The sequence below is a fragment of the Natronoarchaeum mannanilyticum genome, from assembly GCF_039522665.1.
GTDB lineage: Archaea > Halobacteriota > Halobacteria > Halobacteriales > Natronoarchaeaceae > Natronoarchaeum > Natronoarchaeum mannanilyticum.
In genome coordinates this window covers 553075-607162 of the sequence record NZ_BAAADV010000007.1, presented here as the reverse complement: position 1 = coordinate 607162, position 54088 = coordinate 553075, and the positions used below count along the sequence as shown (strand labels likewise).

58 protein-coding genes and 1 tRNA gene (2 of these 59 running past the window's edge) are annotated in these 54088 nt (G+C 67.9%); 22 read left to right on the top strand and 37 right to left on the bottom strand.

Annotation, left to right across the window (positions count from 1 at the left end; genetic code table 11):
• From ABDZ81_RS16180 to ABDZ81_RS16170, 3 genes are all read right to left on the bottom strand, one after another.
• Positions 1 to 814 carry the 5' portion of a metal ABC transporter substrate-binding protein gene (locus ABDZ81_RS16180; protein ID WP_343775118.1) on the bottom strand. The gene continues 197 nt to the left of window position 1, outside the view, so only the first 814 of its 1011 coding nucleotides appear in the window; its start codon is at positions 812 to 814; the stop codon falls past the left edge of the window.
• A 211-nt stretch (positions 815 to 1025) separates the two neighbouring features.
• Positions 1026 to 1628, bottom strand: a complete 603-nt coding sequence (locus ABDZ81_RS16175; RefSeq protein ID WP_343775116.1) for a plastocyanin/azurin family copper-binding protein — start codon at positions 1626 to 1628, stop codon at positions 1026 to 1028.
• A gap of 205 nt (positions 1629 to 1833) precedes the next feature.
• Complete coding sequence (locus ABDZ81_RS16170; RefSeq protein ID WP_343775115.1) at positions 1834 to 2424, bottom strand: AsnC family transcriptional regulator; 591 nt, start codon at positions 2422 to 2424, stop codon at positions 1834 to 1836.
• Positions 2425 to 2648: 224 nt separating this feature from the next.
• On the opposite strand from ABDZ81_RS16170, the gene ABDZ81_RS16165 reads away from it, so the two are divergent.
• From ABDZ81_RS16165 to ABDZ81_RS16150, 4 genes are all read left to right on the top strand, one after another.
• Complete coding sequence (locus tag ABDZ81_RS16165; RefSeq protein WP_343775114.1) at positions 2649 to 3164, top strand: metal-dependent hydrolase; 516 nt, start codon at positions 2649 to 2651, stop codon at positions 3162 to 3164.
• A 95-nt stretch (positions 3165 to 3259) separates the two neighbouring features.
• Entirely contained in the window at positions 3260 to 4330 is a 1071-nt protein-coding gene (locus ABDZ81_RS16160; protein WP_343775113.1) for a glutamate--cysteine ligase, read from the top strand.
• Positions 4331 to 4524: 194 nt separating this feature from the next.
• Entirely contained in the window at positions 4525 to 5073 is a 549-nt protein-coding gene (locus ABDZ81_RS16155; RefSeq protein ID WP_377073994.1) for a helix-turn-helix domain-containing protein, read from the top strand.
• 64 nt (positions 5074 to 5137) lie between these two features.
• The gene (locus tag ABDZ81_RS16150; RefSeq protein WP_343775110.1) at positions 5138 to 5632 is read left to right on the top strand and encodes a phosphopantetheine adenylyltransferase; all 495 of its coding nucleotides are present in this window, start codon (positions 5138 to 5140) and stop codon (positions 5630 to 5632) included.
• Here the strand turns inward: ABDZ81_RS16150 and ABDZ81_RS16145 are convergent, their stop codons facing one another.
• Positions 5633 to 5941: a transcription initiation factor IIB family protein gene (locus ABDZ81_RS16145; protein WP_343775109.1), complete on the bottom strand. Its 309-nt coding sequence runs from the start codon at positions 5939 to 5941 to the stop codon at positions 5633 to 5635.
• Positions 5942 to 6025: 84 nt separating this feature from the next.
• On the opposite strand from ABDZ81_RS16145, the gene ABDZ81_RS16140 reads away from it, so the two are divergent.
• A tRNA-Leu gene (locus tag ABDZ81_RS16140) sits at positions 6026 to 6110 on the top strand.
• A 181-nt stretch (positions 6111 to 6291) separates the two neighbouring features.
• Here the strand turns inward: ABDZ81_RS16140 and ABDZ81_RS16135 are convergent.
• The 12 genes from ABDZ81_RS16135 to ABDZ81_RS16080 all read right to left on the bottom strand — a co-directional run bounded on the left by ABDZ81_RS16135 (position 6292) and on the right by ABDZ81_RS16080 (position 13869).
• Positions 6292 to 7476, bottom strand: a complete 1185-nt coding sequence (locus ABDZ81_RS16135) for a type I restriction enzyme HsdR N-terminal domain-containing protein (protein WP_343775108.1) — start codon at positions 7474 to 7476, stop codon at positions 6292 to 6294.
• Between the two features lie 61 nt (positions 7477 to 7537).
• On the bottom strand, positions 7538 to 8044 hold the full coding sequence (locus ABDZ81_RS16130) for a DUF3592 domain-containing protein (RefSeq protein WP_343775107.1): 507 nt from the start codon (positions 8042 to 8044) through the stop codon (positions 7538 to 7540).
• Between the two features lie 139 nt (positions 8045 to 8183).
• Positions 8184 to 8825 (bottom strand): DUF2238 domain-containing protein, encoded by a 642-nt coding sequence (locus ABDZ81_RS16125; RefSeq protein ID WP_343775106.1) that lies wholly within the window; start codon positions 8823 to 8825, stop codon positions 8184 to 8186.
• A complete protein-coding gene (locus ABDZ81_RS16120) occupies positions 8822 to 9406 on the bottom strand; it encodes a hypothetical protein (protein WP_343775104.1) in 585 nt (194 codons plus the stop codon). Before ABDZ81_RS16120 ends, ABDZ81_RS16125 begins: the two co-directional genes overlap by 4 nt.
• A 157-nt stretch (positions 9407 to 9563) precedes the next feature.
• Complete coding sequence (locus ABDZ81_RS16115; protein ID WP_343775103.1) at positions 9564 to 10094, bottom strand: hypothetical protein; 531 nt, start codon at positions 10092 to 10094, stop codon at positions 9564 to 9566.
• A 129-nt stretch (positions 10095 to 10223) separates the two neighbouring features.
• A complete protein-coding gene (gene psmA / locus ABDZ81_RS16110) occupies positions 10224 to 10997 on the bottom strand; it encodes an archaeal proteasome endopeptidase complex subunit alpha (protein ID WP_343775102.1) in 774 nt (257 codons plus the stop codon).
• 4 nt (positions 10998 to 11001) lie between these two features.
• Positions 11002 to 11481, bottom strand: a complete 480-nt coding sequence (locus ABDZ81_RS16105) for an Rpp14/Pop5 family protein (protein ID WP_343775100.1) — start codon at positions 11479 to 11481, stop codon at positions 11002 to 11004.
• Positions 11478 to 12161: a class I SAM-dependent methyltransferase gene (locus ABDZ81_RS16100; RefSeq protein WP_343775099.1), complete on the bottom strand. Its 684-nt coding sequence runs from the start codon at positions 12159 to 12161 to the stop codon at positions 11478 to 11480. Before ABDZ81_RS16100 ends, ABDZ81_RS16105 begins: the two co-directional genes overlap by 4 nt.
• Positions 12145 to 12849 carry an RNase P subunit p30 family protein gene (locus ABDZ81_RS16095; protein ID WP_343775098.1) on the bottom strand — a complete coding sequence of 235 codons (705 nt, stop codon included), beginning with the start codon at positions 12847 to 12849 and terminating at the stop codon, positions 12145 to 12147. Before ABDZ81_RS16095 ends, ABDZ81_RS16100 begins: the two co-directional genes overlap by 17 nt.
• 121 nt (positions 12850 to 12970) lie before the next feature.
• Positions 12971 to 13126, bottom strand: coding sequence for a hypothetical protein (locus ABDZ81_RS16090; protein WP_343775097.1), 156 nt, complete (start codon positions 13124 to 13126; stop codon positions 12971 to 12973).
• A gap of 115 nt (positions 13127 to 13241) precedes the next feature.
• Positions 13242 to 13682 carry an RNA-binding protein gene (locus ABDZ81_RS16085; RefSeq protein WP_343775096.1) on the bottom strand — a complete coding sequence of 147 codons (441 nt, stop codon included), beginning with the start codon at positions 13680 to 13682 and terminating at the stop codon, positions 13242 to 13244.
• Between the two features lie 7 nt (positions 13683 to 13689).
• Positions 13690 to 13869 carry a DUF1918 domain-containing protein gene (locus tag ABDZ81_RS16080; protein WP_343775095.1) on the bottom strand — a complete coding sequence of 60 codons (180 nt, stop codon included), beginning with the start codon at positions 13867 to 13869 and terminating at the stop codon, positions 13690 to 13692.
• Positions 13870 to 14597: 728 nt separating this feature from the next.
• Here ABDZ81_RS16080 and ABDZ81_RS16075 point away from each other — a divergent pair.
• Positions 14598 to 15158 carry a uracil-DNA glycosylase gene (locus ABDZ81_RS16075; protein WP_343775093.1) on the top strand — a complete coding sequence of 187 codons (561 nt, stop codon included), beginning with the start codon at positions 14598 to 14600 and terminating at the stop codon, positions 15156 to 15158.
• 6 nt (positions 15159 to 15164) lie between these two features.
• On the opposite strand, the gene ABDZ81_RS16070 is transcribed toward ABDZ81_RS16075, so the two are convergent.
• A complete protein-coding gene (locus tag ABDZ81_RS16070) occupies positions 15165 to 15749 on the bottom strand; it encodes a cupin domain-containing protein (RefSeq protein WP_343775091.1) in 585 nt (194 codons plus the stop codon).
• A 136-nt stretch (positions 15750 to 15885) separates the two neighbouring features.
• Between ABDZ81_RS16070 and ABDZ81_RS16065 the strand changes: the two genes are divergently transcribed.
• The 3 genes from ABDZ81_RS16065 (at position 15886) to ABDZ81_RS16055 (ending at position 17444) form a co-directional block, all read left to right on the top strand.
• The gene (locus ABDZ81_RS16065; protein WP_343775090.1) at positions 15886 to 16131 is read left to right on the top strand and encodes a BolA family protein; all 246 of its coding nucleotides are present in this window, start codon (positions 15886 to 15888) and stop codon (positions 16129 to 16131) included.
• Between the two features lie 151 nt (positions 16132 to 16282).
• Positions 16283 to 16624, top strand: a complete 342-nt coding sequence (locus ABDZ81_RS16060) for a glutaredoxin family protein (RefSeq protein WP_343775089.1) — start codon at positions 16283 to 16285, stop codon at positions 16622 to 16624.
• A 58-nt stretch (positions 16625 to 16682) separates the two neighbouring features.
• Positions 16683 to 17444 carry a class I SAM-dependent DNA methyltransferase gene (locus tag ABDZ81_RS16055; RefSeq protein WP_343775088.1) on the top strand — a complete coding sequence of 254 codons (762 nt, stop codon included), beginning with the start codon at positions 16683 to 16685 and terminating at the stop codon, positions 17442 to 17444.
• A 15-nt stretch (positions 17445 to 17459) separates the two neighbouring features.
• Here ABDZ81_RS16055 and ABDZ81_RS16050 read toward each other — a convergent pair whose 3' ends face one another.
• Both ABDZ81_RS16050 and ABDZ81_RS16045 read right to left on the bottom strand, forming a co-directional pair.
• The gene (locus ABDZ81_RS16050) at positions 17460 to 17663 is read right to left on the bottom strand and encodes a TRAM domain-containing protein (RefSeq protein WP_343775087.1); all 204 of its coding nucleotides are present in this window, start codon (positions 17661 to 17663) and stop codon (positions 17460 to 17462) included.
• Positions 17664 to 17744: 81 nt separating this feature from the next.
• A complete protein-coding gene (locus ABDZ81_RS16045) occupies positions 17745 to 18632 on the bottom strand; it encodes a DNA-3-methyladenine glycosylase family protein (protein ID WP_343775086.1) in 888 nt (295 codons plus the stop codon).
• Positions 18633 to 18737: 105 nt separating this feature from the next.
• On the opposite strand from ABDZ81_RS16045, the gene cysS reads away from it, so the two are divergent.
• Positions 18738 to 20183, top strand: coding sequence for a cysteine--tRNA ligase (gene cysS, locus ABDZ81_RS16040; protein WP_343775085.1), 1446 nt, complete (start codon positions 18738 to 18740; stop codon positions 20181 to 20183).
• 33 nt (positions 20184 to 20216) lie between these two features.
• Here cysS and ABDZ81_RS16035 read toward each other — a convergent pair whose 3' ends face one another.
• Complete coding sequence (locus ABDZ81_RS16035; protein ID WP_343775084.1) at positions 20217 to 24311, bottom strand: DUF7289 family protein; 4095 nt, start codon at positions 24309 to 24311, stop codon at positions 20217 to 20219.
• 244 nt (positions 24312 to 24555) lie between these two features.
• On the opposite strand from ABDZ81_RS16035, the gene ABDZ81_RS16030 reads away from it, so the two are divergent.
• Positions 24556 to 24747 carry a hypothetical protein gene (locus ABDZ81_RS16030; protein ID WP_343775082.1) on the top strand — a complete coding sequence of 64 codons (192 nt, stop codon included), beginning with the start codon at positions 24556 to 24558 and terminating at the stop codon, positions 24745 to 24747.
• On the opposite strand, the gene gatA is transcribed toward ABDZ81_RS16030, so the two are convergent.
• Both gatA and gatC read right to left on the bottom strand, forming a co-directional pair.
• Positions 24744 to 26018: an Asp-tRNA(Asn)/Glu-tRNA(Gln) amidotransferase subunit GatA gene (gatA, locus tag ABDZ81_RS16025; protein ID WP_343775080.1), complete on the bottom strand. Its 1275-nt coding sequence runs from the start codon at positions 26016 to 26018 to the stop codon at positions 24744 to 24746. The two genes, ABDZ81_RS16030 and gatA, sit on opposite strands and share 4 nt — an antisense overlap.
• Positions 26019 to 26020: 2 nt before the next feature.
• Positions 26021 to 26299, bottom strand: a complete 279-nt coding sequence (gene gatC / locus ABDZ81_RS16020; RefSeq protein ID WP_343775078.1) for an Asp-tRNA(Asn)/Glu-tRNA(Gln) amidotransferase subunit GatC — start codon at positions 26297 to 26299, stop codon at positions 26021 to 26023.
• Positions 26300 to 26627: 328 nt separating this feature from the next.
• Here gatC and ABDZ81_RS16015 point away from each other — a divergent pair, with 328 nt between their 5' ends.
• Complete coding sequence (locus ABDZ81_RS16015; RefSeq protein ID WP_343775076.1) at positions 26628 to 27464, top strand: alpha/beta fold hydrolase; 837 nt, start codon at positions 26628 to 26630, stop codon at positions 27462 to 27464.
• A gap of 173 nt (positions 27465 to 27637) precedes the next feature.
• Positions 27638 to 28597, top strand: a complete 960-nt coding sequence (locus ABDZ81_RS16010; RefSeq protein WP_343775074.1) for a transcription initiation factor IIB — start codon at positions 27638 to 27640, stop codon at positions 28595 to 28597.
• 30 nt (positions 28598 to 28627) lie between these two features.
• Here ABDZ81_RS16010 and ABDZ81_RS16005 read toward each other — a convergent pair whose 3' ends face one another.
• Both ABDZ81_RS16005 and ABDZ81_RS16000 read right to left on the bottom strand, forming a co-directional pair.
• Positions 28628 to 29005 carry a DUF7475 family protein gene (locus ABDZ81_RS16005; RefSeq protein WP_343775072.1) on the bottom strand — a complete coding sequence of 126 codons (378 nt, stop codon included), beginning with the start codon at positions 29003 to 29005 and terminating at the stop codon, positions 28628 to 28630.
• 145 nt (positions 29006 to 29150) lie between these two features.
• A complete protein-coding gene (locus tag ABDZ81_RS16000; protein ID WP_343775070.1) occupies positions 29151 to 30026 on the bottom strand; it encodes a universal stress protein in 876 nt (291 codons plus the stop codon).
• A gap of 108 nt (positions 30027 to 30134) precedes the next feature.
• On the opposite strand from ABDZ81_RS16000, the gene ABDZ81_RS15995 reads away from it, so the two are divergent.
• Entirely contained in the window at positions 30135 to 30614 is a 480-nt protein-coding gene (locus tag ABDZ81_RS15995; RefSeq protein WP_343775068.1) for an NUDIX hydrolase, read from the top strand.
• A gap of 128 nt (positions 30615 to 30742) precedes the next feature.
• Positions 30743 to 31537 (top strand): CBS domain-containing protein, encoded by a 795-nt coding sequence (locus ABDZ81_RS15990; RefSeq protein ID WP_343775319.1) that lies wholly within the window; start codon positions 30743 to 30745, stop codon positions 31535 to 31537.
• A 58-nt stretch (positions 31538 to 31595) separates the two neighbouring features.
• On the opposite strand, the gene ABDZ81_RS15985 is transcribed toward ABDZ81_RS15990, so the two are convergent.
• Both ABDZ81_RS15985 and ABDZ81_RS15980 read right to left on the bottom strand, forming a co-directional pair.
• Positions 31596 to 31952 carry a DUF7522 family protein gene (locus ABDZ81_RS15985; RefSeq protein WP_343775066.1) on the bottom strand — a complete coding sequence of 119 codons (357 nt, stop codon included), beginning with the start codon at positions 31950 to 31952 and terminating at the stop codon, positions 31596 to 31598.
• 112 nt (positions 31953 to 32064) lie between these two features.
• A complete protein-coding gene (locus ABDZ81_RS15980) occupies positions 32065 to 33126 on the bottom strand; it encodes a phosphotransferase family protein (protein ID WP_343775064.1) in 1062 nt (353 codons plus the stop codon).
• Between the two features lie 265 nt (positions 33127 to 33391).
• Between ABDZ81_RS15980 and ABDZ81_RS15975 the strand changes: the two genes are divergently transcribed.
• A complete protein-coding gene (locus ABDZ81_RS15975; protein WP_343775062.1) occupies positions 33392 to 34609 on the top strand; it encodes an acyl-CoA dehydrogenase family protein in 1218 nt (405 codons plus the stop codon).
• A gap of 48 nt (positions 34610 to 34657) precedes the next feature.
• Here the strand turns inward: ABDZ81_RS15975 and ABDZ81_RS15970 are convergent, their stop codons facing one another.
• From ABDZ81_RS15970 to ABDZ81_RS15960, 3 genes are read right to left on the bottom strand one after another with little or no spacing between them, the layout of a single operon-like run.
• Positions 34658 to 35149: a small multi-drug export protein gene (locus ABDZ81_RS15970; RefSeq protein WP_343775061.1), complete on the bottom strand. Its 492-nt coding sequence runs from the start codon at positions 35147 to 35149 to the stop codon at positions 34658 to 34660.
• A 29-nt stretch (positions 35150 to 35178) separates the two neighbouring features.
• Positions 35179 to 36330 (bottom strand): asparagine synthase C-terminal domain-containing protein, encoded by a 1152-nt coding sequence (locus ABDZ81_RS15965; RefSeq protein WP_343775059.1) that lies wholly within the window; start codon positions 36328 to 36330, stop codon positions 35179 to 35181.
• Positions 36330 to 37013 (bottom strand): PHP domain-containing protein, encoded by a 684-nt coding sequence (locus ABDZ81_RS15960; protein WP_343775058.1) that lies wholly within the window; start codon positions 37011 to 37013, stop codon positions 36330 to 36332. The genes ABDZ81_RS15965 and ABDZ81_RS15960 overlap by 1 nt, the downstream gene beginning before the upstream one ends.
• A gap of 166 nt (positions 37014 to 37179) precedes the next feature.
• Between ABDZ81_RS15960 and purL the strand changes: the two genes are divergently transcribed.
• Together purL and ABDZ81_RS15950 are read left to right on the top strand one after the other, a co-directional pair.
• The gene (gene purL, locus ABDZ81_RS15955; protein WP_343775057.1) at positions 37180 to 39405 is read left to right on the top strand and encodes a phosphoribosylformylglycinamidine synthase subunit PurL; all 2226 of its coding nucleotides are present in this window, start codon (positions 37180 to 37182) and stop codon (positions 39403 to 39405) included.
• 141 nt (positions 39406 to 39546) lie between these two features.
• Entirely contained in the window at positions 39547 to 40119 is a 573-nt protein-coding gene (locus ABDZ81_RS15950; RefSeq protein WP_343775056.1) for a HalX domain-containing protein, read from the top strand.
• A 25-nt stretch (positions 40120 to 40144) separates the two neighbouring features.
• On the opposite strand, the gene ABDZ81_RS15945 is transcribed toward ABDZ81_RS15950, so the two are convergent.
• From ABDZ81_RS15945 to ABDZ81_RS15925, 5 genes are all read right to left on the bottom strand, one after another.
• Positions 40145 to 42097: a PAS domain-containing protein gene (locus ABDZ81_RS15945; protein WP_343775055.1), complete on the bottom strand. Its 1953-nt coding sequence runs from the start codon at positions 42095 to 42097 to the stop codon at positions 40145 to 40147.
• A 54-nt stretch (positions 42098 to 42151) separates the two neighbouring features.
• Positions 42152 to 43087, bottom strand: coding sequence for a thiamine-phosphate synthase family protein (locus tag ABDZ81_RS15940; RefSeq protein WP_343775054.1), 936 nt, complete (start codon positions 43085 to 43087; stop codon positions 42152 to 42154).
• Between the two features lie 77 nt (positions 43088 to 43164).
• Complete coding sequence (locus ABDZ81_RS15935; protein WP_343775053.1) at positions 43165 to 43956, bottom strand: SDR family oxidoreductase; 792 nt, start codon at positions 43954 to 43956, stop codon at positions 43165 to 43167.
• A gap of 888 nt (positions 43957 to 44844) precedes the next feature.
• Complete coding sequence (locus ABDZ81_RS15930) at positions 44845 to 45981, bottom strand: pyridoxal phosphate-dependent aminotransferase (protein WP_343775052.1); 1137 nt, start codon at positions 45979 to 45981, stop codon at positions 44845 to 44847.
• Complete coding sequence (locus ABDZ81_RS15925; RefSeq protein ID WP_343775051.1) at positions 45978 to 46463, bottom strand: Lrp/AsnC family transcriptional regulator; 486 nt, start codon at positions 46461 to 46463, stop codon at positions 45978 to 45980. The genes ABDZ81_RS15930 and ABDZ81_RS15925 overlap by 4 nt, the downstream gene beginning before the upstream one ends.
• Before the next feature lie 147 nt (positions 46464 to 46610).
• Here ABDZ81_RS15925 and ABDZ81_RS15920 point away from each other — a divergent pair, with 147 nt between their 5' ends.
• Entirely contained in the window at positions 46611 to 47510 is a 900-nt protein-coding gene (locus tag ABDZ81_RS15920; RefSeq protein WP_343775050.1) for a DUF7344 domain-containing protein, read from the top strand.
• 87 nt (positions 47511 to 47597) lie between these two features.
• On the opposite strand, the gene ABDZ81_RS15915 is transcribed toward ABDZ81_RS15920, so the two are convergent.
• Positions 47598 to 47747, bottom strand: a complete 150-nt coding sequence (locus ABDZ81_RS15915) for a hypothetical protein (RefSeq protein WP_343775049.1) — start codon at positions 47745 to 47747, stop codon at positions 47598 to 47600.
• 175 nt (positions 47748 to 47922) lie between these two features.
• Here ABDZ81_RS15915 and ABDZ81_RS15910 point away from each other — a divergent pair, with 175 nt between their 5' ends.
• The 3 genes from ABDZ81_RS15910 to acs all read left to right on the top strand — a co-directional run bounded on the left by ABDZ81_RS15910 (position 47923) and on the right by acs (position 52510).
• Complete coding sequence (locus ABDZ81_RS15910) at positions 47923 to 48474, top strand: tRNA (cytidine(56)-2'-O)-methyltransferase (RefSeq protein ID WP_343775048.1); 552 nt, start codon at positions 47923 to 47925, stop codon at positions 48472 to 48474.
• 146 nt (positions 48475 to 48620) lie between these two features.
• Positions 48621 to 50321: a methylmalonyl-CoA mutase family protein gene (locus ABDZ81_RS15905; RefSeq protein WP_343775047.1), complete on the top strand. Its 1701-nt coding sequence runs from the start codon at positions 48621 to 48623 to the stop codon at positions 50319 to 50321.
• A 209-nt stretch (positions 50322 to 50530) separates the two neighbouring features.
• Positions 50531 to 52510 carry an acetate--CoA ligase gene (gene acs, locus ABDZ81_RS15900; protein WP_343775045.1) on the top strand — a complete coding sequence of 660 codons (1980 nt, stop codon included), beginning with the start codon at positions 50531 to 50533 and terminating at the stop codon, positions 52508 to 52510.
• A 53-nt stretch (positions 52511 to 52563) separates the two neighbouring features.
• Here the strand turns inward: acs and ABDZ81_RS15895 are convergent, their stop codons facing one another.
• A complete protein-coding gene (locus ABDZ81_RS15895) occupies positions 52564 to 52845 on the bottom strand; it encodes a DUF7520 family protein (RefSeq protein ID WP_343775044.1) in 282 nt (93 codons plus the stop codon).
• Between the two features lie 183 nt (positions 52846 to 53028).
• Positions 53029 to 54088: the 3' portion of a hypothetical protein gene (locus ABDZ81_RS15890; RefSeq protein ID WP_343775042.1), read on the bottom strand. The gene runs 95 nt beyond the window's last position; the window shows 1060 of its 1155 coding nt (coding positions 96-1155); its start codon lies off the right edge, out of view; it ends in the stop codon at positions 53029 to 53031.

The window sequence follows — 54088 nt, the reverse complement described above, 5'->3', positions numbered from 1 at the left end:
CGATGCCGTGCTCCTCGATCGTCGCCTGGGCCTCGCGGATCGCCTGGCCGCTCGGCTCCTCGTCCGGCGAGACGCCCGAGAGCGCGTGGACGGTGAAGCCGTAGCGCGCGCCCGTGTACTGGAAGGCGTTGTGGCCCGCGACGAGCACGTGGGACTGGTCGGCGCTCTCGAAGCGCGACTCGAACGTCGCGTGCAGGTCGTCGATCTCGGACTTGTACGCGTCGGCCTGCTCGCGGAACTGCGCTTCGGCGTCCGGGTCGGCCTCGATCAGCCCGTCGCGGATGTTGTCGACGGCCTGCTTGGCGCGCATCGGGTCGAGCCAGAAGTGGGGGTCGCCAGTCATGTCGCCGTGATCGTGGCCGTCCCCGCTCTCGTCGTGCTCGCTTTCGTTACTGCTCTCGTCGCCGTGTTCTTCCTCGCCCCCGTGGCTCGCGTTCCGCCCGAGCAGGTCGATCCCGTGGCGCGCCGCGACGATCGTCACGCCGGCGTCGTCCGCGCGCAGGTTCGTCACGACGTCGTCGGCCCACGGCTGGAACCCCTCGCCCATGTACACGAACGCCGCCGACTGGTAGATCTCCTTCTGGACCTGTCCCGAGGGCTGCCAGCCGTGGCCGTGCTGGCCGAACGGGACGATGCTCTCGACGTCGGTCTCCCCGCCCGCGATCTGGTCGGCGAAGTCGTACAGCAGGTAGAACGACGCCTGGACGCCGCTGCCGGACCCGGATCCGGCCCCGAGGTCGGTACATCCCGCCAGCCCGCCGGCCGCCAGCACCCCCGCTCCGCCCTTCAGGGCGGCCCGTCGCGTCAGTCTCATACCCATCACTCGTCTCCCCTCGAATAAAAGGGTTATTATCCCACATCTCTATTTTAATAATCAGTGCTATCAATGGGCGGGTTGTTAATAACGCGACGCGCCGATCGCATCGGCGAGCGACGGCCCCTCCGATGGGCCGGCCTGACGGCTCCGTCTCCGATACTTCGACCGGGCGCGGCGACCCCGCTCGGCAAAAATAGGCCGTGTCCGACTACTCGACCGTGATCGTGCCGGTCATGCCCTGGGCCTGGTGGGGTTCGCAGACGTACTCGTACGTGCCGGTCGTCTCGAAGGTGTGTTCGTACTCGAAGCCCGCGTCCTCGATCGTCTCGTGTCCTTCCCAGTTCGCCCCCTGGGGCTGGCTCGTCGGGACGACGTTGTGCAGGTCCGACTCCCAGATCCACAGCACCCTCGTGCCGGGATCGATCGATAGCTCGGCGGGTTCGAAGACGAACTCGCCTTCGGGGCCGGCGATCACCTCGACCGTGTCGGCGACGCCGCCCGACTGGTTCCCGGCCGATTCGTTGCCGGCCGTTTCGTTGGCGTCGGTTTCGTTGCCGGCCGTTTCGTTGGCGTCAGTCTCGTTCCCCGCTGTTTCGTTAGCGTCCGTCTCGTTGCCGGCGGTGTCGTTAGCGTCGGTCGTTGTCTCGTTCCCATCCGTCTCGTTCGTCCCGGGGCCTTCGGTGTCGTTGCCGTCGGCGGGCTCCTGTCCGTCGCCGCCCGTATCGGTACAGCCGGCGACCGCCGCTCCCGTCGCGACGACGCCGCTGGCGCGCAGAAACGCCCGTCTGTCGAATCCGGTCTTTTCGCTCATGAACGGGTGCCACTAGGCGAGGCTGCCGCAAAAGACTGTTAGCGGGTCTGCTGGCGAAACGGCCGGTTCGCGTGCCGATCGATTGCGGGTCACGGGCACGAAGCGAGCGGGCTCCGTACCTGTACGACTCGCTGAGGAGTGTCGGAACGTCACCGGAACGTTCGACGACGCCGCCGTTTCGATTCGAGGCCGGTCCGATCGCCGATTACGCCGACTGCTTGATCGTTTCGAGGTGTTCCTCGTAGCTCGTCCGGCAGGTCGACGAACAGAACTCGTGGGTCTGGCCGTCGACCTCGACTGTCACGCCGCCGTCGTCGATCGTCGCGCCGCACTCCTCGCAGGCGACGCCGACGTCGGGCCCGTCGATCTGTGGCTCCCACGCCGAGTCGACCAGCAGGCGGACGTCGTACTCGACGATGCGCCCGGTGTCGACGGCCTGGGTCAGCACGGAGTGGATCTCCGTCTCGTCGACGGTCGCCTTCGCCACCACGTGGCCGTCGGCCGTCGCGAACGCGTGTTCGACGCACTCCACGCCGGCCAGGTTCTCCATGACCTCCGTCTCGAAGCCGGGCTGGAGGTGGATGTCGACGAGGACGCCGACGCCGTCGCGGAGCGTCGACCGGTCGATATCGAGCGTGAACCGCTCGATCACGCCGATCTCTTCCAGCCGATCGACGCGATCGGAGACCGTGGGCGGCGAGACGCCGACCTTGTCGGCGATCTCGCTGTACGGTCGGCGCGAATCCTCCGCGAGTAACTCAAGGATGTTCAGGTCCGTGTCGTCCAGTTCGACCATGTGCGAGGCTTCAGGCCGTTCCCATAAACTACTTTCGACATTCCTTTCCTAAATTTAGCGGAGAATATACCGGTCGGTGCGGCTGTTTTTCGGTGATACGTTACATTCGCATACCGAAACGATCGTCAACTAGTCAGTGGGGAACGGTAATCTCCGATCGCGCGGGCGGAGCGCCCGGAACGGCGACCGACAGCTACGAGAGCCTCGCACGCCTACCGGCGGTCGTGTACAAGCTCGGACACTACGGCGTCGCGCTGGGGGTGTACGCGCCCGTCGTGGCCTGGCTGCTGGGTCGAGGACTGGCGGCGCTCGCGCTCGGCGGCGGCGTCGTTCTGCTGTGGCTTGCGATGCTGCCCGACCTCGACACGCAGCTGCCCGGGATGTCCCACCGCGGGTTGACCCACACGTTCCTGTTCGCACTGGCGGTCGGCGTCGCCGTCGGCCTCGTCGCGGAGTTCGCGATCGCGCCGACGGTCGGTCAGTTCGGCGCCGTCGCGTGGGTCGGCGTCCCCGGCTTCCGAACCGGACTGGGGGAGTTCGGATTTCTGATCGGGACGCTGGCCGTCCTCTCGCACCTGCTGGCGGACGTGATCACGCCGATGGGGATCAGGCCCTTCTGGCCCCTCTGGGGGCGGTCGTTCTCGCTCGATATCACGCCGGCCAAGAGCACGGTCGCTAACTACGTCCTGCTGGCCGCAGGGTCGTTCCTCGCCGCGAGTGCGGCCCTGACGTCGATCTGAGTCGAGCGCACCCGGACGTCGATCCGCTCGCGGCGGAGCGTCTCGCCTGCCGGAGTCCGCATCCTATTTAATCGGGGCTGTCCAACCGTCGTGCGATGGAAGGGGGTTCGGCCGACGTGTTCGACGAGCTCGGGACGCTGGGCATCGAAGAGGAGTTTTTCGTCGTCGACGAGGACGGCCGGCCCGTCTCCGGCACCGACGAACTCGTCTACGAGTCCGATCCGCCGGAGATTCTGGAGGGGCGGCTCGACCACGAGCTGTTCAAGTTCGTGATCGAGACCCAGACGCCGAAGATCGACTCGCTCGACGACGCGCCGGCGACGCTCTCGGCGATCCGCTCCGCGCTCGTCGAACACGCCGCCGACCACGGCTACCGGATCGCGGCCGCCGGACTCCACCCGACCGCGAAGTGGCGCGAGCTCGAACACGCCGAGAAACCCCGGTACCGCGCGCAGCTCGAACGGATCCAGTACCCCCAGCACCGGAACACGACCGCCGGGCTGCACGTCCACGTCGGCGTCGATGACGCGGACAAGGCGACCTGGATCGCCAACGAGTTGCGCTGGTATCTCCCGCCGATGCTCGCGCTGTCGGCCAACTCGCCGTTCTGGAACGGGTTCGACACCGGGCTGCAGTCGGCCCGCGCGAAGATCTTCGAGGCCCTGCCGAACACGGGGATGCCGACGCGCTTCGAGAACTTCGAGGAGTACCGCGAGTTCGAGCGGACGATGATCGAGACGGGCTCGATCAACGACCGGGGGGAGCTGTGGTACGACGTGCGCCCCCACTCCGGCATCGGAACGGTGGAGGTGCGCACGCCCGACGGGCAAGCCGACGAGGACCGGATCCTGGCGTTCGTCGAGTACGTCCACGCGCTCGTGCTCGACTTCGCGGAACGGTACGAGGACGGCGAGTCCGGCACCGAGATCCGCCGCGAGCTGCTCGACGAGAACAAGTGGCGTGCGCTCCGGTACGGCCGCGACGCCTCGTTCATTCGCCCGGGCGGCGACGTCGTCGAACTCGGCGAACTCGTCGACGCCGAGTGCGAGCGCCTCGGCGTCTCGGGCATCCGCGAGCTGTACGACGCCGAGAGCGGGGCCGCGATGCAGCGCCGGCTGCTCGATACCCAGGGCGAAGCGGCGCTCCGACGGTCGCTACTGCTCTAAACAAGGCTTTTATGCTCCTGCGACTTTTGTCCTTCTAGAAAGGACTCATGTCTTCCCAGAACTCCAACGACGGTGCGGACGACGATCCCGCGCCGGAAGACGCCGACGACGCCGCTGCGGACGACGCGGCCGCTACGGATGACGCTTCCACCGCGGACGTCGACGCCGACGCGGGGTCGACCGACGACGACAGCGTGGCGGGCGACGATCCCGGCGTGATCGATCACGACGGCGAGAGCGGCCCCCGCGATCGCCTCGAACAGGAAGCCGACCGGGCCGTCGAACAGTTCGACCAGGGGCTCGTCGACCTGCTGTCGTGGATTCTCGACACCGAGACGCGCGCCCGGATCTTCGTCTACCTGCGCAAGCACCCCGGCAGCACCAGCGAGGAGATCGCCGAGGGCACGGGCCTGTATCCCAGCACGGTCCGGGAGGCGCTCGCGGAACTCCACGACGAGGAGAAAGTCGAACGCCGCAAGCGCGAGAGCGCGGGCGCGGGCAACAACCCCTACGAGTACACCGCGATAGCGCCGAGCGACCTCGTCGGCGGCGTCGCCGGGCAGGTCCAGAACGAGCTGAACGCCGTGTTCAACCTCGACCGCTACCTCGGGGACGACGAGCCCGCGCCCCCCGAGGGTGGCGACGATCCGGTGACGATCACGGTGGACGACGAGGACGCCGAAGACGATGCGAGCGACGAGGAAGACGTCGGCGACGACACCGACGACGAGCTCGCCGACTGAGCGACCGCTCTCTAGTTCTCCGGAACTCCGACTCTTTTAAGCATCGCCCCGCTGAACGACGGGTATGGACGTCGCGCTGGGTGGCACGTTCGATCCGGTGCACGACGGTCACCGCGCCCTGTTCGACCGCGCGTTCGAGCTGGGCGACGTCACCATCGGCCTGACCAGCGACGAGCTTGCGCCCAAAACTCGCTCGGAGGATCGGTACGTCCGACCGTACGACGAGCGCCGGGCGGACCTCGCCGACGAGCTCGACGCTTTCGCCGAGGAGTACGACCGCGAGTACGAGATCCGACCGCTCGACGATCCGACCGGCATCGCGACGGAACCCCAGTTCGACTACCTCGTGGTTTCCCCGGAGACGGTCGACGGCGCCCAGCGCATCAACGAACTCCGCGAGGAACGGGGCGTCGACCCGCTGTCGATCGACGTCGTCGACCACGTCCGCGCCGAGGACGGCGAGATCATCTCCAGCACGCGGATCGTCCGCGGCGAGATCGACGAGCACGGCAACCGGACGCCGGATCGGGACGGTCGCGGGCAGGTCCAGCCGGACTGATCACCACGTCGGCGGTTCCATCCCCGCCTCGCGCAGAATCTCCTTCCAGCGCTGTTGGATCGTCAGCCGCGCGACCCCCGCCGCGTCGGCGACGACGCCCTGGGAGCGCGCGTCGCTCTCGATCAGCGCGCCGGCGTAGAGGCTCGCCGCCAGCACCGCCCGCTTCGAGCGCTCCTCGTCCGGCAGGTTCGACAGGAACAGGTCGATCGCCGTCGATCGCGCGTCGGCGTCGAGATCGATCGACGCCGCGATCTCGTGGAGCTCCTCGATCCACTCCTCGTTCTCGACGCGCTCGCGGGCGCTGTACATCGACGGGGGCTACGCGTTCGAGGGGCTTAACTCCGACTCCGGAGCGACAGTTTCTTGGTTTCCTCGGGCGAATCCTCGCGCCGAGCGCGGGTAGCCAAGCTAGGCCAACGGCGCAGCGCTTAGGACGCTGTCTCGTAGGAGTCCGCCGGTTCGAATCCGGTCCCGCGCATACCGTCTCGAACGCCAGTGAGAGACGTGTATGCACAACAGTGGATTCGAACCCTGGAAGACGAGCGAAGCGAGTCTTCCTCCGGTTCGAATCCGGTCCCGCGCACTCACGCGTTCGACCTCCCGAAGATGAGCGTAAAGTCGTAGGGAACAACCTCGAAGTGTTCTAAACAAACACTAATTCAGAGCATATCATCGGTTGTCTTTGCATCCCGCAACTGTCTTAGAGTCGTATACCTCAATCCCTGTGGATACTTCGACTCGTAGGGGACTGGGTCTTCGAGTTCGTAGAGTGATCCCGGTTTGAACTCAATGACTTTCTTACCTTCCTCAATCTTCGCTCGGTCCTTATAGTTCAGCGGCTCTCGCATCAGCTCTGCCTTTTCGGGCTCGACCACGTCGTTCACCTCAGCGAAGTATTTGACCTCCTGAACATCACCTGTGACGTACATCGCCACGTAATCAAATTCGCTTCCGACCCGAACGAACCCCCACGCCTCGTTCTCTTTGAGGAACGGAAGCCCAGTTTCCTTCGTTGGAAATACGGCTACACGGGAATCTGGGTCCCCTTCAATCTCGCTTCTGGCGAGTTTGCCCGCTACTTGGTTCTCTAGTGGTTCTATGTCGTCAGGAGTGTGGTCGTTTTCTGTTTCTTTTTTCTCATCGGGTTCTTCCGGCGATTTCTCACTAACGAAGTGTCGCTGTTCACGAAGCACCGAGACGAGATTTTGGACGAACTCACGGGACTGCTCTTCGAGATCAATGGTGAGTTCACCTACCTCGCTCTCGACCGCATCGGTGATGGACTCGGTGACACTGTCCTCGTTTTCTTGCAAGTGCCGAATTGCCCGGTTCGTTTGTGCGACCTGTTCGGCCACTTCGTCGGACTTTCCGGATCGTATCGATTCTTTCGTGAGCAACTCTAGTACATCCGGATTCTCGGCGAGGTCATTGAGGTCAAACTGAACGACGGACACCTCCTCACCGCCGTTCTGGCGTCGGTTCTTGGTCAATACTTCAAACGACTTGCCGTTGGTCAGAATCCCCCAATCCACGTCGAGTTCCTGTCTCATGTAACTCCGCAACTGCTGGATCTCGCTGTCGGTGAGGGCAGACCGGACTGGCTTGGCTTCAACGAACACTACGGGAGAGTCGCCGACCAGAAGAGCGTAATCTACGTGGGTACTCCCCGAGGCCATTGGGATAGTATACTCAAGCGCGACTTCGGTAGAGTAGAGATCCCACCCGAGCAGTTCGAGAAACGGTTGGACGAGTTTGACCTTCGTGTTCTCTTCGTCCATTTGCGGTGACGATTCGATGAGCTGCTGACACCGCCGGACGTACTCGTCAATTTCATCCCTGTCCATTGACAGACTATCCGTAACGAACCTTTTTAAAATGATGCAACTCAGACGGACCTCGAACGCATCACGACTCCCGGAACCAACTCTTGAACACCGACCACCCACCTAGCAGCATCATGAACCCGCCGATCCCGGCGAACTTCAGCGGCTCGTTGGTGGTCTCTCGCACGAGGAACGCGTCGCCCGGCGCGTCGGGATCGACGTACGCGGTGGTCGTCTCGCCGACCTCGTATCCCTCCAGTCGCGACTCGGCGGCCGATCTGGTGTCGTAGTCCTTCGATATCGACGCCGGAAACACGCTTCCGCCCGTGTACGTTTCGCCACCGTAGGAGTACTCCAGGGTGACTTCGGGTTGGTAATCGGGGGCTGCGCGCCGATTGGAAATACTGTCGATGTCCGTCTCGGTGACCGTGGCGTTCACCTCGACGGCGTTCTCTACGGCGTCGTTCTGCTGGACGTAGTCGTAGCCGCCGAAGCCGACCATGGCGAGTCCGACGATCACTGCCAGGATGCCGCCGAGGGCGGGATTGAGCTCTCGTCCGCCGATCGTTATCGCTGCGACGGGTGCCATGGAATCCGCTTGCCCCTCGAAACCGGTAATAATGTCGACGAGTCTCTCCCACAGAAACGGCTCGAATCGTTCTCCGCGACATCGGTCGCACGTCCGCTCGCGGAGCCCGGACGGCGTCTCTGATTGCCGGCGATCCGTTTTACGGCTCATTCTCGGCCCGGTCGACTCGCCGCGCGAGCAGGCCGCTCAGCCCGTCGAAGTAACCGGTGCCCCAGAGCGCGACGATCGTCGCGCCGACCGCGTTGAACAGCAGATCCAGCGCGATGTCGCTGGCGCCGTACTGCGCGAGAACTGCTTGCCCGCCGTACAGTTCGGCGATCAGGCCGGTGCCGAACTCGCCGATCTCCCAGAGGACGCCGAACGCGAGCACGAACAGCAGGATGAACACGCCGCGCAGCCGACTCGGGATCTCGACGCCGTCGTGTTCGGTCTCGATCGCGACGACGATGGCGTAGCCCGCGCCGGCGACGAGCGTCGCCGAGAGCGTGTGGGTCACCTGGTCGTACCAGCCGAACATCGTGTACGGCCCGAGCGCGCCGATCGCGTGGAGGAACGCCGCGCCCGAGATCCACAGCGCGAGCCCCCCGCCCATCTCGTAGCCGTATTCGCGGTTGAGCGCGCGCGGGAGAAAGGTGATCGCCAGCGGGATGCCGCTATTGATCACGAGCCCGAACTGGCGGGTGACGGCCGCGTACGCCACCACGACGGCGAGGATCCCCTGCATGATCCTGACGGCGCTCCAGGCGACCGAGTCGAGATCGCGGCCGGCGACGCTCGTCACGCCGACTCACCTCGCGAGCGCTCGTCGCGATCGGGGCCGCCGTAGCGCCGGAAGTACAGCTCGAACAGTAGCCCGGCGCCCAGCCCGACCGCGGTCGCCAGGACGAGATCCCACATCAGTCGGGTCTGGCCGGGGAGGCTCGACGTCCCCACCAGCGCGTCGGACGCGAACTGCGCGATCGTCCAGACGCTCGCGACCGCCATCGTGTTCGCGACGACGAACGCGATGGCGAACCGCGGCGTCATCGCCGCCGAACTGAAGGAGTCGATCTCGACGGCGATCAACAGCGCCAGCGTCGCCACCGCGAGGTACGTCGCGGCCTGCGTGACGACGCCGAGCGAGCGCCCGACCAGCGGCACCGCCGCGAGCGCCAACACCTCCCAGGAGACCATCGTGCGGGCCTCGCGCGCGCGAATCGGCGGCAAGGCGGCGAGCGCACCGGTCACCGCCGCGAGCCCGGCCCACAGCAACTCGCCGGTGAGAGTGCTCTCGATCGCCGCGTACGCCACCAGCGCGACGATCCCCCACGACAGCGCGGCGTTGACCCGCTCGTCGTCGATCACACCGGAGAGTGAGGACATCGTCCGAAGTTTCGACGGCCCCGTCGTTAACCGTTGGCCCGAGGCGGCGGCCGCGACCGCGGCGGCGACGCCGACTGCCCGTCGGGATCGGTCGAAAAACTTCGATCCAACAGCCGGACCGCGAGCAGGGTCGACTTCGAGGTCGGCTCGGCGGTTATCAGTCGCCGGCGTCGTCGCCGATGGTCACCGTCGCGTTCTCGGTCTGGGCGTCGTTGATCGTCACTGCGACGGTGTACTCGCCCGCCTCAGAGGGATTGGTGATCCCGGGGTACTCGACGACGATCACGTCGCCGTCCTCGAGCGTGTAGCCGCTGTCGAGCTCGACCGTGAATGAGTAGTCGTTGTTGTTGACGCCGCTGATGTGGGTCTCGTTGAGTTCCCGGTCGACTTCGCTGTCGTTGTTCGTGTCGACGCCGAGGCCGACGTCTCTGTGCTGGACGCTGTCGACGGTGAAGCTATCACGCGGGTACTCCGCGGAGAGCGAGCTCCACTCGCTGCCGGCGACCGACTCGTTCGCGGTGACCCGGATCGACTGGGTGGTGTCCGCGGCATCGGTCGCCGGGTCCTCCGGCTCGACGACGGCGCTGCCGTTCGGCGCGGGCTCTGCGGCGTCGCCGCCGTCGAGCGCCGCGCAGCCGGAGAGCATTACGAGTACCGCCAGCGTCACAACGAGCAGTGATCGTCGCATCCGTCACCGGTTGACGGCACCGCACATGAAAGTCTTCTGTTCGCGCGGACAGGTCAGAATTTCGAACCGACGCGTCGCTACCGGAGCGGAGCATCGCGAAAAGACCCGGGACCGGCCCAGGCTGGGGCGTTACTCGTCGGCTTCGTCGTCGGCGTCGCCGTCCTCCTCGCCCTCGTCGAGGAGGCCTTCGGCGTCGAGATACTCGCCGATCTCGTCTTTCGTCAGCTCGACGTACTGCTCGCTTTCGGCGTCGACGGTCGCCATCCCGAGGCCCTCGGGGCTGAGCGAGCCGTCGTTGACCGAGGCCAGCGCCTCGAGCGCGAGCACGATGCCCGACTCCAGGTCGCCGCCCTCGTCGTAGTTCTCCTCGAGGAATTCCTGGATCTCGCCGCGGTCGGCGCCCACTGCGAGTGCCTTCCACTCGTAGGGGGTCCCGGAGGGGTCGGTCTCGTAGAGGCGCGGCTCGCCGTTCTCGATGCCGCCGACGATCAGCGCGACGCCGAACGGGCGGGCGCCGCCGACCTGCGTGTACTGCTGGATGTGGTCGGTGACTTCCTTGGTCAGCGTCTCGACGCCGATCGGCTCGCCGTAGCGCAGCCGGTTGGTCTGGGCGTTCCGGCGCGCGAAGTCGATCAGCTGGCGCGCGTCGGCGACGTGGCCGGCGCTGGCGATGCCGATGTGGTCGTCGGCCTTGTGGAGCTTCTCGACGCTCGTCCCCTCGAGCAGCGGCGAGCGGATCCGCTTGTCGACCGCCAGCACGACGCCCTCGGCGGTGCGGACGCCGATGCTCGCCGTGCCTCGTTTGACCGCTTCGCGCGCGTACTCGACCTGATAGAGCCGTCCGTCCGGGGAGAAGATGGTGATCCCCCGGTCGTAGGCCTGCTGTTGGGCTTGTCCCTGCATGGTATCACTCGAAATCGAGGTCCGTCGCGCCGACGAACGCGGAGCCGACCCGGACGTCGACCAGCTTCTCGCGGGCCGCTGCGGGCCGCTCCGCGCCCTCGAACGCGACCGTTCTCTCTTGGGAAGCTTCCGGAGCGCGTCCTAAATACTTTTCTTCACAGGCTCGGATCGTGCCGCTGACGCCCCGGACCCGCACCGCGATCTCGTCGCCGTCGATCGCGTCCAGGCAGGCCAGCGCGGCGCGGGCCTCGGTGACGTGGCCGTGGCGGGCGCGCACGATCGTCTCGCCGGTGCCGTCCGCGAACTCGAAGTCCAGCACCGTGAGGTCGGCGTCCGCGCTGCCGGCGTCGCCCAGCAGGTTCTGGCCGGCGTACCACAGTTCGCGCTGGAAGTCGCCCCGATCGAGGTCGGCGTCGGGCCAGCCTTCGAGGCCGACCGCGAGGTAGCGCCAGCGCGGCCGGAGGTGTTTTGGGAGGTGTTTCATTCGGTCTCCTGGTCGGCATCGTCGCCGGATTCGGCGTCGGCGTCAGTCGCCGCGGCGGCGTCGGCGTCGACCGTGCCGCCGGGCCGCTCGGCGACGAGCACGCCGACCTGCTCGTGGACCTGTTCGACCGCCGTGAGCGCGAAGCCCGCATCCGTGAGGGCGTCGGCCAGCACGCCCACCGTCGCGGGATCGTCGACCTCGGGGCTGTAGAACGGCTCGGACGGGTCGGCTTCGCCGAACAGCATCACGTCGCCGAGGACGAACCGGTCGGGTTCCAGCTCCGCGATCGTCTCGATCGACTCGCGCTTCTCCGCGTCGGAGAGGTGGTGCATCGCGAAGTTCGACACGACGACGTCGACGTCCCGGTCGACGCCGGGATCGCGAAACCGCCCCTCGCCGAACGCGATGTTCTCGATCCCTCGCTCGGCGGCCTTCTCGCGGGCCTGATCCAGCATCCCCTCGCTGATGTCCCGGCCGACGACGAACTCCGCGTTCTCGGCGATCGCCAGCCCGATGGCGCCGGTGCCGGTCGCCAGGTCCAGCACGACGTCGTCGGCCTCGGGCGCGGCGTGGCGGATCACCAGCTCCGCGCAGGCGCGGTACTCCTCGCTCTTCGAATCGTCGTACTCCGCGGCCTTCTCGTCGAACCGGGCGGCGTGGTCCTCAAGGCTCTTTTTCATACCTGCCACGTTCGACCCCCGGCTCAATGAACGTCTCGGACCGGATCTCGCGGGTGCGCTCGGCGATCTCGCCCCACTCGCGCAGGCCCGCCTCGATCGCCTCGGGGTCGAACCCGATCACCTCGCCGACGGCCCGGAGCTCTCTGGGGGCGCGTAGCTGGAGGTGCGAGCGCGCGTCGGCGCTGACGACGAACGGCGCGTCGCAGTGGTCGACGATCTCGCGGAGTTTTCGGAGTCCTTGCAGCGCCTGCACGCGCTCGCCGCCCGTCGCGCGGAGCACCTTCGAGAAGTCGAACTCGATCCGGACGCCGTTCTCGCGGGCGGCGTTCGCGAGGACGTGATTGACGTCGCCGTCGCCGGCCATCGGGTGGGCCAGCACGTCGACGCGCTCCTGCTCGACGGCGAACCGGTTGAGCGCATTCGTCCCGCCGTGGACGGCGACGATCGTGCGCTTGCCCCGGTAGTTGCCGACCGCGCCGCTGGCTTTCTGGGGGTCGTCCGCGCGGATCTCGATGCCGTCGACGACGTCCACGCCCGTCGCCGCGGCGACCTCGTCGGGATCGTAGTCGGCCTTGGCGTCGCCGTGGTTCCGCACGACGACGCCGTCGTACCCCAGCTCGGCGGCCGTGCGGGCGAGTCGTGCGACCGTGGCGTCGCCGTCGGGCCGGGCGTGGACCGCCTCGTACATACCAGTACCAGCCCCGCGACGGGCCTTTGCAGTTACGTTCCGGAAAAGCGGGAGTGTGCCGCCGGCGTCGGTCGTCGTGTCGGTTACTCGCTCGACCGTCCGTGTCGGTCAGCCCTCCGTATCAGTGCGGAGTGAACCCGTCGATCACTTCTCCGCAGTCCGGACACGAGACCAGCTCCGGCCCCGTGCTCTTTCGGCCCGGCGTGGCGTCGCCGCGGGTGCGCCTGCGGCTTGCAGTTCCCATCAGGTCGGAGTCGCAGTACGGACACGTTTGCATGATAATCATCCACGCGGATCGTGGTAACGGTTCGCAAGACAACGGCCCGCACAATAAGCCTTGTGTCGGGGAGGCACGCTGGTGAAAACGGATGCGTTGCGAGGACGGATCGGCGTCAGTACGCGCCCTCGCGGGCGTTCTCGAACGCTTCGCGGGCGTTCTCGACCGCCGCTTCCTGCTTGGCCGGGTAGGCCTCGACCTTCGCGCGGAGGGTGATCCCCTCGCCGAGCTCGGAGCGCCCGTTGAACGCCGCCTGCTTGTCGAGCCGGAGGAATAGCGAGCAGTTCTCGTCTACCCGCTCGTCGAGTTCGTCCATCACGCGATCGATCTGGTCGATCTCGGCGACCTGGCCGAGCACGCGGCGCATCTCGTCGGCGTTCTCGACGCGCGCCGAGAGCACGACGATCCGGTCGCCGTGGTGGCCCTCGGTGGGCGCGACCTCGATCTCGAACTCCTCGGGGAGGTAGTGACGGAGCGCCGCCTCGACGCGCTTGTCGTCCTCCGTGGCGTAGCAGAACGTTCGCAGGTCGACGTAGTGAAACGGGACGCTCGGCATCTGGTCTCTACTCGGCCGCTTCGAGGCTGTCCTCGGAGATGCCGGTCTCCTGACCCTCCTCGAAGCTGACGGTGTAGGTTTCGTCGCCGAACATTGTCTCCATGACCTGCGTGATCGTCCCTTCCTCGCCGTCGTATTCGCTGTGCTCGTCGTGCAGAATGACCGTGTCGTCTTCCTCGAAGCTCATGGTTCGTGGTTCCTCGTCTGCCTGTAAAAAGGGACTGATTTGCCCGACCGGTTCCAGGAACAGCGGAGACGTTCGATCATTGGACGGACGGCTTCGGTTGGGATTTCGGTGTAGCGTCCCGCTCTACGGGTGAGACCACTGCGAAAGCCCTCGGTCCGCTCCTAGCAGTCGCGAGTTCGGCGACAGACTGGAAGGCTCTGAAAGCCCTCGGCCCGCTCGACGGTTCTCGCCCGGATATCCTCACTTCGTTCGGATAGGGCCGACCGAGAACCGTCCACCGTGCCTCGCCCTTTCAATCCGCCAGGGCACCGCATTGCGCGGGTCGCTTGCAGCGACCACGCGCAGCCTGTCCCTCCCCCGTCGGCGCGCCATGAAGGCGCGCCGGGCCGTGCGGCTGCGGTGGCGCGCGCTGTCGAGTCCTCGTGACGAGACAGCAGCGCGCGAGGGACGATCGAGGGAGCAGCGCGACCGAGAGAGTCGGCTGGGGAGGACGAGGCTGCGGTCGGGTTGGAATGAAAGGGGCCGCCGCGGTCGGCCCGGTGAGACGAAGCAAGCACTGGACTGAGCGACTGAAAGGAGCGAAGGAAGCGCACAGAGAGTCGCAACCGGTCGACCGCGGCGGGGGCTTTCGGGGAGTTCGCAGTCAGTGCTGTCATTCCAAAGAGCACACCGTCAAAACAAACTCCACCCAACCACTTTCCCCGGAAGCGTCGTACCACGACCCGAGAATGCCCACCGAGTACGACACCGGCTGGGAGTACGAGTCGGAGTTCGCCGACGCCCTCGCCGAAGTTCCTGACGATCACTTCGACCCCGACTGCTTCGTCGGCGGCGCGGGGCCGCTCGACGCCGACGCGATGCTGGTCGGCGAGGCGCCGGGCGCCCAGGAGGTAAAACAGGGCGAGCCGTTCGTCGGCCAGGCGGGCCAGCAGCTCGACCGCACGCTCGACGCGATCGGCCACGACCGCGACGAACTGTACATCAGCAACGTCGTCAAGGTGCGCCCGCCCGAAAATCGCGACCCGTACGCCGCCGAGATCGATGCGTGGGCGCCCGTGCTGGACGCCGAGCTCGAGCGCGTCGACCCCGACGTGCTCGTTCCGCTGGGCAGCTTCGCCGCCCAGGAGCTGCTCGACACCGACGAGACGATCACCGACCTCCACGGGCGCGAGTTCGAGGTCGACGGCCGCACCGTCGTCCCCTGTTTCCACCCCGCCGCGGCGCTGTACGACCGCAGCAAGACCGAGCCGATCGAGGAGGCCCTCGCGACCGCCCTCGACCGAGCCTGACCCGGTTCAGCGCCGCGTCGGCGGTTCGGCCTCGACCGGCTCCTTCGTGTACGCCGGATAGGTTCCCTGGTAGCCCGCCGCTCGTCCGACCGCCCCCAGCACCGCGGCGGCGGGACGCCGAAGCGGAGCCGGCCCCAGTTCGAACCGGAACTCCTCCGAGAACTCGTCGGCCAGCACCGCGAGCTGGAGCGGCGACGGCCGGCCGTCCTCGTCGGTCTTGCCGTCCCGCGCCAGCCCGAACGTCGTCTCGAAGAACTCCTCGGTTCGGAGCGCCGGGTCGAGCTCGACTACTGTGCGCACCGGCTCCGGGCCGACGTTCCAGACGTAGTGCGGCGTGTCGGGCGGGATCACGAGCGTCTGGCCCGTCAGGACCGTTCCTTCCTCGCCGTCGACGCGGGCCGAGAGCACGCCCGAGCGGACCTCGATCCGCTCGCGCTGGCGCGGGTGGGAGTGCGGGGCGACGGTCGCCCCGCCGGCCTCGACGTCGTACTCGAACCGGAGCCGGTCGCCGTCGGTCTCGTCGGCCGTGTCGAGAAACGTCACGTGCTCGCCGGTCTTCGGGTTGTCGATGGTGTTGCCTGATCGTGCCACGGAGTCTCCCCGGGCGAGCGTACCACGCCTCGCGGGTTGAGCGTTGGCGTCGCACTCGCACCGCGTCCGGCCGTCCGCGTTCGCAGGCCGCCGCCGAGTGGGCAACGTTTTCCCCCAGGCCCGCCTTCCCTCGCGCATGGATCTGGAGGAGATCGAGAGCCTGATCGAAGCCGAACTCCCCGACGCCGACGCCGAGGTCACCCAGCCACGCGGGCCCGAAGACGAGGACCACCTCGCGGCGCTGGTCGTCTCGCCGGCGTTCGAGGGCAAGTCGCTGGTCGAACAGCACGAACTCGTCTACGACGCGCTCGGCGACCGGATGACGACGGACATCCACGCGATGGAGCTGAAGACGTACGCACCCGACGAGTACGAGGGCTGATCGGAGCTGCCTCGCAGCGGCATCGGGACGCCGCCGCGGCCGCGGCGTCCGCGCCGCGCGCGAGCCGAGCGTCGAACATCGAACCGCGCCGGGCGGTCACGGCCCTCTCGCGTGCGGTAGGCATTTCCCGCACCGGACACCACTAGGACCCATGGCATTCGAACCCGAGTCCGAGCTCTCGCCCGAGGAGGTCCAGCAGCGCGTCGACGAGACCATCGAGAACAACGAGGTTGTCCTATTCATGAAGGGCAACGAGCTGATGCCCCAGTGTGGCTTCTCGGACCGCGCGCTGACCCTGATCAAGCAGCACCGCGAGGAGTACGAGACCGTCGACGTGCTCGACGCGCTCGACGCCTACCGCGACGCCCTCGAAGACCGCAGCGGCTGGGAGACGATCCCTCAGACGTTCGTCGACGGCGAGTTCGTCGGCGGCAGCGACATCCTCGCTGAACTCGACGAGCGCGGCGAGCTGGCCGACGAGCTGAACGCCTGAGTCGCGCACGCGATCCTCCCGGAGTAATATTTTCACGCCGACGCTCTGTCCGTAGTGTATGGCGACGCTCGACGCCGACGCGACGCTCCGCGCCGAGCTGTACGACCGGCGAATGCGCGAGATGGACCGCGGCGACGCGAAGTTCTACGCGACGCTCGCGCGTGACGCCGAGGGGCCGGCGCTCGAACTGGCCTGCGGAACGGGACGGATCTACCTCGACGCGCTCGCCGAAGGCTGCCACGTCGACGGCTTCGACCGATCGGCCGAGATGCTATCGTTCCTGCGCGAGCGAGCGGCCGAACGGGGGCTTGAGCCGTCAGTCTGGCAGGCGGACATGACCGACTTCGCCGTCGCCCGCGAGTACGAGCTCGCCTACTGCCCGTTCAACGCGATGCAGCATCTCCTGACGATCGAGGAGCAACTCGACACGCTCCGGAACGTATACGATGCGCTGGCGCCCGGCGGCCGGTTCGTCTTCGACGTGTTCGTCCCGAGCTTCGAGCTGATCGCCGAGACGTACGGCGAGTGGCGCGCGGAGCCGGTCGAGTTTCGCGGAGAGTCCCGCGAGTTCCGGACGCGCACGCGGATCGCCGACGAGGTCGAACAGGAGTTCACCGTCGAAAACGAGCTGTACGACTCGGACGAGAAGCGCGTGGTGACGGAATCGCATCGCCTGAAGATGCTCCCCAAGCGGGAAGTGGAGTTGCTGGCGCGCGCGTCGCCCTTCGAAGAGTGGTCCGTGCAGGGCGGCTTCGAATCGGACGCCGCTATCGAAGACGGCGATCCCGTGCAGGTCTGGACGCTCAGAAAAGGCGAGTGACTGTCGGATTCGACCCTACTCGACGACTTCGGCGGTGGCGAAGTCGTCCGCGACGTCGTCGATCTCGACCGTGACGCGATCCCCCAGGTCCGCCTCGGGCACGAGGATCACGAAGTCCTCGACCTCTGCGATCCCGTCGCCTTCCTCGCCCATTTCGTCGATCTCGACGGTGTACTGTTCGCCCTCGTCGACCGGCGCTGTCGATCCTGCGTTGCTCACGCGCGTCGCTACGACGACTCCCGACGTAACTGTGGGCCCACGGAGTTTAGTGTCGGATCCTCCCCCGTCGTGCGTTCGGAGTCAGACTTCCTCGCGCGTTCGGAGGTAGTGGAACACGTACGTCTGGACGTATCCCGCATACCCTCCGCCGAACGCTTCCCGAATCGCTCGCGACGTCTCCCGGTAGTTCCCCCGATCGCACTCGGGATAGTAGTCGGCCACGGCGGTCTTGATCCACGTGTCCAGCGGCACGGCTTCCAGATAGCCCAGCGAGAACAGCAACACGCAGTCGGCCACCTTGTCGCCGACGCCGACGAACTGCGTCAGCTCCTCGCGGGCCTCCTCGTAGGGCAGCCCCTCGGCGTCCCGCGGATGCGCGTCGCCGTCGGCAACCATCTCGGCGGTCCGGACGACGTACGGCGCCCGGTAGCCAAGGCCCAGCTCCCGCAGTTCCGCCTCGGTCGCGGCTGCGAGCTGGTCTGGCGTCGGAAACGCGTGGTAGGTCCGCCCGTCGAACTCGACCGGGTTGCCGTACTCGCGGGCCAGCGTCGTCACCATCGAGTGGATGCGCGCGACGCGCATCTGCTGGGAACAGATGAAGGCGATCAGCGTCGGGAACGGCGGGTCGTCGACGAGGCGCAGCCCCCGGGCGTAGTCGTAGGCCTCGGTCACCAGCGGGTCGTCCGGCGCGCCCTCGAAGATCGCCGGCAGGTCGTCGTCGAGGCGCAGGAGCGTTCGGACCGTCTCCTCGGCGTCGACAGTGCTCTCCCACTCGATCGCCTCGGCGGTCCGTCGAACGCGCAGCGCCTCGCCGTCGATCACGGTGCAGTACCACGGCCGTCCGTCCGGGGCGTCCTCGTACATCCGCCCGTCCTCGCGGCGCCAGAGGTACGACTGGCCGCTTTCGAGCGTGGCGTAGAGGTCGATACCGCCCGGGAGGGTGTCGATCGGGATCGCGCCTGTCGGCATCTACCCGCCCGGAGGGGCGTGGTCGGTTTGTGGCTTTCGAGTGGGCGCGCCGAGCGGTCCAAACTCCGACGGATTCAAGCGCCCGCTGGCTGAACCTTTCGGCAGATGACGCTGCACGTATCGAACTCGTTGACCGGCGAGCGAGAGCCGTTCGAGCCGCAGGACCCCGACTCCGTGCTGCTGTACTACTGCGGCCTGACGGTCTCGGACCTCGCGCACCTCGGACACGCCAGGTCGTGGGTTCACGTCGACGTGATGCACCGCTGGCTGGAGCAGCTGGGCTACGACGTCCGGCACGTCGAGAACTTCACCGACGTCAACGAGAAGATCGTCGCCCGCGTCGGCGAGGACGAACTGGGCGACAGCGAACCCGAGGTCGCCCGACACTTCGTCGAGGAGGTGCTTGCCGATATGCGCTCGCTGAACCTCAAGCGGGCGGACGTCTACCCGCGGGTGAGCGAGCACGTCCCCGAGATCGTCGGGATGGTCGAGACCCTGGTCGAGAAGGGGTACGCCTACGAAGCGAACGGCTCTGTGTACTTCGACGTCACGACGTTCGACGAGTACGGCAAGCTCTCGAACCAGAACCTCGACGACATCGAACAGCAGGGCGATCCCGACGAGCGCTCCGAGAAGCGCAACCCCGCCGACTTCGCGCTCTGGAAGGCCGGCGAGGCCCACCCCGACGACGCCCCCGCGGGTGGCGAAACCTGGGACTCGCCGTGGGGCGAGGGGCGGCCCGGCTGGCACATCGAGTGCTCGGCGATGAGCACGACCCACCTCGCCGACTCGATCGACGTCCACGTCGGCGGGCGGGACCTCGTCTTCCCCCACCACGAGAACGAGATCGCCCAGAGCGAGGCCGCGACCGGCGAGCAGTTCGCCAAGTACTGGCTCCACGTCGATCTGCTCGAAACGGCCGGCGAGAAGATGTCCTCGAGCCTGGAGAACTACTTTACCGTTCGGAACGCCGTCTCGGAGTTCGGCCCGAACGCGATCCGGATGTTCCTGCTGTCGGCGGCCTACGACAACACCCAGACCTACAGCGAGGCCGCCCTCGACGAAGCGGTCGAGCGCTGGGAGCGCCTGGAGCGAGGCTATCGTACCGCGGTCGACGCCGCCGACGACGTCGACGCCCGGACGAAGATCGAGGACGACGAGCTGCGCGACGCCGTCGCCGAAGCTCGCGAGGAGTTCGCCGAGGCGATGAACGACAACTTCAACACCCGCGAGGCGATCGCGGCGCTGCTCTCGGTCGCGACCGCGGTCCACCGCCACGTCGATGACCGCGACGAGTACGACTACCGCGGCCTCCGCGACGCCGTCGAAGCGTTCGAGGCGCTCGGGGGCGAGGCGCTGGGCTTCGCGCTGGCGGGCGAGGCCGACGGCACGGCGCGGCTGGCCGAGGAGTTGGTCGAGCTCGTCGTCGAGGTGCGCGAACAGGAGCGGGCGGCCGGAAACTACGAGCGCGCCGATGAGCTACGGGACGAACTAGCGGCGCTGGGCGTCACCGTCGAGGACACGGCCGACGGCGTCGAGTATCACTTCTAAAACGAACAGCCGAAACGGAGACCGTCAGCGCGGTCAGCCCTCCAGTTCGATCTCGTCGACCGGCGCGTCGATCACTGACGGATCCTGCTCCGGTCGCTTGGTAACCGAGAGCGGCGCCGTGGCGGAACTGTCCTCCACGGCGACCTCGACCGTGTAGTCGCCGTCGCTCTCGAAGTCCCTCGGATCGACCGTGAAGTCGACCCGCTCGGTCTCTCCCGCGTCGACCTCGATTCCCGAATCGGCGCCGACGATCTGGCCGGTGCTATCGACGAACAGGCCCGCGTTGGTCTCCCAGTCCGTGGTCCCAGTGTTTTCGATCTCCGCGGTAACGGTCGTCGACGACTCGTTGGCCTCGTAACCGCTCGCGGGAACGTCGAACGACACGTCGAACGACGGCGCGGACGCCGTACCGGGCGGCGTGACGGTCAACTCGTCCGACGCGGCGGCGTCACCGGCGCGCACGGTCAGGGTGCGGTTTCCGGGATCGACGCCGGCCGTCGGGACGTTGTAGGTTACTTCGCGTTCCTCGCCGACGCTGAGCGTCGATAGCTCTCGGGCCGTCCGCATCTCTCCCTCGATCTGGACACCGGACCCGACCGTCCCCGCAGTGTCGTCGACGTTTTCGACGGTCGCGGTGACCGCGGCGACATCGCCCTGTTCGACCTCGTCCGGTACGTCGTCGACGGAGACGTCGAACTCGGCGGTCGAGTCGACGTCGGGTTCCCGAGTTTCCAGCAGCATCAGCGCGTAGTCAGTGCCGGCGCCCTCGCCGTCGAGCTCGACGAGGATGACAGCCTGGTTGTCCGACAGCGTGAACGTGCCGTTCCGGATCAGGCTGCCGTCGTAGCTCTCGAGCAGCGCCTCGGGACCGTCCTGGTACCACGCAAGGTCGTCGAACTCCTCGAGGTCGTCGCCGTCAGTGTAGATCCGGTGGTGCGACACGGACGCGTTGTCGCGCTGGTCCCGCCGATCGTCCGCGGCGACACAGCGCGTCCGTTCGTACTCCTCGCCGTCGTGAGTGACGGTCTCGTCCGTTCCCTCGGACTCCTCGCAGTCGTAGGCCGCGACGCTCGTCGAGACGAGCGAGCCGAGATCGATGTCGTCGACGTTGTACGTTCGCGGGCCGGCGGTCGGATCGTTGACGTTCGAGGCGTTCTTATCGGGGGTCGATCCGCCCAGATCCCCGTCCGGCGAGAGGGTGTAGCTCTCGCCGCCGACCCGTACCGCGGTGGTCGCGGACTGGTACTCGATCTGCTTCGTCCGGTCGCGAACCGTCTCGCCGGCGATCTGGTCGAAGACGCGCTCGAGCTCGTCGGCTTCGTCGGCGGGGTAGAACTCGCCCCCGGTGGTGTTGGCGACGTCCTCCAGCAGCGCTCTGTCCGCGTTGCCGAGGCCGACGGTGTAGACGGCGATGTCCTTCGCGGCGGCCGCTTCGGCTGCTTCGCGGGTGCGGTCGTTCTCGTCTTCGGTCGACGCCCCGGCGACGTCGTTCTCGCCGTCGGTCAGCAGGACGATCGCTTTCTCGCCGTTGTCGTCGGCGTCGTGTTCGTCGATCGCGTTTCTGATGCCGGCGGTGATGTTCGTGCCGCCGTCGGCGCTCGCTTCGACCTCCGAACGGGCCGTCGCGGGATCGGTCAGTTCCTGAATGGTGTTCGCGTCGGATTCGAACTCCGTGATGGCCGCTCTGTCGCCGGCGGAACCGTTCAGCGCGTCGATGAACGACCGCGTGGCATCGACGCGTTGTTCGGCGGGATCGAAGCCAGCGTTCCGAATCTGGATCTCGTCTTCCGGATCGGCGTCGAAGTGAATCTGTCGGGGGATCGGCGTCCATCCATCCTCCGTCACCGTCCATATGTGGTCTGAGAACGTGTACCTCATCCCGTCCGTTCGGTCGATGGACGTCCAGTTGCCATCCTCTCGGACGTACGGCAAGACGCCGCGTTCAGTGACGGTGTAGTCATACGTTTCCGGATCGTCCCAGCCGCCGAAGTCCCGTTCGGAATCCGTGAGATACCCTTCGTCGATGGCCTCCTCGACCGTGATGGTCTCCGTCTCCGGGTAGTAGTAGGTGTTGTCCCCGGTCCCCATCGTATGCCAGTAGTATTCGATGTCCATCGATCCGGACCGGTCGAGCGTGAACACGACGTCGAGCGGCGTTCGCTCGACCTCGCTCTTGTCGATCTCCTGGGCGATTTCCGAGCCGACGAACGTCAGGCTCGCCTCGTCCTGGTTGACCCGGACGGCGTTAGCGCTCTCGTCCTCTTCGATCGTGCCGCAGGCCGCACCGAGTCGCGTAACGCACTCCTCGTCGCCGTCGGCGTCCCCGATCTCGAGGTCGCCGGTGAGTTCGACGCCGTCGAGCGTGACGGTCGTTGCGTAAGACCCGTCGACTGACGGATTCACAATCTCGTCATCTTTGTCGTACTCGATCACGAGGCGGTCCCCAGCGCGCAAGGTCGGGTTGCTGTGTCTGAGATCTATCGTGACGGTGGAAGCGCCGTCGGTGATTGTGACGCCGTTGTTGGGGTGGATTGCGCCCGGCGGGACGTCGTCCTCGATGTCGCCGTCGGCATCCGTATCGATCCCGATCGCCTCGATCTGGTTCCCGGGATCGGCGAACGCCGACGCGTCGACGCTGCCCGTCGGGTAGTCGATCGTTATGTCGTCGAGCGACTCGCCGTCGAGCGCCGACCCGTCGTCGACGGTGTGTTGCACGACGTGCCGGGTGTCTTCCCCGGGCGTGTCGTCGACCGCGCGGACGAGCGCGTGGACCCGGAGGACGGCTGTGTCACTCGCGTCGCCGACGACCACCTCGACGCTGTGGTCGCCGCGGTCGAGGGGCTCGGAGGGCGCCTCGAACGAGAGCCGTTCGGAGCCGCCGGCCGGGATCGAAACGCTGTCCTCGACGGCGACGAGTCGGCCGTCGACGAGCAGTGCGGCGCTGGTGTCGCCGTCCGCCGAGCCGGTGTTGTCGACCGTCGCGCCGATCGTGCGCGTTTCGCCCTCGGTGACGCCGTAGACGCGTTCGTCGATATCGACGTCGTAGGACGGTTCGCCCGTCGATCCGCCGCCGGTCACCGTCGTGACGTTGAGGTCCGCACCGGTGGTTTCGTCGCCGTCGACCTCGACGCGGAGATCGTGGACGCCGGTGCCGACCCGGGCTGCGGGGAATTCGACGACCGCGCGTTCCGTTCCGTTTTCGTCGACGGAGACGTCTTCGACGCCGAGCAACTGATCGGGCTCCGCCCAGAGTGCGACAGTCGTGTCCCCCTTAGCGCCGTCGTTGGACACCTCGATAGGAACTCTCGCGGTCGGACCGGACACGACGTACTCGTCGTCGTCGGGGCGATCGTAGTCGACGAACCCGGCGTCGAACTCCGGCGTCGACTCCGCGTCACTGTCGTCCGACGCGTTCGTCGAGAGGTTGTAGGTAACCGACGCCCGTTCGGCGTCGTGATCCATCGTCGGATCGTTGCCCGTCTGTCGCGACAGGTAGCGCCCCCAGGCGTCGTAGTGCTGGCTCTCGACGATGATCGTCACGTTATCCGCCGGAGCGTGTTCGTCGCCCAGAATTTCGCTGCCGAGGGACCGTGTGTTGCTGGCGTTTTTCTTCGCCGTGAGGCTGTCGCCGTCGTCGACGGAGCCGTCCAGTTTCGTGACGGGGAACGACAGCCGGCCGTCACGGAGCGTCAGCGACGGCCGCGAGACGACGACGCTACCGTTCTCCACCGACCGAAACACGCCCCCGCCCTCGAGGGACACCGTCTGACCGTTGTCGGCCTCGTAGCGTAACGAGCCGAGTGTGACGTTCGTCGATCGGTCGCTGTAATTTCCGTTGACGACCAGCGTTATCCGGGCGTCCTGGGTCAATCGGGCGTCGCCCGACGTTTTCAGGGAGGTCCGGTTCTCGTCGGCGGAGAACGACAGCTCTCGAAGATCCGAGTCGGCCTGCTGCATCGACGTTTCGGCCTGTTCAAGCGATCCCTCTGTCTGCATCGCGTCGATCAGCGACATCCCGCCCAGCGCGACCAGCGTCGCGCCGAACAGCACCATCCCGAACAACAGGACGATGCCGACGATGGGCGAAAGTCCACGTCGGTCGTCCGGCGGATCGGCCACAAGATTCATGTTATAACTATACTGCAAGTACTACGTTATAAAATATTCCCTAACGGCCTATCGCGGTTGAAGTAATTGTGAATTCGATACGAGCAACGGAGTGGAATCGGCGTCCCGTGCGGACTGGGAAAGCGAGACGGCGGCCGTGCGTGGGTTGCTCGGACGGTCAGCGCGCACGGGACATCCGATCTCTGCGTGCGAGAGGCCCGACTCCGTCTGGAGTCCTTATTGCCGTTGGCCCCGTAGGACTCCCGTGAAGTTCTTCAAAGGTGCGTATCGGCACATCGCGGCGCCGGACAACGACGTTCCCGAGCCCGTCGACGACGCGCCGCCGACCTCGCTGCGAACGAAACTCGCGATGGCCGCGGTCACGTTCCTGTCGGCGGTCGTGGCAACGATGACCCTACAGAGGTACAGGCGTCGAAAACGAACGAAAGATGTCTAACCTTGGTCCAGCGCGCTCGCCGCGCGAACGATCGTCTCTTCGCCGAACGCGGGGCCGATCAACTGCAGCCCGACCGGCAGCCCATCTGTCTCGCCGGCCGGCACCGAGATCGCGGGTAAGTCGGCCAGATTGACGGGCGTGGTGTTGGCGTCCGCGAGATACATCTTCAGCGGATCGTCGAGGCTCTCCCCCAGCTCGAACGGCGGGATCGGCATCGTCGGGCTCGCCAGCACGTCGGCGTCGGCGAGCGCCTCGTCGAAGTCCTGCTTGACCCACGCGCGGGCGTCTTGGGCCTTCTTGTAGTACTTGTCGTGGTAGCCGGCCGACAGAGCGTACGTGCCCAGCAGGATCCGGCGCTTGACCTCGTCGCCAAAGCCCTCGCGGCGGGCTTTCGAGAACGCCTCGTTCCAGTTGCCCTCGAACCCGCCGGAGTGGCCGTAGCGGACGCCGTCGAACCGCGCGAGGTTCGAGGACGCTTCGGACATCGCGATCACGTAGTACGCCTCGACGGCGTGCTCGACGGAGGGCAGGCTCACCTCGTGGTAGCTCGCGCCCTGCGCTTCGAGCTCGTCGATCGCGCTCCAGAACTGCTCGACGACGCCGTCGTCCGCGCCGTCGAGTAGCTCGGTGGGGACGCCGATCTCCAGCCCGTCGACGTCGCCGTCGGCCGCTGCGGCGTAGTCGGTGTCGGCGCCCTCCTCGCGCGTCGTCGCGTCGTTCGGGTCGGGACCGCTGATCGCGTCGAGCAGTTCGGCGGCTTCCTCGACGGTCGGCGCGAGCGGGCCGATCTGCTCCAAGCTGTTGGCGTACGCCACCAGCCCGTACCGCGAGACGAGCCCGTAGGTCGGCTTGATGCCGACGACGCCGCAGAACGCCGCGGGACAGCGCACCGACCCGCCGGTGTCCGAACCGAGCGCGAGGTCGGCTTCGCCCGCCGCGACGGCGGCGGCGGACCCGCCCGAGGAGCCGCCGGGGACGTGACCCGGCGCGGCGGGGTTGTCGGTCGGGCCGAACGCCGAGGTTTCGGTCGTCGTCCCCATGCCGAACTCGTCCATGTTGGCCTTCCCCGCGACGTCGGCGCCGGCGTCCTTGAGGCGCTCGACGACCGTCGCGTCGTACGGCGGGACGTACTCGTCGAGCATCGCGGATCCGCAGGTCGTCCGGATCCCCTCGGTCGAGATGTTGTCCTTGACGGCGACGGTCTTGTCGGCGAGCGGTCCGTCGTCGTCGCCCGCCGCGGTCTCCTCCGTGATGAAGATGTTCTCGGACATGGTTAGGAGACGTTCGGGCCCTTGAAGTAGCCGTCCTCGGTTTCCTCGGCGTTCTGCAGGGCCTCCTCTTGGGTGAGCCCCTCGTGTTCCTCGTCGGGGCGCATCACGTTGACCAGGTCGGCCTCGCGGTCGACTTCGGGCACCTCGTCCAACGTCTCGAAGTAGTCGAGGATGTCCGCGAACTGCGCGGCGAACTCGTCGACGGTGTCGTCGTCGAGGTCGACCCGCGCCAGCTCTGCGACGTGGCGGACATCCTCGGGACCGGCGGGCGTGTCGCTCATGCACGGAGGAACTGGCGGGCCGGGAGTAAGCATTTCGATTACAAGCCCTCACTCGCTCCCTGCGGTCGCTCGTTCGCCCTTGTATTCCGCCAGGACCGCACCGCCTCCGCACCCGCACCGCAACCGCACCCGCACCGCAACCGCACCCGCACCGCAACCGCACTCGCACCGCAACCGCACCGGCGGGCCGCCGAGGGCGGCCACGCCGGCCTGCCCTCCCCCGAGACGCGACACGGAGGTCGCGTCTGGCCTCTCGGCTACTGCTCGGCCGGTCGACAGCGCTCTCTCGGACCCAACGCTCACCACTCGGGGCGTGGACGCTGAACGTATGGAGTACGACCAGTGGCGAGAGCAACTGCAGACGACGACCGTCCCGGTCGACGAGCACGAACTCGACGTGGCCTACTACGACGAGGGTGAGGGCGACCCCGTGCTATTCTTGCACGGCATCCCGACGTCCTCGTTCCTCTGGCGTCACGCCGCTCCGGAGATCGCGGAGGACAGGTGGGTGATCGCGCCGGACATGGTCGGCTACGGACAGTCGGAGATGCGCGACTCGTTCGACCGCTCGATCCGGGCCCAGGAGGCGATGATCGACGCGCTGCTCGACGAGCTGGGGATCGATTCGATCGCCTTCGTCGGCCACGACCTCGGCGGCGGCGTCGCGCTGCGGTACGCCGTCCACGAGCCGGATCGGGTCGACGCGCTGGTGCTCTCGAACGCCGTCGCGTACGACTCCTGGCCGATCGAGACCATCATCGAACTGGGGTTGCCAGGCACAATCGGGGAGATGGACGTCGAGGACCTCCAGGGAACGCTCGACGGGATGCTTCGGAGCACACTGGCGGGCGACCCGGACGACGCGTTCGTGGAGGGGATCCAGGCGCCGTGGCGGTCCGAGGAGGCGAAGATCTCGCTGAGCCGGAACGCAGTCGGGACGAACACGAGCCACACGACCGAGGTCGACCCGAGCGAGATCGCGGCGCCGACGCTGCTGCTGTGGGGCGCCGCCGACGAGTTCCAGCCGATCGAGTACGCCCAACGGCTGGAATCGGACATCGACGACGCGGAGATCGTCGGGCTCGACGGCGCCTACCACTGGGTTCCGGAGGACCGACCCGACGAGTACACCAAGGAGCTACGGTCGTTCCTCGACGGGGCGTGAGCGGCGGGCGGAGACGCCCTGACGACCGACTTTTGACGAGGCTCGGACAAACACGGGAATCACCGATAACAGCCGGCAGACGCCGTCACAACCGAATATTTTAAGTCGCTGGAGATACAACATAACAGTGTAACAGAGGGTCTCCGAGCCCCGGCTGTCTCACCAGCACCACAATGACAGACACCAGCATCCGAGAGCGCGCGAGCGACGAGCGATCGACCGAGTCCGAGACCGAGAGCCTCGCCTGTCCGGAGTGTGGCGGCCAGGTCGTCTCGGACGAGGAGCGCGGCGAGACGGTCTGTGCCGACTGTGGGCTCGTCGTGGAAGAAGACGAGATCGACCGCGGCCCCGAGTGGCGCGCGTTCGACGCCGCCGAAAAGGACGAGAAGTCACGCGTCGGCGCCCCGACGACGAAGATGATGCACGACGACGGCCTCTCGACGAACATCGGCTGGCAGGACAAGGACGCCTACGGCCAGTCGCTGTCCTCGCGCCAGCGCGAGAAGATGTCGCGCCTGCGCACCTGGAACGAGCGCTTCCGCACCCGGGACTCCAAAGAGCGCAACCTCAAGCAGGCGCTCGGCGAGATCGATCGGATGGCTTCCGCGCTCGGGCTGCCCGACACCGTGCGGGAAACGGCGAGCGTGATCTACCGGCGCGCGCTCGACGAGGACCTCCTGCCGGGCCGCTCGATCGAGGGCGTCGCGACGGCGTCGCTGTACGCCGCCGCCCGCCAGGCCGGCACGCCCCGCAGCCTCGACGAGATCGACGCCGTGAGCCGGGTCGATCGCGACGAGATCGCCCGAACGTACCGCTACGTGGTCCGCGAGCTGGGACTGGAGATCCAGCCCGCCGATCCCGAGCAGTACGTCCCCCGGTTCGCCTCCGAGCTCGAGGTCTCCGACGAGGCCGAGATGCGCGCCCGCGAACTGCTCCGGAGCGCCAAGGACAGCGGCGTCCACTCGGGCAAGAGCCCCGTCGGGATGGCCGCGGCAGCGGTGTACGCCGCCGCCCTGCTGACCAACGAGCAGGTCACCCAGAGCGAGGTCGGCGAGGTGGCGTCGGTCAGCGAGGTCACGATCAGAAATCGCTACCACGAACTGCTCGAAGCCGACGACGCCGCGCCGGCCTGACGCCCGCTCGCCCGCTGTCGCGGTGTCGAACTACGGCCCGTTTTCCGACGCCGACCCGCTTTCGATGACCAGCAGGTAGGCGAAGACGACGATCAGCGCCACCTGGACCAGCTTGTCGACGATCGCCAGCGCGAGCAGCTGCTGGCCGGCGATCACCCACGCCACGAGCAACAGGGAGACGTAGACGGCGCCGACGAGGTACAGCGGCGGCGCGAACCAGCGCGTGAAGAACACGCCGAGCCCGGCCAGCAGAACGATCCCCAGCACCGCGTACGCCGGTTCGCCCGTCGTCGCGGCGACGTAGAGGTGGATCCCGCCCGTCAGGAGCGCGAGCGCGATCATCGCCCAGTGGACGGGACCGAGAGCAACGGGGCGGAGAACGCCCATATCGTCGGAACGGCGGGCCATACGACGGCGTACGGCCGACGAACGGAAATATCGGTCGCCGGCCCCGTCGAGTTCGCACCCCGGATCCGACGAGCTCAGACCCCGGATCTGACGGCCACCTCTCATCGAACGAGATGCGCCTGCACCGCGGTCGCTTCGCCCGGGATCAGTCCTCCTCGTCCTCGCCGCGAACCGTCAGCACCGGCGCCGGCGCCGTTCGCAGGACGCGCTCGGTGACGCTGCCGAGCAGGAACCGGTCGACGCCGCGGCGTCCGTGGGTGCCCATCGTGAGCAGATCGACGTCGTTCTCCTCGGCGTACGATCGGATCTCGCGGTGGATCGAGCCGACGATCGTGTCGGTGACGACGTCGACGCCCGCCTCGCCGGCCTCCGCGCCGGCGTCCTCGACGGCCTCGCGGGCGCGCTCTTCGAGTTGATCGATCATCAGGTCGGCCCGCGAGTCGACGCCGACGGCCATGACGTCGACGACCGAGAGCACGTGCAGCGTGGCGTCGTGGCGCCGGGCCAGCTCGACGGCTCGTTCCATCGCGCGCGAGGCGTGCTCGCTCCCGTCGGTCGGCACCAGGATCGAGTCGTAGGGGTACTCGACCCGGACGTCCTCGTCGGCACGCACGGAGAGCACCGGCACGTCGGCCCGACGAATGACGTGCTCTGCGACGCTGCCGAGCAGGAAGCGCCGGATGGCGCCCTTGCCGCTGGTGCCGATCGCGACGAGGTCGGCCGCGCGCTCGTCGGCGGCTTCGAGAATCGCGTCGCCCGGCTCGCCCTGAACGACTTCGCCCGTGAACGGGACGTCACGAGCGGCCGCGCGCTCGCGTGCGCCCTCGATCACGTCCTCGCCCTCCTGTTCGAGCGCGTCGCGGACGTCGGTTCCGACCGTGGTGACGCTGTCGCGGTTCGTGTCCGCGACGTACAGCGCGCGGACCTCGGCGTCGCAGTCGGAAGCGACGTCGAGCGCGTGATCGAGAGCGGCGTTGGCGGGCTCGCTACCGTCGACGGCGACCAGAATCCGATCGTACATACTCGCCACTTAACGGCGGATCCACTTAGTTCGGGTCCCGGGCCGGTGCGGGAGTGCGGCCGGCCGCGGAGCGGAGAGTACAAGCCCCGGGCGTCGCAGAGAGCCCGTATGGAGACGACGCGTCACTTCGTCGCGACCGTCTACGTCGTCAACGACGGCGCGACGGCGCTCCACGAGCACGACAAGCTGGACATGTGGCTCCCGCCCGGCGGGCACGTCGACCGCGACGAACTGCCTCACGAGGCGGCGCTCCGGGAGGCCCGGGAGGAAATCGGGCTGGACGTCTCGTTGCTGGCCGACGCCGACGGCCCCGAGTCGGAGACCGCTCGGTCGCTCCCTCAACCTCAGCAGTTCCTGCTGGAGGACATCAACGTCACGCCGGAGGGCGTCGGCCACCAGCACGTCGACTTCGTCTACTACGGCGAAGTCGATCACCGCGACGTCACGCCCGCGAAGGGCGAGCAGGACGCCGCCGACTGGGAGTGGTTCGAGCCGGCGGACCTGCGAGCGCGAGCGGACGAGCTGGCCGACGACGTCGTCGAGGTCGGCATCGACGCGATCGAGGCCGTCGAAGACGGTCGGAGCTGATCCCCGAGCGAGCGCGGATTTAAAAACGGACGAGCGAGTAGCTCGTCCCATGACAGGGTACGGTTCCGGGCCGAGACGCCGGAGGGTGAACGATGCCGGACCGGAGTGACGACTCCAACGTGACGCTGATGGAGTTCGACGAGGTCCGCGTCGACGAGTACATGACGACCGACATCGAGACCGTCGGCCCGGACGCGTGGGTGACCGACGTCGTCGACCGCATCAAGGAGGGATCCCAGTTCAACGGGCTCCCGGTCGTCGACGAGGACGAGCAGCTCCTGGGATTCGTCAACGCGATCGACCTGCTGGAGATCTACGGCGACGAGTCGGTCGACGAGGTGATGACCCGCGAGCTCGTCGTCGTCCGGCCCGAGATGACGGTGAAGAACGCGGCGCGGGTGATCTTCCGGACCGGTCACCAGTTCCTCCCGGTGGTCGACGAGGACGGCGAACTGCTCGGCATGTTCTCGAACGGCGACGCGGTCCGCAGCCAGATCGAGCGGACGACGCCCTCGAAGGTCGAGAGCACCCGTCGGATGTTGGAACGGAACCACGACACGTCGATCGACGTCGACGAGCGCGAGATCGAAATTTCCTCGCTGATCCCGACCCAGCGGGAGGTGTACGCGGACGAACTGGAGGGCCGAAAGTACGAGCTCAAAAACGACCTTGCGGAGCCGCTGATCGCCGTCTCGCACGGATCGACGACGTTTCTCGTCGACGGCCACCACCGGGCGATGGCCGCGCGGCGACTCGATCTCGACCGGACGCTGGCGTACGTGCTCGACGTTCCGGTCGAGGACGTCGATGAGCTGGGATTCGAGATGGTCGCCCGCCGCGGCGGCCTGGACTCGCTGGCCGACGTCGAGGTCAACGACTACGTCCAGCACCCGCTCATCGAGAAAACGGAACCGGATCGGTGATCGGGACCGACGAGGTTGCGACGGACCACGATGGGGGACGTTCTTCAGCCGATCGCAGTTACAGTTCGGCGTCCGCGAGGTCGATGATCTCCAGAATGGAAACGTCCGGATCGCGGTCGACCGACGCGAACACGCCCTCGTATCGGCTGCTCGGGAAGATCAGGACGATCACCTCCTCGAACACCTTGATTCTGGCCTGCTGGTCGCCGACGGCCATCCGCTGGCCGATCTCGTCGTTGGCGATGCCGTCGGAGACGAGATTCCGATAGAGATCGTCGAGTCCCTCCCGCGAGTAGCGCTCGCCGACGTCGTCGCGGATGTACGCCACGTCGTAATCGAGCTTCCCGAACGACGCGACCGCCCGCAGGTCCTCGCCCGCCATCGAGTGTAGTTCGTCGGTGAACTCCTCTACCATGGGCGGTCGGTTTCTAGCACGGTCGTAAATAGATTGCCAGTCGCCACTTCCGGCGGCTCGTCCTATACGTCCACGTCGGACAGGGGGTCTGCGGTTAGATGTTCGAGCCCGGCTACAGCTCGATCTCGCCCTCGGCCAGCGCGAGCGCGTACTCGGCCAGTCGCGGGACGCCCGCCTCCATCTTCGGGTACAGCGGATCGGCGGCGTTGCCCTCCAGATGGCGCCGGTAAAACATCTCGCCGAGCGCGCCGAGCTTGTAGGCCGCCAGCACCTGGTAGAAGCGCCGGTGCTCGAAGGCGATCCCCGTCCGGTCCTCGTAGCGTTCGAACAGTTCCTCGCGAGTGGGATACCCCTCGCGCTCGGTGAACGGCTGGAGCAGCTCCGGCGTCGGCGGGTCGGGATCGCCGGGGTCGCGCCAGAACAGCGCCAGCAGGCCCAGGTCGGTCCGAGGGTCGCCCAGCGTCGAGAGCTCCCAGTCGAAGACGGCCGTGAGTTCCGGCGGCGTCCCCGTCGCGAACATGAGGTTGTCGAGCTTGAAGTCGCCGTGGACCAGCGTGTGGGGATGGTCCTCGGGAACGTTCTCCATCAGCCAGCCCGTCAGGTCGTAGATCTCGGGGACTTCGCGGTCCTCGCTGGTGACCTCGAACGCCCAGGTGTACTGCTCGGACCAGCGCTGGACCTGCCGCGCGGTGAACCCCTCCGGGTGCCCGAACTCACCGAGTCCCACGGCCTCGTAGTCGACCTCGTGGATCGCCGCCAGCGTGTCGATGACCTCCTCGCCGAGGCGCCGACGGTGCTCGGGCGTCGCGAACCGCTCCGGTTCGTCGTCGCGGGGCACGTCCCCCCGAGCGCGCTCCATCAGATAGAACTCGCTGCCGATCACGTCGCGATCCTCGCAGACCAGCACCGTCGTCGGCACCGGCACGTCGGTCCCCTGCAGGGCGTCCATCACGCGGTACTCGCGGGTCACGTCGTGGGCGGTGTCGGCCGTCTCGCCCGCCGGCGGGCGGCGCAACACGAGGTCCCGGGCGCCCCAGGTCACCGCCAGCGTCTCGTTGGAGTGGCCCTCGCCGAGGCGCTCGTACTCGAACGCGTCGGCCGGACCGAGTTCGGCGTCGAGATACGACGCCAGCGCGTCGTCGTCGACCAGCCGGTCGAGGTACGCGTCGGTCATCGGGCGCTCGCGCCTCCGCCGTTCGATGCCGCACTCCGGCGTTCCGACGCCCAGGTTCGGCGTCCGGACGTGGCGCTTCGGCGTCGAGACGCCGCTTCGTCCGCGGCGTCGCCCGCCCGAATTTCTTCTCGAACGTTCATGTTGGTCTCGTACGGGGAACGTTGGCAAGTATCTTGGGCCACGGAAATAAACGAAACCGGCGTTGTTCGGATCGCACGACGCCGTTCGGGGGCAGCTTTTTACAACGCAACTACGATGAACGATCATGGAGTACGACGATCCCGAGCGCGGCCGCGCGGCCGCCGAGCGGACCCGCGAGTTCGTCGACGAGGTCGTGATCCCGGTCGAGCGCGAGTACCTCGGCACGGAGTCCGTCCCGGACGAGGAGATCGAGAAACTCCGGGAGCAAGCGCGCGAGCACGACGTGTACGGCCCGCAGATCCCCGAGGAGCACGGCGGGCTCGGGCTGGACTTCCGCGAGCTGCTACCGGTGTTCGAGGAAGCCGGGCGGAGCCTGCTCGGCCCGACCGCGCTGCGCTGCGGCGCGCCCGACGAGGGGAACATGCACACCTTAGAGATGGTCGGCACCGACGCCCAGAAGGAGCGCTGGCTCGCCCCGCTGGCTGCGGGTGAGGCGCGCTCCGGCTTCTCGATGACCGAGCCGATGCAGGGCGGCGGGTCGGACCCGAAGATGCTCCGCACGAGCGCGGAGAAAGACGGCGACCAGTGGGTGATCGACGGCCACAAGTGGTGGACCACGCAGGGCAGCGAGGCCGACGTGCTGCTGGTGATGGCCCGGACCGACGAGGACGCCCACCCCTACCAGGGAACGTCGATCTTTCTGGTGCCCGCGGACGCCGACGGCGTCGAGATCGTCCGCGACGTCCCCCACCTCGGCGGCGCGCCGATGGGGATGAGCCACGCCGAGATCCGCTACGACGAGGTCAGGGTCCCCGAGGAGAACCTGCTCGGCGCGAAAAACGCCGGCTTCGCCATCGCCCAGGAGCGACTCGTCCCCGCGCGGCTCACCCACTGCATGCGCTTTCTGGGGATGGCCGACCGGGCGCTCGACGTCGCGACGGCGTACGTCAGCGAGCGCGAGGCGTTCGGCTCGTCGGTCGCCGACAAGCAGGCGGTGCGCTTCGACGTCGCGGACCACCGAACGCAACTGCACGCCGCCCGGACGATGGTACGCCACGCGGCCGGTCGGTACGCCGACGGCGCCGAAGCCCGCGTCGAGGTGGCGATGTGCAAGACGTTCGCCGCCAACGCCGTGCAGGACGCCATCGACTCCGCGGTGCAGTACTGCGGCGGCAACGGCATCGGGAAGGATCTGCCGCTCGCCGACTTCTACGAGAACGTCCGCCAGTTCCGGATCGTCGACGGCGCCGACGAGGTCCACCGCCGGACGATCGCCAAGCGCGCCTTCGAGGAGCCGCCGACGGAGGAACTGGAGCCGATCACGCGCTTCGGGGAGTTCTAGAGACGCGGCGTCGAGACGCCGCCGCCCGACCGGCCGGCGCGAGGGCGCTCAAACGAGCGCTCCGAGACCCTCGACGCCGTAGAACGACGCCGCAGCGAGGGCGGTCGTCCACGCGAGCAGGCTGACCGCCATCCACGACGCGACGTCGCGCCGCCCCGACCCGAGCGAGAGCGCGAGCACGGCCGCGAGGTGGGCGCCGGTGCTGATCGGCGCCGCGAGCGCGAGGCCGGGCGTGCCGTACCGCTTCCAGAGGCGTTTCGCGCGCCGAACGCGCTTCGAGGGATCCTCATCCGGATCGCCGAACCGGCGCCGGACGAACGCCAGCGCGCGGTCCGACCCCGCGATCACGAACAGGACGGTCGTCAGATTTCCGGCGAACGCGGCGAGCGCGACGAGCACGGGGTTCATCCCGAGCGCGACGCCCGCCGGGACGACGACCAGCACCTCGACGACGGGGATAGCAGCAAGCAGAAAGACGAGCGCGTAGCCCAGCGGCCCGTCGACGCCCGCGAGCGCCTCCGTGCCGATCGTCGGATCCATTCGAGCCGTCGTACTCGCCGGATGCTCCTTTATTCGTCGATCCTCGATCGCACGTACTCGGTGACGTGGTCGTCCATCCTGCGCTTGAATCCGGCTTCGCGGGCGAGCCGATCCAGTTCCCGGGCGGCGAGGCTGCCGTACTGGACGGCCTTCTTCTCTCGGAACGCGACGCGATCGGGGACGAACTCGCGGGCGGCCAGCCGGAGCGCGCGCTTGCGCTCGCCGCGGTCGTCGACGAGCGCGTCGCCGGGTAGCCGGAGCGCGGTCTCGACCACGCGATCGTGGAGCAGCGGCGCGACCGGCTCGACGCCGGCGGCCCTGAGCGCGAGGACGTCCCGCTCTAACTGCTTCGGGAGCGTCGCGAGCATCTCGTCGCGCGCGCCGCGCACGGTGTCGGCGTCGACGCGCGGGTCCTCCGGTGCGCGGGCGACCTTGGCGTAGCCGCCGAACAGCTCGTCGGCGCCCTGTCCGACCGCAAGATGTGAGTACCCATCCTCAGCAGCACGCTCGGCGACCAGAAAGAGCGGCAGGGCGATCTGGACCGCCATCGCGTCCGGGCGGTCGATCGCCCGCGCGACCCGCGGGACGGCGCGCTCGACGTCCCTGACGGTGAACTCGACGACCCGCAGCTCGCGGTCCATCGCGTGCGCCGCGGAGCGGGCGGCGTCGAGGTCGTGACTGTCGGGGAAGCCGCCGGCGTACAGCGGCGCGTCGATCCCCGCGGCGTCGAGGCCGGCCGCGACCAGCGCGGAGTCGACGCCGCCCGAGAACGCCACCGCGACGTCGGCGTCCTCGCGGTCGTCATCGGCGGACGCCGCCGACGCCGCGGCGTCGACGCCGTCGCGCACCGCCGTTCGGAGTTCCGCGACCGCCGTTCGCTCGTCCGCGAACGGCTCCGGATCGGGGAGCGTCCAGACCTTTTCGGGGTCGACCTCGGCTGGACGCCGGGCGTGCCCCGCGGGGAACGACTGCGGGTTCGCGAGCTCGGTCGGCGACGCGGCCCACTCCTCGGATGTCTCGTCGACGAACAGCGGGTAGCGTCCCAGGACGTCGCGGACGAGCGTCTCGTCGGCGTCGTCGGGATCGACCTCCAACGCCCCTGCGAACCCGGCGGTCCCGGGCAGCGGATCGGCGTCGTCCAGCGCCCGGCGAACGGCGTCCGGCGGGGCGCCGTGTAGCATCAGAACAGTTCGAGCAGCCTGGCGATCACGCGGCGCTTCGCGCCGCCGGCGGCCTGTCGGAAGCTGATCCGCCAGGGGGTTCGCTTACCGTCGACTTCGGTGCGGCCCTCGCGAACGGCGTCGAGAATCCCTTCGACAGATCGGTCGGCGGCGTCGACGCGCGTGACCGCCTGGCCGACCATCTCGCTGATGTGGGCGTCGCTGCCGGCGGTCTTGGGAAGGCCGTACTGCTCGGCGAACTCGCTCGCCTGACGGTTCCCCCGGCCGGTCAACAGCCGGGAGTTGTACACCTCGATGGCGTCGGCGTCGGCGAGTTCGTCGCGCGTGATGTTCGCCATGACGCCGTGGCGCGCCTCCTGGAAAGGATGGGGGACGACGGCGACCGCGCCCTGCTCGCGGATGCGATCGAGCGTCTCGCCGAAGGGCAGCCCCGGCTCGACGGGTTCCTCGAGGCCCAGTCCGAGGACGTGGCCCGCCTCGCTCGTGATCTCCATGCCGGGGATCCCCACGAGGCCGTAGTCGGGTGCCTTCCGGGCGGCTTCGAGGCTGGCGTCGAACTCGTCGTGGTCGGTGATCGCCAGGGCGTCGAGGCCGACCGCCTCGGCCTGCTCTAAGAGGAGATCGACCGGATCCCGACCGTCGTACGACAGCTCGGAGTGGGCGTGTAGCTCGACCGACAGCACGGGGCCACCTTCGGACGGTGCCCCCAAAAGTAGCTCGGTATTTCCGGCGCGGCGTCAGAGAGTAGCACGACGGGCCGGGCAGCGGCGCGATCGGGGATCCCGAGAGAACCCGCACGTTCGTGCACATGGAAACGCCTTTACCGACCCTGAGTCAACAGGGAGGTGAATGAGTCTCTCCGATCCGGACCGGGACCTCGTCGTCGAGGAACTCGGCCGGGAGCCGACCCCGGCCGAGGCGGCGCTGTTCGAAAACCTCTGGAGCGAGCACTGCGCGTACCGCTCTTCGCGTCCGCTCCTGGGCGCGTTCGACAGCGAGGACGAGCGCGTCGTCGTCGGGCCGGGCGACGACGCCGCCGTCGTCGCGCTGCCGGACTACGCCGCGGACGATTCGGCCGATGCGGACGCCCCCAACGGCGAGACGTACGTCACGATGGGCATCGAGAGCCACAACCACCCCTCCTTCGTCGACCCGTTCGACGGCGCCGCGACGGGCGTCGGCGGCATCGTCCGGGACACGCTCTCGATGGGCGCGTACCCGATCGCGCTGACCGACTCGCTGTACTTCGGCGACTTCGACCGCGAGCACTCGCGGTATCTGCTGGAGGGCGTCGTCGAGGGGATCAGCCACTACGGCAACTGCATCGGCGTCCCCACGGTCGGCGGCAGCGTCGACTTCCACGAGGACTACGAGGGCAACCCCCTGGTGAACGTCGCCTGCGTCGGCCTCACCGACGAGGATCGTCTGGTCACCGCGGTGGCCCAGGAGGCGGGCAACAAGCTCGTCCTCTTCGGGAACTCCACGGGGAGAGACGGGCTCGGCGGCGCCTCCTTCGCCAGCGAGGACTTAGACGAGGACGCCGAGACGGAGGACCGGCCCGCGGTCCAGGTCGGCGACCCCTACGCGGAGAAGCTGCTGATCGAGGCCAACGAGGAGCTGATCGAGGAAGGGCTGATCGAGTCGGCCCGCGACCTCGGCGCGGCCGGCCTCGGCGGCGCCTCCAGCGAACTCGTCGCCAAGGGCAGCCTCGGCGCCGACATCGAGCTGACCGAGGTCCACGAGCGAGAGCCGAACATGACCGCCCTGGAGTACCTGCTCGCGGAATCCCAGGAGCGGATGTGCTACGAGGTCCGTCCGGAGAACGTCGACCGCGTTCGCGAGATCGCCGAGAAGTTCGACCTGGGTTGCTCGGTGATCGGCGAAGTGACGGAGGGCAACTACACCTGCACCTTCGAGGGCGAGACGGTCGTCGACGTCGACGCCGAGTTCCTCGGCGAGGGCGCGCCGATGAACGACCTGCCTCACGAGGAGCCCCAGCCCCAGGAGCGGGACCTGCCCGACGCCGATCTCGCCGAGGCGTTCAAGACCGTGGTGTCGGCGCCCAGCACCGCGAGCAAGCGCTGGGTGTACCGCCAGTACGACCACGAGGTCGGCGTCCGCACGAGCGTCGCGCCCGGCGACGACGCCGCCGTGATGGCGATCCGGGAGGCCGCGGGCGACGACGAAGCGGCCGAGGGTGACGGCGACGCCGCACCCGGCGTCGGACTCGCCATCTCGGCCGGCGCGGCGCCGAACTGGACCGACGCGGCCCCCTACGAGGGCGCCCGCGCGGTCGCCCTGGAGAACGCCACCAATCTCGCCGCGAAGGGCGCCGCCCCGCTCGCCGCGGTGGACTGTCTCAACGGCGGCAACCCCGAGAAGCCCGACGTGTACGGCGGGTTCAAGGGGATCGTCGACGGACTCGCCGACATGTGCAGCGAGCTGGACGTGCCCGTCGTCGGCGGCAACGTCTCGCTGTACAACGACTCCCAGCACGGCCCGATCCCGCCGACGCCGACGCTGGCGATGACCGGCACGAAGCCCGGCTACGATGCCCCGCCGCTCTCCGTGGAGCCCGACGGCGAACTGCTGCTGGTCGGCGACCTCGCGGCCGGGGACGGCGCGGACGCCCGCCTCGGCGGCTCCGAGTTCCTCGCGCAGTTCGGCGGCACGGATCAGTTCCCCGAACTGCCCGCCGAGCCCGGCGCGGTCGTCTCGGCGCTGGCCGCGGTAGCTGATCAGGACGCCACGCTCGCGGTCCACGACGTCAGCCACGGCGGCCTCGCCGTCGCGCTCGCCGAGATGGTCACCGACGACGCCGGCCTCGACGTGTCGCTGCCCGAGGGCGTCGATCCGACGGCCGCGCTGTTCCACGAACAGCCCGGTCGTGCCCTCGTCCAGACGACGGAGCCCGGGGCCGTCGAGGCGGCGTTCGAGGGTGTCGCGCCGGTCGTGCGCCTCGGAACGGCGACCGACGACGGCCGGCTCTCGATCGCGGCGGGCGAGACGACGATCGTCACGGACGCCGACGCGATCGCCGACTGGCGGGCCGTCATCGAGCGCGAACTCGACTGACCCGAATCTAAGCGACGAGACGCAGCCGCCCGCCGCCGTCGGGCGATCTATCTCTCGACCGTCAGTTTCCTCGCGGGCCGTTATATTGAAGTCAACGGGTTGAGAACGTAAAAACAATGATCGGTACAGGGGTCGAAACTGATGGCACGGTCGGATGAGCCCGCCGTCCTGATCGTCGAGGACGAGCCCGACCTGGCGGATCTGTACGCCGCCTGGCTGGAGGAGGAGTGCACGGTTCGGACGGCGTACAACGGCAGCCAGGCGCTCGACGCCATCGACCGGCACGTCGACGTCGTGTTGCTCGACCGCCGGATGCCGGGGCTGTCCGGCGACACGGTGCTCGACACGATCCGCGAGCGGGACCTTGACTGTCGCGTCGCGATGGTCACCGCGGTCGAACCGGACTTCGACATCGTCGAGATGGGGTTCGACGACTATCTCGTCAAGCCCGTCTCGAAGAGCGATCTCACCGACACGCTCGATCAGCTCCTGTTGCGATCGGCGTACGACGAACAGCTCCAGGAGTTCTTCGCGTTGGCCTCGAAGAAGGCGGTCCTCGACAAGCAAAAGACCGAGGCCGAACTCCGCGCCAGCGAGGAGTACGCCCGCCTCGAGGATCGCCTCGCCGTGTTGCGGTCGGACATCGACGACACGATGGCCCGGCTCTCCGAGCGGGACGCCCACGGGCGGGCGTGTCGCGACATCTCCCGATAGTCCGTTTCTTTCGGCGCTTCGCCCGTCACCGCGAAAGCGTCGTTACGTCGGTGATCTCGAAGCGTGCTCCCCAGTCGTCCGCGTCCGCTTCCACCAGCGACAGCTCCCAGCCGTTCGCGTCCGCGATCTCGTCGGCCATCGCTGGCCCCAGCCCGGGGTGGGACAGCGATCCGGCGTACTCGGGGTCGAACACGTCCGCCCGGTCGTCGTCGGGGATCGGCGGCGCGTCGTCGGCGACGTAGAACCCGTCGCGGTCGTCGAGCCGTCCGACGTGGGCCGCGACGTCGCCCTCGGCCCGGCCGGCGGCGAAGCGGAAGAACGCCGCCAGAAACCGGACGAAGCGGCGCCGATCGACGCGGACGCTCGGATCGTCGAGCGCTCGGACCGTGACGCCGTCGACGCGCTCGGCGGCGTCGGCCGCGGCGTCGGCGAGCGACACGCGTTCCCGGGACGTCTCCGCGCCGGCGGCGCCGGCCACCTCGCGGACGTCGGCGACGAGGCGTTCGGCGATCGCCAGTTCCTCCGCGGCGGCCGCCCGGCCCGGAACGCCGTCGTTCTCCGCCGCGGACCGTCCTGCGTCGGCCGCCCGCCCGTCGGCGTCGACCGTCGCCCCCTGCGACGCACCCAGCGCCTCGCGGGCCGCGGACAGCCGGCGCTCGATGTCCCGCGAGAGCACGGCGGCGACGGTCCCCATGCGGTCGCGCTGGCGCTCCAGCTCCTCGGTTCGGCGCCGCAGCAGCGTCTCGCGGTCGGTCCGATCGAGCGCCGCCTCGACGTTCGACGCGAGGATCCCCGCCAGCTCCAGATCCGTATCGTCGAACTGATCGGTTCGAAACTCGCCGGCCATCAGGACGCCGCGGTCGTCGATCGGGACGATCAGCTCGCTGCGGATCGGCGTTCCAGGGTTGTAGACGCCGTCCACCTCGCGGAGGTCGTCGTAGCGCGCGGCGTCGCCGCTGCGGAAGACGTCCCAGATCAGTCCCTCGTTCTCCGCGAAGTGGGGCAGTCCGCCGATCTCGTCGTGGGTGCGGGCGGTGGCGGCGACGGGATCGAGTCGGTTGCGCTCCTCGTCGAGCAGCCAGACCCCGCTGAGCTCCAGGTCGAGCAGGTTCGCGGCCGCCTCGACGGCGATCGCGCAGATCTCGTCTTCGTCGTCGGCGCCGAACAGGCGCCGCGAGACGTCGTGGAGTGCGGTGACGATCCGGTCGTACTCCTCGCGCTCGGTCACGTCGCGGATCACGCCGACCGTGCCGTCGGCGCCGTCGACCGGCAGCGGGACGAGCTGGACGTCGCCGACGCGTCGGCCGTCAGCGCCCTCGAAGTACACGCTGAACCGTCGTTCGCTGGCCTTTCCCTCCCGAACCGCCGCGGCGGCGTCGGCGAACGTCGCGGCGCCGTCGGCGTCGAGCCGGGTTTCGGTCGCGAGCTCCGCGATCCCGGTCCCGATCAGTTCCCGTCGGTCGGCGCCGAACAGCCCCTCGGCGGCCTGGTTGGCGCTGGTCACCGTCCCGTCTGCGTCGAGGGTCACGACGGCGTCGTGGACCGCCTCGACGATCGTCGCGTTCCGGGCGAGCTCGCGGTCCAGGCGGCTCGCGTCCGTGACGTCGCTGACGAACACCGAGACGCCGTCGTCGACCGCGGTCGCTCGGACGTCGAACGATCCATTCGGGGCGCAGTCGATGCGGAACTCCAGATCGGCGTCGTGCGGTCGGGCGTCGTCCGGGGTCCGCGCGATCGGGCTCGGAACGTCCGGCTCGTCGGTCGCCGCGGCGCCGAACGTCTCGCGCAGCGCCGCCGTGACGTCGTCGGGGAGCACGTCGCCGGCGTCGGCGCCGACCAGCTCCTCGCGCGGCCGGTCGGCGAGCTCGGCCGCCGCCGCGTTGGCCCACTTGATCCGCCAGCGCTCGTCGATGGCGAGGTAGGCGTCGCTGACGCCGTCGAGAGCCCGCCGCGCGGTCCGCTCGTCGGGATCGATCATCGGTGGATACCGGCGTCGATGTCGGTACTGCGAACGGATTCGAAGGGCAGGTACTTACGTTTCGTGGCCGCCCGCCGCTCGATCGGCGAGGTCGACGGCCAGTTCGGCGGCTTCGACGGCGTTCCGCCCGAGCACGAACGTCACGGGCTCGATGCCGAAGGCGCCGCGATGGAACAGGACCGGCGGGACGACTCCGCGCGAGTTCAGCGCTTCGCGCAGGTGGTCGCCGCGGTCCTCGTAGTCGGGATCGAACTCCAGGGGATCGATCCCGCGCTCGCGGGCCGCGGCGAGCAGGGCGTCGCTCGTCCCGACGTTCAGCGCCGCGCGGACGTCCGGATCGACGCTCCGGGCGGCGAGAACCGTCCGAGCGACGTGCTCGGAGGCGCCGAACTCGGGGTTGGCGGGCACCTCGACGCTGCCGCGCATCCGGTAGATCCGGCCGGGGATCGCCGCCACGTCGGTCGCGTCTTCGGCGTCGGGCAGGGCCATCCCCACGTTGGTGCCGACGTTGGGGACGTGCTCGGCCACCGCGTCGGTGCCGGCGAGCAAGCGGGCGGCCCGGCGAACCGACGCCAGAACGTCCCGCTCGGCGAGCACCTCCGAGTCGGTGCCCCGGACGCAGAGATCGCAGCCCAGTCCCTCAAGTTCCGGCATCGCGTCCTCGTGGACGGCGCAGATCGGCCCCCGATCCTCGAACGCTTCGACCAGGGCGATCAGTTCGGCCATGGCGTCGACGCCGTCCATCCGATCGTCCTCGAACCCGTCGGCGATGCGCTCGATCGTCTCGACCATCCGCGGATCCTCGCTGAACCGCTCCTCGACGGCGACGTTCCCGTTGACGAGGTTGCTCACCGCGGCCTGCGTGACGCCGATCCGGTCGGCGATCTCCTGCTGGGTGAACTCCCGCTCGTCGAGCGCCGCGGCCAGCATGGCTCGGGCCGTGGGGACGAAGCGCTCGACGACGATCTCGCTCGGGAGCACCAGCGACATACGCGGCCGTACTCGCGGCCGGAATAAAAGTGCCCCGCGTCCGTCGCGGTGGGGTTGCTGCGGGGGTTGACCGTCGACTACAGGTTCGAGGCGCCCGACCCGCCGTCGATCGGGACGGCGACGCCGTTGACGTAGCTCGATTTGGGTGAGCTGAGGAAGGCGACGACCTCGCCCAGCTCCATCGGGTCGCCGATGCGCTCGGCGGGGTTGCCCTCGGCCCAGTCGTCGAGCCCTTCCTCGTAGCTGTCGTACTCGCCCCGCTCCATGGCCTGCTCGATCAGCTCCTCGATGCGGGCGGTCTCGTGGGAGCCCGGAAGGACCGCGTTGGCCCGCACCTCGGGCGCCAGCTCCTTCGAGAGCGTCTTTTCGAGGCCGATCACGCTCATCCGAACCGAGTTCGACAGCACGAGTTGGTCGATCGCCTCCTTGACGCTCCGGGAGGTGACGTTGACGATCGTGCCGCTCTCGCCCTCGCGCAGGTGGGGCTCGGCCTCGCGAACGAGGCGGACGACGCTCATCACCAGCAGGTCGAACGCCTCGTACCAGTCCTCGTCGGTCGTCTCCAAGAACGGGCCGCTCGGCGGGCCGCCCGCGCTCGTCACGAGGTGGTCGACGGTGCCGAACTCCGCTACCGTGCGCTCGACGAGCCGCTCGATGTCCGCTTTCTCGGTGAGGTCGCCCGGCTGCTCGACGACCTCGCCCGACGCCACCTCGCGGATCTCGTCGGCCGCTTCGGCGAGTTGCTCCTCGTCGCGACCGTTGACGACCACGTTCGCGCCCTCGCGGGCGAGCGCCTTCGCGGAGGCCTTCCCGAGGCCGCTGCTCGATGCCGTGACGAGCGCCGCGTTCCCGTCGATCTGCAGGTCCATACTGAAAACAGGTGCGAGCTATCTGATAAATGGTTCGCGTCGCCGGAGTCTCACGAACTGCGAACGGTCTGGGAAGATTTGTCGTGTTCTCTGGCACTGTGGCGACTGCCAACAACGCTCTGAAAGCCCCCGCCGGGCTCGACCGGTTGCGACTCGCTGCGCTCCTCGCTCCTTTCAGTCGCTGTGGTGCTTGCTTCGCCTCACCGGACCGAGCCCGGCGGCCCCTTTCATTCCCTCCCAACCTAGCCTCATCCTCCCCAACCGACTCACTCGGTCGCGTCGCTCCCTCGTTCGCCCCTCGCGCGCTGCTGTCTCGCCATGAAGGCTCGACAGCGCGCGCCTCCGCAACCGCATGGCCGGGCGCGGCGTTCATGCCGCGCCCCGGGGGAGGGCCGGGGTGCGCGTGGTCGCCCTTGTGGCGACCCGCGCAAGCGGTCGCGGTACTGTCCTGGTGTCCTGCCGAGCGAAGCGAGGCAGGGCTCGGAAGACGAGCGGAGCGAGTCTTCCGGTGGACTGAAAGGGCGAGGTGCGGTCGCGGCGTCTGCGGTGGCACTATCCGAACGAAGTGAGGATATCCACCACAGACACCGCGAGCGGGCCGAGGGCTTTCGCGATTCAGGTGTTCTCTGCTCTCACCGTTGCTAGGAGCGGGCCGAGGGCTTTCGCGATTCAGGTGTTCTCTGCTCTCACCGTTGCTAGGAGCGGGCCGAGGGCTTTCGCGGTCCAGGTGTTCTCTGCTGTCACGGTTGCTAGGAGCGGGCCGAGGGCTTTCGAGATGTTGCCGTCCGTATCGGCCGTTGCTGTATTCCTAGGAGCGGTTCAAGAACGTTCGAGCGCCGATTCGCAGCAATCAGCGCCGTCAGTCTACAAAAATCTCGACGAACCCGTTCACTCGACGAACGTCTCGATCCGGTCCATCGCCTCCCGCAGATCGTCCAGCCCGGTGGCGTAGGACACCCGCAGGTGGCCCTCGCCGTCCTCGCCGAACACCGAGCCCGGGACGACGGCGACGCCGTGTTCCTGCAGCAGGGCCTCGGCGAACGCCTCGTCGTCGCCGCCCGGCGCCTCGGGGAACACGTAGAACGCGCCCTCGGCCTCGAAGCAGTCGATGCCCATCTCGTCGAACCGCGAGAGCACGAACTGGCGGCGGCGATCGTACTGGCCGATCATCTCGGCGACCTCCTCCTCGCAGTTGCGCAGCGCCTCGATCGCGGCGTACTGTGCGGTCGTCGGCGCCGACAGCATCGAGTACTGGTGGATGCGGTTCATCCCGGCGACGGCCTCCGGCGGCGCGAGCGCGTAGCCCAGCCGCAGCCCCGTCATCGCGAAGGCCTTCGAGAACCCGTTGAACACGACCGTCCGCTCGCGCATCCCCGGCAGCGTCGCGATCGAGGTGTGCTCGTGGCCGTAGGTGAGCTCCGAGTAGATCTCGTCGGCGAACACCGTCAGGTCGTGCTCGCGGGCGAACGCGGCGACCGGGCGCAGGTCGTCCTCGGTCATGATTGCACCCGTAGGATTGTTGGGGTAGCAGTACAGCAGCGCGTCGGCGTCCGCTGCGCCCGCTCGCTCCAGCCCCTCGACTGTCAGTTTGAACTCGTCGTCGCTGGTCGGCACCGGCAGGGGCTCGCCGCCGGCGAACGTGATCCCCGGCTCGTAGGAGACGTACGACGGCTGGGGGACCGCGACGACGTCGCCGGGGTCGATCAGCGCCCGGAGCGCGACGTCGACGCCTTCGCTGACGCCGGTCGTCACGATGATCTCGTCGTCGGGATCGTACTCCAATCCGTAGCGCTCGGCGACGTGAGCAGAAATCTCTTCGCGGAGGTCCTTGCGCCCCCGATTGGCGGTGTAGGAGGTTTTACCCTGCTCCAGCGAGGCGATGGCGGCCTCGCGGGCGGCCCACGGCGCCGAGAAGTCGGGCTCGCCGACCCCCAGCGAGATGACGTCGTCCATCTCCTCGGCCAGCTCGAAGAACTTGCGGATCCCGGAGGGTGGGACCTCCTCGACGCGGTCGCTGACCTTCATGGCGAGACCGAGAGGCGATCGTCGTCGTCGCCGTCGCTCATCTGCAGCCCGCGATCCTTGTAGGTGTCCATCACGTAGTGGGTCACCGTCTGGGTGATCTCGGGCACCGGCGCGACCTTGTCGCTGATGAACTTCGAGACCTCCTGCATCGACTCGCCCTCGACTTCCATCTCGAAGTCGTAGTCGCCGCTGACGAGCCGCAGCGTCGTCACCTGCGGGAACTTCGCGAGCCGCTCGGCGATGTCGCCGTAGCTGGTCTCGCGGTCGAGGGTGACGTTGAGCTCGACCGACGCGCGGACGCGCTCCTCGGCGACCTTGTTCCAGTCGACGACCGCCTGGTAGCCCTTGATGACGCCCTCCGATTCGAGCGCCTCGACGGTTGCCACGACCTCGTCCTCGTCGAGATCGGTCATTCGAGCGAGGTCCGCCGTCGAGTAGCGGGCGTTCTCGAGGAGCAGATCGAGGAGTTCGCGCTTGCTCATACCACAGGGAGACGAAGGCGACCACAAAAGGGTTTCTGCATCGCGCGGTTGGGGTTTCGGGTCGTTTCTGGTTAGCAGAGGCATAATTCATCGCGGAGCGTGCCGGGGAAAGAATAATGTAGTCGTGCTGCGGACCTACGCGTCAGGATGTCCCTGCACGACCGCACCCGGGATCGCTCCGTGCCCTCTCTGGGGGAGTGGGCGGCGACCGGAATCGGCTTCGTCGCGGCGCTGGTCGGCGTGATGTACGTCGTCGCCGTGCCGGAGCCGTTCGAGCAGTGGTGGATCGAACTCGCGGCCGCGGCGGCGATGCCGGCCGTGCTGATGTACGGCGGCTACTGGCTCGCGACGAACGACTTCGAGCCGGGCGAGGTGTACACGGTCGCCCAGGGCTGGTTCGTCGGCGTCGTCGCGCTCAGCGTCGTCGCCGGCTGGGCGGTCATGTCGGCCGGGACGAGCGAGCCCGTCGTCGTCGAGTCGCTGTTCCGCCTCGTCTCGGTCGCCTCGGCCGGCGCCGTGCTCGGGCTCGCGTTCGGGCTGCACACGACGCGGCTCACCGAACAGATCGGCGGCGCGACGTCGGCGTCGGACGTCGAGGAATCGGGGGAGGAGACTGCGGCGCCGATGCAGGACGCCGACACCGGGATGCGTGACGCCGACGCGGCGGTGCGGAACGCCGACGCGAGGGAGGCGTTCGAGGATGCCGACGCGACGCCGAGCGTCGCCGATCCGATCGACGCGGCCGATCCGACCGACGCGGCCGATCCGACGCCGATCGAGTCGCTGTTCGACGACCGTTCGATCACCGACGAGCGACGGCGCGGCGTCGTCCGGTCGATCGCCGAGCGCGACGATGCGGCCGTCAGCCCGACGGAAATCGCCGCCGACCTCGAATCGGAGTGGAACGCGCGGAACCGCGAGGCGATCGCCGCGGAGCTACACCACGTTCACCTGCCGAAGCTGGACGAAGCCGGCGTCGTCGAGTACGACATCGAAGCGACGACGGCCCGACTCCGCGACGAAGCGTCGGCTGCACTCGCTCGGTAGATGTCGGAGCCCGATCGCACCGCAGAATAGCTCCCGGCTTCGCGTCGCCGTTTTCGCTCGGCTCCAGTACTCGATCGACTCCCGCGCTCACAACCCGCCGTTCTGACAGGCCTGACAGATCGTCACGACTGCCCGCAGCCCGGTCTCCTCGCCCGATCGGCCGACGTCCACGGGCGTCACCGGAACGTAGCTCCGGCAGTACGCGCACCGTTCGATCGCCTCGATCTTCCCGGTCATGCCACTTGTTCGTGGATAGTTACCGGGTACTTTAAGTTTCGTGTAAAGTTTCTTTGGGTTCCTGGGGTCGAATAACATTCATGCTCGGGGAGCCGTGCTGTAACATTTTCGGGTGCCTCGGAGCCGACCGGTCGGAAGCGAAACCCCCTAACCCGCGCCGTGCGAGGCCGAACGTATGCACGGGGAGCCAGCGGTCGCCGTCCTGCGGCTGGGCCACCGGCCGGGACGGGACGACCGCATGACGACGCACGTCGGACTGACGGCGCGGGCGCTCGGCGCCGATCGGGCGATCTTCGCCGGCGGGAGCCAGGCCGCCGAGACGGTGCGGGACATCACCGATCGGTTCGGCGGGCCGTTCGAGGCAGAGGTGACCGATTCGCCGAAGGCGGTCCTCCGGAACTGGGACGGCCGGATCGCCCACCTCACGATGTACGGCGAGCGCGTCCAGGACGTCGAGGACGAGATTCGGGCCACTCGCGACGACGACGGCGAGTCGCTCCTGATCGTCGTCGGCGCCGAGAAGGTGTCGTTCGACGTGTACGAGGCCGCCGACTGGAACGTCGGCGTCACGAACCAGCCCCACTCCGAGGTCGCCGGACTGGCCGTCTTCCTCGATCGGCTGTTCGAGGGCAGGGAACTCGACCGCGAGTGGGAGGACGCCGACCAGGAGGTCGTCCCGATGGAGACGGGCAAGAAGGTCGTCGACCCGGACGGCGAGGAGCAATAGCCGAGGCGGAGAGCGCGGCGTCGAGCGCTGGCGCAACCGAGAACCGACGGTACCGATCGTTTGGTGACTTTCTGCCGGTACTTTTCCTCGATCGTCCGCTTCGACCCACCCGAATCTTCATCATTAGTCCTGCAAAACTAGCGGACATGTACGACGAGGACGACCTCGCGTCGATCAGGGACGCCCGCGAGGAGTGGGAGGCGGAGACGCTCGACCCGGCGCTCGACCGCCACGGCGAGCGCAAGGAGCGGTTCGCGACGGTCTCGAATCTCGACGTCGATCGGCTGTACACGCCCGCGGACGTCGCCGACCTCGACTACCTGGACGATCTGGGTTTCCCCGGCGAGGAACCGTTCACGCGCGGCGTCTACCCGACGATGTACCGCGGCCGGACGTGGACGATGCGCCAGTTCGCCGGCTTCGGTACGGCGACCGAGACGAACGAGCGCTTTCACTACCTGATCGACGAAGGTCAGACCGGGCTCTCGACCGCGTTCGACATGCCGACGCTGATGGGGAAGGACTCGGACGACCCGCTGACCGACGGCGAGGTCGGCAAGGAGGGCGTCGCGGTCGACACGCTGCGGGACATGGAGATCCTCTTCGAGGGGATCGACGTCGGCGAGGTGTCGACGAGCTTCACGATCAATCCCTCGGCGCCGGTGATCTACGCGATGTACGTCGCGATCGCCGACCAGCAGGGCGTCCCGCGCGAGGAACTCCGAGGCACCCTCCAGAACGACATGCTCAAGGAGTTCATCGCCCAGAAGGAGTGGGTGATTCCCCCGGAGCCGTCGCTGGATCTGGTGACGGACGTTATCGAGTTCGCCGCCGCGGAGACGCCGAAGTTCAACCCCGTCTCCGTGTCGGGCTATCACATCCGCGAGGCCGGGTCGACCGCGATCCAGGAACTCGCGTTCACGCTCGCCGACGGGTTCGCGTACGTCGAGGACGCCCTCGATCGCGGGATGGCCGTCGACGAGTTCGCGCCCCAGCTCTCCTTCTTTTTTAACTGCCACAACTCCTTCTTCGAGGAGATCGCGAAGTTCCGGGCCGCGCGGCGGATCTACGCGCGCCTGATGGACGAGTGGTACGACGCCGACGCGGCGGCGTCGAAACAACTGAAGTTCCACACCCAGACCGCGGGCCAGAGCCTGACCGCCCAGCAGCCGCTGAACAACGTCGCCCGCGTGACGATCCAGGCGCTGGCGGGCGTGCTCGGCGGGACCCAGAGCCTGCACACCAACAGCTTCGACGAGGCACTCGCGCTGCCCGGCGAGAAAGCCGTCAGGGTGGCGCTGCGCACCCAGCAGATCATCGCCGAGGAGTCCGGCGCCGCCGACATCGTCGACCCGATGGGCGGGAGCTTCGCCGTCGAGGCGCTGACCGACGAGACCGAGCGGAAGACGTTGGAGTACCTCGCGGAGATCCGCGAGATGGGCGACGGCTCGATGCGCGAGGGCGTCCTGACGGCGCTCGAACGCGGCTATTTCCACCGCGAGATCCAGGAGGCGTCCTACGAGTATCAGGAGCGCGTCGAGAGCGGCGAGGAGGTCGTCGTCGGCGTCAACCGGTTCACCATCGAGGAGGACACCCGCCCGGACATCCTCAAGGTCGACGAGACCGTCGAGGAGCGCCAGCGCGACCGCCTCGCGGACGTCAAGAACGAACGCGACGACGAGGCCGTCGCGGACGCCCTGGCACGGATCGAGGACGCCGTCGACGCCGGCGAGAACACGATGCCCGCGATGATCGAGGCGGTGAAAGCGTACGCCACGATGGGTGAAATCATGCGCGTGTTCGAGGAGGCCCACGGCTCCTACGAGGAGGAGATCGGGATGGCGTGAGTTCGGTCCGGGTGGCCGCGTTCCGAACGCTCCGCGGCGTCCTGCCGAGTGTGCGAGGCAGGGCTCGCCGGACTCATGTCCGGCGGCGTCCCGACGCCGCTGTGTCGATAGCCGCCGTTCGCGTTTCCGATTGACCCGCCGCCGTCCCGGGGATTTTCGCAATCTTTGATAACGTTTATCCTCCCGCACCCTCCACGTGAACGTACGCCATGACTGACGATCCCGACGTCGAGCTGGAGGCTCGCCTGGCCGAACAGGATTCCTTCGAGCCGCCCGAAGAGTTCGTCGAGCAGGCCAACGTCTCCGACGAGGCGATCTACGAGGAGTTCGAGGAGAACTGGCCCCAATCGTGGGAACGGGCGGCCGAGCTCCTCGACTGGGAGAGCGAGTGGGACGAGGTGCTCGACGAGGAAGACGCCCCGTTCTACGAGTGGTTCGTGAACGGTGAGCTGAACGCGGCGTACAACTGCGTCGACCGGCACGTCGAGAACGGTCGGAAGAACCAGGCCGCGATCAAGTGGGAAGGGGAACTCGGCGAGACGCGGACGTACACGTATCAGGACCTGTATCGCGAGGTCAACGAGTTCGCCGCCGCGCTGCGCGATCTTGGGGTCGAGGAAGACGACGTGGTCACGCTGTACATGCCGATGATCCCGGAGCTGCCGATCGCGATGCTGGCCTGTGCTCGGATCGGCGCGCCCCACTCGGTCGTGTTCGCGGGCTTCTCGGCTGACGCGCTGGCGACGCGCATGAACTCCGCCGACTCGGAGTATCTCGTCACCTGCGACGGCTACTACCGCCGCGGCGACGCCCTGAATCACAAGGAGAAAGCCGACAAGGGTCTGCGCGGCGTCGACCACGAGGTCGAAAACGTCGTCGTAGTCGATCGGCTTGGCGACGAACTGACGCACTTCCTCGGCGAGAAGTACCGCGACTACGACGATCTGGTCGACGCCCACGACGGCGATCGGGTCGAGCCGGTGACCCGCGACGCCGAGGACATGCTGTTCTTGATGTACACCTCGGGGACGACGGGCGAACCGAAAGGCGTCAAACACACCACCGGCGGCTACCTCTCGTACTGCGCCTGGACCAGCCGGGCCGTCCTCGACATCGAACCCGAGGACACCTACTGGTGCTCGGCGGACATCGGCTGGATCACGGGCCACTCCTACATCGTGTACGGGCCGCTGGCGCTGGGCACGACGACGATGATGTACGAGGGGACGCCGGATTACCCCGAGAAGGATCGCCTGTGGGAGATCGTCGAGAAGAACGCGGTCGACATCTTCTACACCGCCCCAACCGCCATTCGTGCGTTCATGAAGTGGGGCGAGGACTGGCCGGCCAGCCGCGACCTGTCGAGCCTGCGCCTGCTCGGCACCGTGGGCGAGCCGATCAACCCCCGCGCCTGGAAGTGGTACTACAAACATATCGGCGACGAGTCGTGCCCGGTCGTCGACACCTGGTGGCAGACAGAGACTGGCGGCATGATGGTCACCACCCTCCCCGGCGTCAACGAGATGAAACCCGGCTCGGCCGGCCCTGCGCTGCCCGGCATCGACGCCAAGGTGATCCATCCCGACAAGGAGGAAGTCGAGCCCGGTCAGGCCGGCCACCTCACGATCCAGAAGCCCTGGCCCGGCATGCTGCGCACCCTCTACGACAACGACGAGCGGTTCGTCTCCGAGTACTGGGAGGAGTACTCCGAGCCCGACGAGGACGAGTGGATCTACTTCCCCGAGGACGGCGCCAAGGTCGACGAGGACGACTACATCACCGTCCTCGGTCGCGTCGACGACGTGCTGAACGTCTCGGGTCATCGCCTCGGGACGATGGAGATCGAGTCGGCGGCGGTCGGCGTTCCCGGCGTCGCGGAGGCGGCGGTCGTCGGGGGCGACCACGAGGTGAAAGGCGAGGCGGTGTACGTCTACGCCATCACCGAGGAAGGCACCGAGGGCGACGAACGGCTTCGCGAACGGGTCGTCGAGAGCATCGAGGACGCCATCGGCCCGATCGCGCGTCCGGAGGAGGTCATCTTCACGCCGGAACTCCCCAAGACGCGCTCGGGCAAGATCATGCGACGACTGCTCGAGGAGATCGCTAACGGCGAGGAGCTGGGCGATACGTCGACGCTGCGCAACCCCGAGATCGTCGACGAGATCCAGAAGCAAGTCGGCGGCGACTGAGGGTCTCGTCGGCGGTTCGGTGACCCCCGTCCACCGTGTTTCGGCCGCGCTTTCTACCGTTTTTCGGAGATGTAGATCATCGCGAGCAGCGGGACGCCGAGGATCACCGCGACCGTGAGGCCGCCGTAGAGTGCGAATCCGGCTGCCGTCGGCGGGAGAGCGATGATCCCGAACAGCGTCAGCGACTCCTCGACCCCGGTGAGCACTACCGAGAGGATCGCTCCCATAGTCGCGGTGACGCCGACCAGCGCCAGGTAGAGCCCGATCACGAACCGCCGGCCGTCGAGCCCCTCGCCGGCATCGATCCCCTCGAACGTCGATTCGGCGTCTGTCACGTTCGAACGGTCGGGCCTGGAAGGAATAGGCTTTTCCACTCGTCGCGCCTGAGTTGAACTATGAGCGAGAAGGAACTGCTCGGGCTCGTGCTCGGCGCGATCGTGACGATGATGTTCCTGACCGGATTTTTCATCGTCCTGAGCTGACGCCGCAGCGGCGTCGAAACGTCCATTTTCTCCGACTCAGCCGAGCGCCCTCGATACGTGCAGTGCGACGTCCGGATCGACGACGAACAGGTACGCGGCGAACGAGAGGGCCGGCACCCAGAGCGAACGCGACCGCTCGTAACCCACAGCTGCGGTAGCCCCGACGACCGCATAGCTGGCCCCACTCGCGACGAATCCAGGGGGGTACCATCGGAGCGCGGAGACGGCCATCAGAGCGACCGCGACGACGAGCGCGCTCGCCGACGCTGTCACGATCGGCGCCGCGTCGGCATCGCGCGTTCGCTGCAGGAACCGAGTCCCCCGGACGGCGATCGAGGCGCCCAGAACCCCCAGAAGGACGACGACGGCCGCTGTCAGGATCGTCGGGGGCGCGTCGGCGACGCGAGCGAACTCGCCGGATCCCCACGCCGTGACGCCGATCAGCGTCGTGACCGCGGCGGCGGCGCCGGCAGCCCCGACGCGCTCGCGTAGCCCTTCCTGAACGGCGCCGTTGTACAGGACACCCAGCCCGACGCCGACGAACAGGTTCGGAAGCACCGCGTTCCAGAACAGTTCGCCGACACGAAGCTGCGGTTCCGGACCGAACACGCCGGCGAACGCCGGGCGAAAGACAGGGTTCCCGCCGATTTCGAGCGCGAGGATCCAGCCGAGTCCCGCGAGCGCGCCGACGAGGATCGTAAGTCCAGTCGCGGGGAGCGCGTCGCGCTTCGGGGCTTCGATCCGAAGGTCGATATCGCGACTCCTGGCGTAGAGCAGGCCCGCTCCCGCGGTCACGCCGCCGGCCAGGAGAGAGGGGACCACGTCGCCGGGAAACGCGGGAAGGTCGACAGCGCCGTGCAACAGGTACGCGCCGAACAGGAGCAGCATCGCCGTCGCCCCGGCGAGCGTGAACAGTTCGTGTCGCTCCGGGGCGGCCCGTGTCGGACGCAGACGACGGCGCGCGGCGTAGGCGGCGCCGAGTACCGCCAGCCCGAGCGCCGCGTACACGACCGCGCCGACCAGTTGCGGGTCGAGCGCGTCCGATAGCAGTTCTCGCGTCGCCTCGAACCCATCTGCGACGAATTCGCCCAGTAGT

Bases quoted from the DNA above. Each gene is read 5' to 3' on its own strand.
- ABDZ81_RS15965 (WP_343775059.1), bottom strand. From the start codon at position 36,330: ATGCTACACGGCGCCCCGCCGGACGCCGTTCGCCGGGCGCTGGACGAC.
- ABDZ81_RS15975 (WP_343775062.1), top strand. From the start codon at position 33,392: ATGGAGTACGACGATCCCGAGCGCGGCCGCGCGGCCGCCGAGCGGACC.
- ABDZ81_RS15970 (WP_343775061.1), bottom strand. From the start codon at position 35,149: ATGGATCCGACGATCGGCACGGAGGCGCTCGCGGGCGTCGACGGGCCG.
- ABDZ81_RS16005 (WP_343775072.1), bottom strand. From the start codon at position 29,005: ATGGCCCGCCGTTCCGACGATATGGGCGTTCTCCGCCCCGTTGCTCTC.
- ABDZ81_RS16000 (WP_343775070.1), bottom strand. From the start codon at position 30,026: ATGTACGATCGGATTCTGGTCGCCGTCGACGGTAGCGAGCCCGCCAAC.
- purL (WP_343775057.1), top strand. From the start codon at position 37,180: ATGAGTCTCTCCGATCCGGACCGGGACCTCGTCGTCGAGGAACTCGGC.
- ABDZ81_RS16160 (WP_343775113.1), top strand. From the start codon at position 3,260: ATGGAAGGGGGTTCGGCCGACGTGTTCGACGAGCTCGGGACGCTGGGC.
- ABDZ81_RS16095 (WP_343775098.1), bottom strand. From the start codon at position 12,849: ATGTACGAGGCGGTCCACGCCCGGCCCGACGGCGACGCCACGGTCGCA.
- ABDZ81_RS15930 (WP_343775052.1), bottom strand. From the start codon at position 45,981: ATGAAGGTCAGCGACCGCGTCGAGGAGGTCCCACCCTCCGGGATCCGC.
- ABDZ81_RS16065 (WP_343775090.1), top strand. From the start codon at position 15,886: ATGGATCTGGAGGAGATCGAGAGCCTGATCGAAGCCGAACTCCCCGAC.
- ABDZ81_RS16115 (WP_343775103.1), bottom strand. From the start codon at position 10,094: ATGCGACGATCACTGCTCGTTGTGACGCTGGCGGTACTCGTAATGCTC.
- cysS (WP_343775085.1), top strand. From the start codon at position 18,738: ATGACGCTGCACGTATCGAACTCGTTGACCGGCGAGCGAGAGCCGTTC.
- ABDZ81_RS16135 (WP_343775108.1), bottom strand. From the start codon at position 7,476: ATGGACAGGGATGAAATTGACGAGTACGTCCGGCGGTGTCAGCAGCTC.
- gatC (WP_343775078.1), bottom strand. From the start codon at position 26,299: ATGAGCGACACGCCCGCCGGTCCCGAGGATGTCCGCCACGTCGCAGAG.
- ABDZ81_RS15925 (WP_343775051.1), bottom strand. From the start codon at position 46,463: ATGAGCAAGCGCGAACTCCTCGATCTGCTCCTCGAGAACGCCCGCTAC.
- ABDZ81_RS15915 (WP_343775049.1), bottom strand. From the start codon at position 47,747: ATGACCGGGAAGATCGAGGCGATCGAACGGTGCGCGTACTGCCGGAGC.
- psmA (WP_343775102.1), bottom strand. From the start codon at position 10,997: ATGCAGGGACAAGCCCAACAGCAGGCCTACGACCGGGGGATCACCATC.
- ABDZ81_RS16130 (WP_343775107.1), bottom strand. From the start codon at position 8,044: ATGGCACCCGTCGCAGCGATAACGATCGGCGGACGAGAGCTCAATCCC.
- ABDZ81_RS15910 (WP_343775048.1), top strand. From the start codon at position 47,923: ATGCACGGGGAGCCAGCGGTCGCCGTCCTGCGGCTGGGCCACCGGCCG.
- ABDZ81_RS15935 (WP_343775053.1), bottom strand. From the start codon at position 43,956: ATGGACCTGCAGATCGACGGGAACGCGGCGCTCGTCACGGCATCGAGC.
- ABDZ81_RS15920 (WP_343775050.1), top strand. From the start codon at position 46,611: ATGTCCCTGCACGACCGCACCCGGGATCGCTCCGTGCCCTCTCTGGGG.
- ABDZ81_RS16100 (WP_343775099.1), bottom strand. From the start codon at position 12,161: ATGAAAAAGAGCCTTGAGGACCACGCCGCCCGGTTCGACGAGAAGGCC.
- ABDZ81_RS16080 (WP_343775095.1), bottom strand. From the start codon at position 13,869: ATGAGCTTCGAGGAAGACGACACGGTCATTCTGCACGACGAGCACAGC.
- ABDZ81_RS15945 (WP_343775055.1), bottom strand. From the start codon at position 42,097: ATGATCGATCCCGACGAGCGGACCGCGCGGCGGGCTCTCGACGGCGTC.
- ABDZ81_RS15995 (WP_343775068.1), top strand. From the start codon at position 30,135: ATGGAGACGACGCGTCACTTCGTCGCGACCGTCTACGTCGTCAACGAC.
- ABDZ81_RS16170 (WP_343775115.1), bottom strand. From the start codon at position 2,424: ATGGTCGAACTGGACGACACGGACCTGAACATCCTTGAGTTACTCGCG.
- ABDZ81_RS16035 (WP_343775084.1), bottom strand. From the start codon at position 24,311: ATGAATCTTGTGGCCGATCCGCCGGACGACCGACGTGGACTTTCGCCC.
- ABDZ81_RS15950 (WP_343775056.1), top strand. From the start codon at position 39,547: ATGGCACGGTCGGATGAGCCCGCCGTCCTGATCGTCGAGGACGAGCCC.
- ABDZ81_RS16150 (WP_343775110.1), top strand. From the start codon at position 5,138: ATGGACGTCGCGCTGGGTGGCACGTTCGATCCGGTGCACGACGGTCAC.
- ABDZ81_RS16090 (WP_343775097.1), bottom strand. From the start codon at position 13,126: ATGCAAACGTGTCCGTACTGCGACTCCGACCTGATGGGAACTGCAAGC.
- ABDZ81_RS16045 (WP_343775086.1), bottom strand. From the start codon at position 18,632: ATGCCGACAGGCGCGATCCCGATCGACACCCTCCCGGGCGGTATCGAC.
- ABDZ81_RS16075 (WP_343775093.1), top strand. From the start codon at position 14,598: ATGCCCACCGAGTACGACACCGGCTGGGAGTACGAGTCGGAGTTCGCC.
- ABDZ81_RS15985 (WP_343775066.1), bottom strand. From the start codon at position 31,952: ATGGTAGAGGAGTTCACCGACGAACTACACTCGATGGCGGGCGAGGAC.
- ABDZ81_RS16105 (WP_343775100.1), bottom strand. From the start codon at position 11,481: ATGAAACACCTCCCAAAACACCTCCGGCCGCGCTGGCGCTACCTCGCG.
- ABDZ81_RS16085 (WP_343775096.1), bottom strand. From the start codon at position 13,682: ATGCCGAGCGTCCCGTTTCACTACGTCGACCTGCGAACGTTCTGCTAC.
- ABDZ81_RS16055 (WP_343775088.1), top strand. From the start codon at position 16,683: ATGGCGACGCTCGACGCCGACGCGACGCTCCGCGCCGAGCTGTACGAC.
- ABDZ81_RS16145 (WP_343775109.1), bottom strand. From the start codon at position 5,941: ATGTACAGCGCCCGCGAGCGCGTCGAGAACGAGGAGTGGATCGAGGAG.
- ABDZ81_RS15905 (WP_343775047.1), top strand. From the start codon at position 48,621: ATGTACGACGAGGACGACCTCGCGTCGATCAGGGACGCCCGCGAGGAG.
- ABDZ81_RS16015 (WP_343775076.1), top strand. From the start codon at position 26,628: ATGGAGTACGACCAGTGGCGAGAGCAACTGCAGACGACGACCGTCCCG.
- ABDZ81_RS16010 (WP_343775074.1), top strand. From the start codon at position 27,638: ATGACAGACACCAGCATCCGAGAGCGCGCGAGCGACGAGCGATCGACC.
- ABDZ81_RS16060 (WP_343775089.1), top strand. From the start codon at position 16,283: ATGGCATTCGAACCCGAGTCCGAGCTCTCGCCCGAGGAGGTCCAGCAG.
- ABDZ81_RS15980 (WP_343775064.1), bottom strand. From the start codon at position 33,126: ATGACCGACGCGTACCTCGACCGGCTGGTCGACGACGACGCGCTGGCG.
- ABDZ81_RS15940 (WP_343775054.1), bottom strand. From the start codon at position 43,087: ATGTCGCTGGTGCTCCCGAGCGAGATCGTCGTCGAGCGCTTCGTCCCC.
- ABDZ81_RS16120 (WP_343775104.1), bottom strand. From the start codon at position 9,406: ATGTCCTCACTCTCCGGTGTGATCGACGACGAGCGGGTCAACGCCGCG.
- gatA (WP_343775080.1), bottom strand. From the start codon at position 26,018: ATGTCCGAGAACATCTTCATCACGGAGGAGACCGCGGCGGGCGACGAC.
- ABDZ81_RS16175 (WP_343775116.1), bottom strand. From the start codon at position 1,628: ATGAGCGAAAAGACCGGATTCGACAGACGGGCGTTTCTGCGCGCCAGC.
- acs (WP_343775045.1), top strand. From the start codon at position 50,531: ATGACTGACGATCCCGACGTCGAGCTGGAGGCTCGCCTGGCCGAACAG.
- ABDZ81_RS15990 (WP_343775319.1), top strand. From the start codon at position 30,743: ATGGAGTTCGACGAGGTCCGCGTCGACGAGTACATGACGACCGACATC.